A 55,815-nucleotide genomic window follows, 5' to 3' on the forward strand; every position below is an offset into this window, starting at 1 on the left:
TAAAAAATACTATCAAACTTTCTACATAATCCACACATACAAAAAATACAAACTAAAGGCCGTCTGAAATGCTCTTTTAGACGGCCTTTTTTATGATTTCTATTTATCCAATGCGTTGAAGGACAATTTCTAGGACAAATTTACTGCCTACATAGGCAAAAATCAGACTAATAAATCCGACAATAGTCCAAACGGCGGCTTTTTTGCCGCGCCATGCGGTCATACTGTGTTTCAACAATAATGCGCCATAAATCAGCCACGACATAATACTGAAGATGGTTTTATGCGTGAAGGTCATCGGCTTGCCGAAAACGGTTTCTGCAAAAAACGTACCGCTGATAACGGAATAGGTCAACAAGACGAAACCTGCCCACATACCTTGGAACATGAGTTTTTCTAAACTCAATAATGGCGGCAAGAAGCTGACCAATGCGGAAAAACGGCGTTTGTGCAGATTGCGGTCGAGCAAAAGGATCAGGATGGCAAATAAGGTAACGATGCCAAACAGTCCGTATGCGAGCAATGATGATGCAATGTGCGACAGTGGCAATAAGTCTACGATTTGACGGCCTGAAAAATCCCCCGGGAAAAGGAAACCCAACAATAAAGTCAATGCGGCACAGGGATACAATAAGAGTTGCACCCCGCGCAGACAGTAAAAGAAGCTGCCCAGGCAGTACATCATCAACATCAGCCAAACTATCAGACTGAGCGAATAACCAAAACCGGTAATCAATACCCTATCCTGCAATACCGGGAACATCAATGCTGCACCATGTACCAATAATGCGCCGCTCAAAATCAGCAACTCGGTTTTCAGCGGGTAAGACTTATTATTGTGCTTTTTATGTTGCACCCAGGAAAATGCGCCCAATCCGGCATACACCAGCATAAGGCAGATTAAGACAATCGGCATAAATATCTTTCTCAATAGACGTGTGAACACTAGATGGGCAGCCGGCAGGGTTTCAGACGGCCTTGCTGTGCGTGTTTGTGTTCTTGAAGCATAACTTCGGACTATCGTGTAAAATAATCCGAATTTTATTTTAACAAAGAATGCCCTGTATTGGGCAGCTATTCTCATTATCAAGGATAAGTATGTTAGACAACCTGACCAACCGCTTCAGCAAGGTGCTTAAAAATATTCGCGGCCAATCAACACTGACCGAAGACAATATTAAAGAAGCCTTGCGCGAGGTTCGTCTTGCCCTGCTGGAAGCCGACGTTGCATTGCCCGTCGTTAAAGAATTCGTCAACACAGTCAAAGAACAGGCCCTTGGCCAAGAAGTCGTCGGCAGTCTGACACCTGACCAAGCCTTTATTGGTGTGGTCAACCAAGCCTTAGTCGAGCTGATGGGCAAGGAAAACAAAACACTGGATTTATCGGTTTCACCGCCTGCCATTGTTTTGATGGCTGGTTTACAGGGTGCCGGTAAGACAACAACCGTCGGCAAACTTGCCCGCCTGCTGAAAAACGATCAGAAGAAAAAAGTTTTGGTGGTATCTGCCGACGTTTACCGCCCTGCTGCGATTGAACAGCTGCGCCTGTTGGCCGAACAGGTCGGCGTGGACTTTTTCCCGTCTGATACCAACCAAAAACCGGTTGAGATTGCAACTGCCGCCGTCGATTACGCCAAAAAACATTTTTACGATGTCTTGATGGTCGATACCGCCGGCCGCCTGGCAATCGATGAAGAAATGATGAACGAAATCAAAGCGCTTCATGCTGCGGTCAACCCGGTTGAAACTTTGTTCGTCATCGATGCCATGTTAGGTCAGGATGCTGTGAACACTGCTCAGGCATTTAATGAAGCCCTGCCGCTGACCGGTGTCGTATTGACCAAGATGGACGGCGACTCGCGCGGCGGTGCGGCATTGTCCGTACGCCATGTAACCGGCAAACCGATTAAATTTATCGGCGTCGGCGAAAAAATCAACGGCCTCGAACCTTTCCACCCCGACCGTCTTGCCAGCCGTATTCTCGGTATGGGCGACGTATTGACCCTGATTGAAGACGTTCAAAAAGGTATTGATGAAGAAGCCGCCGCCAAAATGGCGAAAAAGCTGCAAAAAGGCAAAGGCTTTGATCTCAATGACTTTAAAGAACAAATTCAGCAGATGCGCAATATGGGCGGCTTGGAAAACCTGATGTCGAAAATGCCGGGCGAACTGGGCCAAATATCGAAACAAATCCCCGAAGGCACGGCTGAAAAAGCGATGGGCAAAGTAGAAGCCATCATCAACTCAATGACACCAAAAGAACGTGCCAACCCTGCCCTGCTCAAAGCCAGCCGCAAACGCCGTATTGCGATGGGTGCGGGCACAACCGTGCAGGAAGTAAACAAATTGCTCAAACAGTTTGAACAAATGCAACAAATGATGAAGATGTTCAGCGGCAACGGTTTGGGCAAACTGATGCGTTTGGCCAAAGGCATGAAGGGAATGAAAGGCATGTTCCCAGGTTTGTAAGCCGATTTGACAGAAAACGCCGTCTGAAAAGTTTCAGACGGCGTTTTTGTTTTTACTCTAGCAAGAATTACTATTCACATATAACTATGAAATCTATTCCTTTTAAGAATTTTCATAGCGTACTGATGCCTCTTCCAACATTTCCCATTGGCCACCACTACCATGGTAGGTTTCGGCACCAAGCCTGAAAACGGCATTGCAGTGCGTACATTGAAAATAATGTACCACAGAATCGTTCCAACCATATATGTCACGATTACCCTGAGAATCAGTATGGGTAATGTAACCGCTATTAGCGATGGTTTTGGCAACATCAAGGCTGGGACCATAAACTTTGTCGTAGGCTGGAGTAATATCGATAAGCGTGCCGTCTGCTAAACGATCAGAGGCTCGCAGTAACATTTGCGATAATTCTTTCGGAACCCTGATACGAACGGTAGGTCGCAGGTCAGAACAGTAATCACACATGGTTTGGATCTTTCAGCACAGTGAAGGAAAAAGAGATAAGGGACGCGAAATCTTTGCTCATTCAATCCTCAACTTATTGCGGCTTTTTCTGCTCTTCGCGTACTTTGTCCACCAACTGGTCAATCGTGGTCATGCCGGACTGCCAGTCTTTAAATTCGACTTGGTATTTGCCACCAACGATCACAGTCGGTGTGCCGCTGATTTGGAATTTATTGGTCAATTCTTCCATTTGAGCCGCACGTGCTTGGCTTTCGGGCGCTTCAAATGCAGCCAATACTTTTTTGCCGTCAAACGCTGTTTGTTCGGACAGCCATTTTTTCAGGGTATCGGTATCGGCCAAGTTGATTTTTTGGTTAACCATCGCATCGAAAATATGGCTGTTGGCTTTATCTGATTCACCGGCCATTTCCACTGCGGCCGCCAAACGTGCCAAAGGTTTCATTTCGTCACCCCACACGACATGCTCCCGGCGCATATAGGTATCGTCTTTAAACGTTTTGATGTGCTCGCTCAAAACCGGCTCAAGATGGGCGCAATGCGGGCAGAAGTAGCCGAAGAATTCCAATACTTCGATTTTGCCGGCCTGCTGTTGCGGAATCGGATTGGACAATACGGTGTAATTGACACCTTCGGTCAATGCGGCAGGGGCTGCCGGAGCGGATATGTTGCTTTGGGCGCTATCTGCCGGAACGCTGGTTTCCGCCTGTTTGCCGCAAGCGGCCAATGCCAACAGGGTTAATGAGGTCAAGGCTAAGGTTTTCAGTTTCATAGGTATCTCTTTACATTCAAATCAATGGGCGGATTTTATGGCATTTTGTTGGAGGTGTGTTCGATTTGAGTGAAAAAATGTGTTTAGTTTTATTTCAACCTTTATAAAAGGCCGTCTGAAATATGGCTTAGATCATAGCCTTATTTTCAGACGGCCTTTGCCTGATTTCATCAGAAACGGTAATTTACCCGGGCAGTATAGCCGCGCGGATTACCCGGCATGGCATCCGAACGCCAATATTTTTGATTGAGCAGATTGGCCGCGGCAAAGGTAACGTTGACGTTTTTATGGTTCCAGCCAAGCATGGCATCAACTCGGGCAAAGCCGGGAAGCGTAGTCACTTCTTTATTTCTTGAGTCGTAACCGTAGCGTTTGCCTGTACCGGTTACGCCGATTTCGCCGTAGAGGTTTTCGGTCGGGGTATAACGGAAAAACAGGTTGCCGGTAACGTTGCTGGTGTTATTCAAATGGATGCCCACTCGGTCGGGATTTTCTTTGTCTTCAACGACTTTCGCCTGCATCACGCCCAACGAACCGCGCAGATAGAGTTTTTTGGGGATGATTTGCCCGATGGCGGACAATTCCACGCCACGCGAACGGTGTTTACCGCCGACTGCCCAAGTGTAGGGATCATTTTGCGCGTCGGGGCGGTAGCGGATATTGAAGCGTTCGATTTGGTAGGCGGACAACGTAGTGCTGAGGCGGTCGTCCAGCCAACTGCTTTTCACGCCGGTTTCGTATTGGCGGGTGTATTCGGGATCGGCGTTGAACACGGCGGCAGACGAAGTGTCGATACTCAAATAGCCGCCGCGTCCGCCATAAGGTGCGAAGCCTTTGTTATACGAAGCGTAAAGCGTGTGGGCAGGCGTTACGTTCCACACTGCGCCGATATTGGGGCTGAACGAATGGCCGCTGTATTGGCGACTGCTGCCGGTGAGTTTGTTTTCGGAATTAAAGGTGTACTTATCGTAACGGCCGCCGAGGACGAATTTCAAATCGGGCGTGGCAGAGAAGATGTTTTGCACGAAGATGCCGTAGGAGTCGGCTTTGTGGCGGTTTTGGGTCAGGATAGGCTGCAATCTGCCCGAAGCCGGCCAGCTTGCGCGGTCGTAAGGGTCGATGGAGGCGGAGAAGGCGCGGCTGTAACCCAAGGTCGGGTTGCGGTGTTCGCGGCTGTAGTCCATACCTACGGTTAGGTGGTTTTCAAAACGCCCGATGTGGTAGTCGCCGTTGAGCGTGAAGTTGGATGACAGGGTTTTGTTGTCGGTCTGCTGCCAGGCGTAGTTGCGTTTGATTAAGCTGCCGTTTTCGCTGCCTGCATAGAAATGGTCGAAATCCTGCGCCGCCGTGCGGTGGGCGAGCTGCCATTGGGCGCGCCATTTGTCGTTGAAGGCGTATTCGAGGTCGGAACGCCAAACTTGCAGCTTGTCTTTGACAAAATCGTTCGGGTGGGCGAAACCCATGCGGTAAGGCAGTCCGAAGCGGTCGTACACGGACTTGGTCGGGCTGCGGTCGGGCGTGCGCTCCACATTGTCGTAGGTGTATTGCCCCGTCCACTTCAAGCCGTGTCGAGTTTGACGGTAATGCTGGGCGAAACCATGACGTTTTTGCTGTCTATGCCGCTGCGGAACGAATTGGCGCGCCCGACTTCGCCGGTGAGGCGGATGGCGACGTTTTTGTTCAGCACTTCGTTGATGTCCATATTCAGGCTGCGGTTTGCCCACGAGCCGTAAACCGCACCGATGTTGCGGCTTTGTTTGAAGTTGGCGTATTTGCTGACCATATTGATGACGCCGCCGCCGTTGGTGCGGCCGTAAAGGACGGAAGACGGGCCTTTCAGGATTTCCACGCGCTCGATGTTGGCGGTGCTGCGGCGCACTTGTCCGCTTTCGCGCACGCCGTCGCGGTAAATATCGGATGCGTCGGCTTGAAAGCCGCGCAGGAAAATGCTTTCGCCACGCATATCGTAGGCAGCGTCAATACCGGCGTTGCCTTCGAGGATGGAACTCAAATCGTTCGTGCCGTAGTTTTTGTTTTTCTGAATATTGAGCGTATCAACGGTTTGCGGCGTTTCTTTGATGAGCTGTCCGTTGCGGGTAACGGCGGCTTCGTCGTAGTTGATGTAGCCTTTGAGTACGCTGGTGTCGGACTGTCCAACCACGGAAACGGTGGGCAGGGTAGCGGTGTAATGTTCACCATTATCCTGCGTATCGGCGGCGGCAGCAGGGAAGGAAGCGATAATCAGCGTGGGTAATAAAGCCAAATGAAATGGTATTTGCATTTTTATACTCAATTTAACAAAACAACCGAATTATATTGCCTCACAAAAGAAATGAGAATAGTTTCTTTTAATTATATTTAACATGATATTTGTAAACAAAGGCCGTCTGAAACACATATCGGTTTCAGACGGCCTTTGTTTATTAATAGACATTTCTACACTACTTACTCAACAGCATTTCCTGCATCAGCTTCATGCCCCATTGCCAACCGCCGAGCGCGCCGTTTAACCGGCCGGAATGCGGCGATTGAAGCAGACGCGCCTGCCAGCGGTCGGCCTGTTCTTGCGCCCAATCGCGTGGCGTACCGTTTGTTTCGGCGATGACCAGCGCCGTACGACAAGGGCAGCGGACGCGTTGGAACGTATGGATTTCGTCTTCGGGAAAAGCCTCGGGACGCGGCGAGACCAAAATAATATTGGTCAGGCGTTTTTGCGTCAGGATGTCGGTTTGATACAGCCATGCCAAAAATGCAGACACACCGACACCATGAGCCACGACGGCAATATTTCTACTGACAATATGCTCAAATGCCGTCTGAATGGCGTGTTGCCATTCGGAAACGGTTTGCCGACTATCGGCTTCGGCAGTTTGAACAATCGGATAGCTGACCGCCCAGCGGTCTATCCACATTTCCGCTTCATCCGCATCGCGTATCAGAAACAGTGCCATTTCTTCGAGTTCGAAGCTCTGCATTTCAGACGGCCTATTTGAGCAAGTCGTTGAGTGTAAATGCGATCAACAAGGCGGCAGGCACGCTGAGAATGGCACAAGTCGCCAGACAAAGTACGATGTTGGCAATCAGCCGCCAGCCCTTCCAAGCAAAGCATTTGGCCGCAATCAGCAGGCAAGGCAATGAAAACAGCAGCCACACCAACGCCCATGTCGGATTGGCCTTGGTCGGCGCAACCCAGCCGGACATCCGCGCCAGCATGAATATTGCCCACACCAGCATAGGCAGCACAAATGCCGCCACAACCCAAACCGCGCCTACGCCGGTTTTACTGTTTATATTCCAGTCGTACTTACCAAAAAACTTATTCGGCAACATAGTCATACTCCACAACTAAAGGGGCGTGATCCGAGAATTTTTCATCTTTATAAACATGTGCGGAAACGGCTTTAGCGGCCAACTCCGGCGTAACCATCTGATAATCGATACGCCACCCGACATCTTTCGCATACGCTTGTCCGCGGTTGCTCCACCAGGTATAGCCCGGCACATCGGGATAAAGTGTGCGCCACATATCCGTCCAACCGAGCTTGTGGATGACTTTGCCTATCCATTCGCGCTCTTCAGGCAAAAAGCCCGAATTTTTCTGATTGCCCTTCCAGTTTTTCAAGTCGATGTTTTGGTGGGCAATATTCCAGTCGCCGCAGACAACGATATCGCGCCCTTCGTTTTTCATGGCTTCGAGCATGGGATAGAACGCATCCAAAAAGCGGTATTTCACTTGTTGGCGTTCTTCCGCGCTGCTGCCGCTGGGCAGATACAGCGAAATTACCGACAACTTGCCGAAATCGCAACGGACAAAACGGCCTTCCTTGTCAAATTCTTCAATGCCCATGCCGATTTGCACATTGTCGGGCTTGCGTTTGCTGTACACCGCCACGCCGCTGTAACCGCGCTTTTCGGCGCAATGCCAGTAGCCGTGCATACCGTGCGGATTTTTCATATCGTCCGACAGATCGGCTTCTTGAGCTTTCAGTTCCTGCACGCAGACAATGTCCGCGCCCGATGCGGCGATGTATTCGTAAAAACCTTTTTTATAGGCGGAGCGGATGCCGTTGACGTTGGCAGAGATGATTTTCAACATAAGATTTGAGTGATGTTTAAAAACGGATAATATAGGATTGAAGTTTTCAGACGGCCTGCAAGTCATAAACAAATACTTTGGAATTGCGGCCGTTGGCATTGTATTCCTGCCGGCGTTCGGCAGGCAGGTCATCGGCCGAGGCCGTCTGAAAGCCCCGTTCGACAAACCATTCGCCCGTGTGCGTGGATAAGGCGAAGAGCGTTTTGATATTTAAGGCGCGCGCTTTTTGGAATAAATGTTCCAACAGCAATTCGCCGTAGCCGCCGTCACGCGCTTCGGGCGACACCACCAGACAGGCCAATTCGCCGCAGTCCGGCTCGGCAAAGGTTTTCAGCGCCACGCAGCCGTAAATGTTTTGATCGTGTTCCAATACGGAAAAACTGGAAATATGGTTTTCCAAATACTCGCGGCTGCGGTGTAACAAGATGCCTTGTTCCGCCAAAGGACGGATTAAGGCAATGATGTGCGGAATGTCGTCGCTGCGTGCCTGACGGATGGAAACAAACGGCTCACGGGCAATAGACGTACCGCTGCCCTCGCGGGTAAACAGCTCGCGCAACAGGCTGCCGTCCTCGCGGCCGTTGAGAATCTGCACCCGCGATACGCCGTTTTCCAGTGCGCACACTGCCGCATGGAGCAAATCAACCGGCGCATCGGGATTGTCGCGCACCAATTCCTGCACTTCGCCGACAGACAACGTATTGGCCAACGAGCCGTCGGCACGGCGAATACCGGCTTCTTCGGTCAAGAAAACCAGCTTCTCCGCCTGCAAAGCCATGGCCACTTCCTGTGCGGTTTCGCACATACTCAGATTGAAGGTTTTGCCGCTGTACGAATGCCCCAAAGGACTGATCAGCACCACCGCGCCGCTATCCAAGCGCAAACGGATCTCTTCCGCGTCGATTTTGCGGACGGTCCCGGTATAGCCCATGTCCACGCCGTCGATAACGCCCAACGGACGGGCGGTAATAAAGTTGCCGCACGCGATAACCGGTGGCTTGCTCCGTTGTTGTGCAGATACGCTGCTGAACAAGGCGGCTTCGACATCGCTGCGGATAATTCCCGCCACCTGCTTCACTTCCATCAAAGTCGCTTCATCGGTAATCCGTCGGCTGCCGCTGTATTTCGGAACAAAATCCCGACCCGAAGCCAATTTGTCGAGCAAATGCCGCGAACCGTGTACCAAGACCAAACGCAAACCCAAGCTGGCCAACAGATTCAAATCTGCGGCCAAACGGATCAGGGTTTCGCCTTCCAACAGGCTGTCGGTCACGCCGACCACCATGGTTTTGCCGCGCAAATATTGAATATAGGGCGCGGCTTCGCGAAAGCTGGCAACAAAATGGGCGATGTTACTCATAGCAGGGCAAGATAAAAGAGTTGCATAATCAAAACCGTCAGCGCAATCAACGATGCCAACGTCCAGTTGAAACCGTCCTTGCGCGTTTTGACCGCCGCCTGCTCTTCCGCCTTGGGCTCTTCCTTGAGCGCGCTGTTGAGCAAATCGGAAATTTCTTTGCGCGAAAGTTTGGAATGTTTGAGGATTTGCGCGCCGATGTTATGCACGAGGCGCACATCCGTTACCGCCACAGGCAGATGGGCCGGATCGGCCGGCAGGTTGCCCGACAGATAATCCTTGGCCTTAAACATCCCCGAACAACGCGTGCAGACCACGAAACCCTGCGCCACGTTCAACTGGGCATCTTTCACCCAATGCGGCGTTTTACAATGAGGACAAGAACAAGCAGGCATGAGTATTTTCCGTAAGTGTATTGAATCAAAAATATATTTTAGCCAATGTTTCAGGCCGTCTGAAAACTGTTTCAGACGACCTGAGCATGATGTTATGGTTTAAACCGCGCCGTAACGTTCGCGATAAGCTTTGACCGGCTCGAAGAAGCCGCCAAATTCGGCATTGTTTTGCAAGAGCGTGAACAAGTCGTTCAGGTTGGCAATCGAAACCACCGGCAGGCCGTATTGTTTTTCCACTTCCTGCACCGCCGACAATTCGCCCGTGCCTTTTTCCATGCGGTCGAGCGCAATGGCCACTGCGGCAGGCGTTGCGCCTTCGGCCTCAATCAGTTTGACCGACTCGCGCACGGATGTACCGGCGGAAATCACATCATCGATAATCAGCACGCGGCCTTTCAAAGGCGCACCCACCAACACGCCGCCCTCGCCGTGGTCTTTGGCTTCTTTGCGGTTGTAGGCAAACGGTACGTTTACGCCTTTTTCCGCCAACATCATCGCTGTTGCCGCCGCCAAAATAATGCCTTTGTAGGCTGGACCGAACAGCATATCGAACTTCACGCCGCTGGCAATAATGGCCTCGGCGTAAAACTTCGCCAGCTGCAAAGTTGATGCGCCGTCATTGAACAAACCGGCATTGAAAAAATAAGGCGACTGACGGCCGGCCTTGGTCGTAAATTCGCCGAATTTCAACACGTTTTGTGCCAAAGCGAATTTGAGGAAGTCTTGACGGAAATCGGACATTTGGGTTCTCCCGAAAGATGTTGATTTATCAAAGAAACGATTATAAAGGATTCATGCGGAAAAATCAGGCCGTCTGAAAAACGGGTTCTCCCCGCTTTAAACCGACAAGGCGACATTGCCGTCTTATCCCGGCAATCAAAGAGGATTATTCCCGATGATAAGGATGGTTGTGCAAAATCGAAACGGCGCGATAAAGCTGCTCGGTCAGCAAAACGCGCACCATGCCATGCGGCAGGGTCAGGCTGGAAAGGCGCATCATCATGTTTGCCTGCTGTTTCAAACGGTCGGTCATGCCATCTGCACCGCCGATAATAAAGCAGACGTGTTCGCCGTTTTGCTGCCAGCTTTTCAAGTGTTGCGCCAATTCGACCGAAGTCGGCGCTTTGCCGCGTTCGTCCAATACCACCAAAAACGCGCCCTGCGGTATGGCTTCCAACAGGCGTTTTTCTTCAGCCGCCATGCCCTGAGCCGCATTCACACCCGCGCCGCGTTTCTCTGGCTTGATTTCTTTCAGCGCATAATTGACATCGCGCCCGAAGCGTTTGGCGTACTCGCCGACGGCTTCATCCACCCAACGCGGCATTTTCGTGCCGACAGCCAAGACGGTGATATTCATGGAGTATCCTTTGTTATCGAATTGTCGGTTGGGCATTATGGTCAAGCAAGTTCTCAACCTTTTCAAACCATGAGCCAATGCCTACGCAACCGACTGAAAATAAAAGGCCGTCTGAAAGCCGAATGTATCCCGTTCGGCTGTTTCAGACGGCCTTTCAATGATTAGCAGTGAACCAGTGTACCTTCGTTTTCACCGGTTACCACGCGTTTGAGCGAGCCTTCTTTAGCAATGCCGAATACCACGATATTGAGTTTGCGTTCGCGGCAGAGGGCGAAAGCGGTGGCATCCATCACTTTGAGGTTTTTCAACAAGGCTTCGTCAAAAGTAATGGTTTCGTAGCGTGTTGCAGATGGGTCTTTTTTCGGGTCTGCGGTGTACACGCCGTCGACGTTGGTGGCTTTGAGCATCACGTCGCAGTTCATTTCCGCACCGCGCAATGCGGCGGCAGTATCGGTTGTGAAGAACGGATTACCGGTACCGGCGGCGAAAATCACGACTTTGCCTTCTTCCAAATATTGAATGGCTTTAGGGCGGGCGTAAGTTTCAGCAATTTGCTGCATAGACAGTGCGGATTGTACGCGCGCTTTGATGCCCAAAGTTTCAAATGCGTCTTTGAGTGCCAACGCGTTCATGACGGTCGCCATCATGCCCATGTAGTCGGCAGTGGCGCGGTCCATGCTGCCTGCTTGTGCAGATACGCCGCGGAAAATGTTACCGCCGCCGACAACGATACCGACTTGCACGCCCATTCTCACGATTTCGGCAATTTCGCCGACAGTTTGAACGATGGTATCGTGATTGATGCCGAACGGATCGGAACCCATCAGAGATTCGCCGGAGAGTTTCAGTAATACGCGTTTGTATTTGATTTGCTGTGTCATGGGATACCTTGCTTTCTTGAATGTCGTCGGTCGGGGGTCAGACCGTCTGAATTTCAAACGGTCGGATTACAATGATATGGTGTGTCGTTCTATTATTGTTTTGTTTTCAGACGGCCTTTATATTCGGTCGTCTTAAAATAGGTACCGTAAACGGTTTTCTCAAAAAAAAGCACCCTGATTCGTTTGGAATCTAGGTGCTTTCTTTTTCATAAGTGTCTTACACTTTAGCAGCGGCAGCAACTTCGGCTGCGTAGTCAACAACGGCTTTCTCGATACCGTCGCCTACTTTGTAGCGTACGAAGCTAACCACTTCAGTGCCGTTTTCTTTAGCGAATTGGGCAACAGTTTGGTCAGGGTTCATCACGAATGCTTGGCCGTTCAGAGTGATTTCAGCCAAGAATTTGCGGATACGGCCTTCAACCATTTTAGCGGCGATGTCGGCAGGTTTGCCGGAAGCGATAGCTTGCTCGGTGTAGATGTGGCGTTCTTTTTCAACGGTTTCAGCATCTACTTCGGCTTCGCTTACGCATTGTGGTTTAGCGGCAACGATGTGCATACCGATTTTGCGTGCTACGTCTTCAGAGCCTTTGTACTCAACCAATACGCCTTCGGTAGCCAATGCACCATGGATGTAGGCAACCAGTTGGTTGGCAGTATCGATCACTTGGAAGCGGCGAACAGACATGTTTTCGCCCAATTTAGCGATGATGGCTTTGCGTTCTGCTTCAACCAGTTCGCTCAGTTCTTCAACGGTAGCCGGTTTTTTCTCGGCAGCAGTTTTAGCAACAAAGTTAGCAAATTCTACGAAGCCGGCGTCTTTAGCAACGAAGTCGGTTTCGCAGTTTACTTCAACCAATGCACCAACATTACCGTTGATTGCATAAGCCAATACGCCTTCGGCAGCAGTACGGCCAGCCAGTTTACCGGCTTTCGCACCAGATTTAATACGCAGGATTTCTTCGGCTTTGTCGAAGTTGCCTTCAGCTTCAACCAAGGCTTTTTTGCATTCCATCATGCCCAGGCCGGTAGCGGCGCGCAGGTCGGCAACCATTTTTGCAGTAATTTCTGCCATTTTGAATCTCCTAGATTTTTGGGAACACGGCCATTGCCGTGTTTGGAAATAGTGGCCGTCTGAAACGGATTTCAGAACGGGATTTGAGAAAAGGGGCATAACGCCCCTCTTCTGTGTACCGAATTATTCGGCAGCAGCTTCTTGGGCAGCGGCTACAGTTTCTTGCAGCGCTTGGTTTTTGCCTTCCAAAACTGCGTCAGCGATGCCGCGGCAGTACAGGCGGATGGCTTTAGCGGAGTCATCGTTACCAGGGATAACGTATTTCACGCCGTCAGGGCTGTTGTTGGTATCGACTACGGCGATAACAGGGATGCCCAATTTTTCAGCCTCAACCAGAGTACCTTTTTGGTAGCCGGTATCGATAACGAAAATCGCGTCAGGCAGGCCTTTCATGTTTTTGATACCGCCCAAAGAACGTTCCAGTTTTTCAACGTCGCGTTGCATTTCCAGAATTTCTTTTTTGTTGAAACCGCCTTCAGCAGCGTTTTCCAGGGCAGCAGTTTTTTCTTCCAGGCGTTTGATGGATTGCTTAACGGTTTTGTAGTTAGTCAGCATACCACCCAACCAGCGGTAATCAACGAAAGGCATACCGGCACGGGTAGCTTCTTCGCGGATGATGTCGCGGGCTTGGCGTTTGGTACCTACGAACAATACTGTACCTTTGTTGGCAACCAGACGACGTACGGCTTCTTGCGCCTCTTGGAACATCGGCAGGGTTTTTTCCAAGTTTACGATATGGATTTTGTTGCGCGCACCGAAAATGTATTGAGCCATTTTCGGGTTCCAGAAACGGGTTTGGTGACCGAAGTGAACACCGGCTTCAATCATCTGACGCATAGTAATTTGAGACATGTTATTTCCTTGAAAGGGTTAAAGAGCACACATTCAATCGCATAGAACTTGATAGGCGGCGCCTATTGTCAAGCACCCTTCGGCGAAAGTGGGCATAAGTTTTAAAAAATAAAAGAGTGTTTCCGAAATGGAAAACTTATGGATTATAGCGGATAAGAGGCCGTCTGAAAAGGGATTTTATACCTTTCCGTCCTGTTTTTCATCCGTCTGTACCGCCTTTTGGCGAGCCGCTTCAAACTCCGCCTGCTCCTGCCGTTTCATCAGGCGGTTGCGGTGACGGATGGTCACGATGAAGACCGTGAACACAGTGGGCAACACTGCCCAAAAAACCAAATAAATCAACGCGCGCGCAATACTCGGCTGCGCGGCGGAAAACATCACGGCAACAAAAAGATAGCCGATGGCGACAATGTGCCACATCGTGTGCGTCCTGTTTGAATGTTAACAAAATCGTTATAATCGCAACATTCTACCTCAATCCCGAAAGGCCGTCTGAAAATGAGGAACCCCGAAAAATCAGCATTACGCAAACAGTTCCGCCGCGCACGCGCCCAAATGAGCGCAGACGAGCGAAACGCCGCCACCGAAACCATCAACCGCCTGCTCAAGCCCTACATCAAAAAAGGACGGAAAATCGGCGTGTATTGGCCGATGGGCAAGGAATTGCGATTGGACGGCTTTGTCCGTGCCGCACAAAAACGCGGCGCAAAACTCTACCTGCCCTATATCGAACCGAACACACGGCGGATGTGGTTCACCCCCTACCCTGCCGACGGTACCAAACAAGAACGCAAACGCGGCCGCGCCAAATTGCATGTCCCCCAATTCACCGGCAAAAAAATCCGTGTCCACCAACTCAGCCTGCTGCTGGTCCCCATCGTCGGCATCGACAAACGCGGCTACCGCCTCGGACAAGCCGGCGGCTATTACGACGCCACCCTCTCCGCCACGAAATACCGCCTGCAAACCCAAACCCTGGGCGTAGGCTTCGGCTGCCAACTGACCGACACACTGCCGACCGAACCCCACGACATCCCCCTAAACGGCTTTGTCTCCGAGCTTGGCGTATTGAAATTCAGACGGCCTTAAGCATGACAATCATAGTAGCTTAGAGGTTATCCCATCTCAAAATCATCAATTTATTAACAATACATATGCAGATAAATAATCTTTTCAAATTAACTTTACATTATAAAAAATTAAATTTATGTATATGAAATGATTGTTGTTCCTGTGCAGCTTAATCAAATTTAAGAGCAACACCTTCTCATAATGAGAAGGTTAGAGCTTTGCTTTTCCATCATAAGATTTAATAAACAAGGCCTTCTAAACATTTTTAGGTTATTTTCAATCTTGCTCCCACAGGCTTATCTACTCATGCCATAGAATTGTGATTGATCCAACTGCCTTTGCAGCACTTCATATTCAAACTTCTGTTCCGTTTGTCGAATGTTTTTAATACTCTCTTCAATCGATGTGGACCCAGCACTATTTACATCCATAGTAGCCTTTATCAAAATAGGAGTAAGTTCGCCGATTAAATAGTGTCCATCCTTAATATTGAACAGTAGTTCTGCATTCCCTTTACCCATTGTTTTAGAATACCCCAAAGCAGCTAAAGACATTGCAGCATTATTCATTGCCTCCTCATTCTTCGTTGGAAGGCCATGTTTTTCATGATATTCACCAAGTCGCTCTTTAATAGAATGGAAAAGTTTTTGTGCTGGCAGGGGCAAATCTTCAATTCTTGACAAATTCCCTTCGGAAACTGCCATCCGCTCCATCTCAAAATCCCAGCGGTTCTGCGACATTTTGTTCCAATCTCTATCTATGTTCTCCCTTGTCTTTTGGTACATCTCCATTATCGACAAACCACTGCCAGACATATTTTTTTTCGGCTCCTCCAAACGGATGCCCAAATCGCCGTTTTTGAAGTTTTCGATTTTCAGACCGTTAACATCCAAAGTCCCCGTTTTTTTATTCCAGTCGTAAACTGTATTGCCGTCTCGGAAAATCGTACGGTCGTGTTCGGACAAATCGCGCACACCACCGTGCAACCTACGCCCGTCCAAAAACACTTCTCCTTTACCGTCTTCATCACGGATAATATCGTATCTGTCGGCGCGGTAGGTGTCGTAACCTCTGCCCCCGTACAGCCCGTCTTTGCCCTCATTACCAGCCAAAAGGTCATTGCCGTCCCCACCTTCAAGCTTATCGTCCCCACTGCCGCCCAGCATCCTGTCGTGCGATTTTGTCCCCGTCATCACATCATTACCCGCATCGCCGTACATAGACGCACCACCGTTCAGTCGGGTAGTCGGTTTGCCGTGCAGCAGGCTTTGACGATCGACCGCGCCGTTTGCATTGACGCTGTTGCCTCTACTATCGCCGAAAGTATCGTAATTTGCCATATGCTTGACGAAACCGACCATGTCGCTTTTCCTTAACCCTGCCTCGGCAAAATCTTTTTCAAAAGCGGTACGGCGGTGCATAAAGAAGAGAATGTCGTTTTCGTAGTAAGACAACCTAACCGACCCGTTCGTACTCGGATACATCCCGTACATATTTTCACGAGCAAGCAAATCTTTGACCTGCTCATAACTTTTACCTTTGACTTGAGAATAAAGACCACCGCTGATATGGGTGCTGTATGCTCTGCCGTTGCGCCGCTCTTCGTAAGCGACCATACGCGCCTCGTTGTAAATCGCTTCAGCTTCTCCGTAGCCTCGGGCTTGGGCGTAGGATTTGGCAGTAAGGTAGTAATCAACCGATTTGGCTTGATTTTTACCTAATGCATGTCCAACTTCGTGGGCTAAAATTCGGGCAGTGATGTATTGAGAATTTGGCTCAAAATAGATATTCCCTTTTTTAGGGCTGTAATATGCACCTGAGCCTTTATTAGGAATTTCAAGAAAACTTTTCCCTTTCCCCCTAAACTCATTGATTTGCGCAACCAATTCTTCATCAGCTTTTATCCTGTCCAACTCCGTCATGGTAGAATTAGGCATTCTTTTATTATGAAAACCAAGTTTCTTTAATTCAGCTTCTGCCTGTTGATTTAATATTATATTTGCCATAGAAACTCCTTAATTCATCGGACTCATTTCAAGATTGCTATAAAAAGAAAGAGCCAAAATAGCACCAGTACCTGAATTTGTAGCAATTATCTCCCTACCATTTTCTCTCCAATAATAATGAAACCGTTCTTTAATTGAATCACTTTCTTTTCTATCCACAAAGATCGTGTCCGTATAATAGGAATCTGGCATTTCATCCTCTTTAGGAACAGGAAGAAAAGCAGGAAAGTTATTCTCAGGAAAAATACTTCCTTTTTTTTCTCGATATTTTTTTGTCATTGATATATATATATTTGTTTTATAAGAAGTATGTTCAATAACAACATACATTCCAATTGGTGACTCTATATCTAAATACTTTGGCATCTCAGGGTAGCTGTCTGTTACTGGAATTTTCCATATTTCTTTCAATTCTTCAGCATGCATCACATACAGACAGTCATCTTTAAATGCTGTTTCGTACATTTGTTTAATCAAATCATCACGACTTTCCACTTTATGCAACATTCTACGGCAGCGATTTCGTACCTGTTCCATCGTAGTTTCTTTCTTTACAGTTTGAGTATTTGGGGAATTTTCTTTATTCCTGCTACTTACTTGTTGAGTGCAGGAACTCAATAAAAAAACAGTTAATACGGCAGTTGCCGACAGTTTCATGCATAGTCTCCTTTTTTAGTCTGTATATTCAAATAAATTTCTTCTGAGAAGTTTAGACAACTTTGATTTCTATTGCGCATCTTTAAACCCGCGCTTCAAATGCACCATCAGTAATGCGACGGCGGCAGGCGTTACGCCGGAGATGCGGCTAGCTTGGCCGACGGTTTCGGGTTTGTGCTGGTTGAGCTTTTGCTGCACTTCGGCCGACAAACCTTTGACTTTGCTGTAATCGATATCTTCGGGCAGCTTTAAGGTTTCGATGTCGCGGCGGCTGTCGATTTCTTCGTTTTGACGGTCGATATAGCCTTGGTATTTGACTTGGATTTCGACTTGTTCGACCACGCTGTCGGCAAGCGCAGTTTCAGGTTGTGCGTCGGGCAGAGTCATCAGCGCGGCGTAGTCGAGGTTCGGGCGGCGCAGGAGGTCGTGCAGGTTGGCTTCGCGACTGAGTTTTTGGCCGAATACGCGCAGCTGCTCTTCTTCGGCGAGTTTTTGCGGCGTGTACCACGTTGTTTTCAAACGTTGGATTTCGCGTTCGATGGCTTCGCGTTTTTCGTTGAACATGCGCCATTGTTCTTCACCCACCAAGCCGATTTTGTAGCCGTCTTCGGTCAGGCGCATGTCGGCGTTGTCTTCCCTAAGTTGCAGGCGGTATTCGGCGCGGCTGGTGAACATGCGGTAAGGTTCGTTCACGCCTTTGGTGATGAGGTCGTCCACCAATACGCCGAGATAGGCTTGTTCGCGGCGCAGCAGGAGTGGGTCTTGTTCGCGGATGTATTGCACGGCGTTTGCGCCTGCGAGCAGGCCTTGTGCGGCGGCTTCTTCGTAGCCGGTCGTGCCGTTGATTTGTCCGGCGAAGAAGAGGCCTTGGATGGTTTTGGTTTCGAGGCTGGCTTTGAGGTTGCGCGGATCGAAATAGTCGTATTCGATGGCGTAGCCGGGGCGCAGGATATGGGCGTTTTCGAGGCCTTTCATGCTGCGTACGAGGGCGATTTGTATGTCAAACGGCAGGCTGGTGGAGATACCGTTAGGATAGTATTCGTGCGTGGTCAGGCCTTCGGGTTCGAGGAAAATCTGGTGGCTGTCTTTGTCGGCGAAGCGGTTGATTTTATCTTCGATAGACGGACAATAACGCGGGCCGACGCCTTCGATTTTGCCGGTAAACATCGGGCTGCGGTCGAAGCCTGAGCGGATGATGTCGTGGGTTTGCGTGTTGGTATGCGTAATCCAGCAGGACACTTGGCTCGGGTGCATATCGGCGCTGCCGCGTACGGACATTACAGGAACGGGTGTGTCGCCGGGCTGTTCGGTCAGTTGGGAGAAATCAATCGTGCGTCCGTCAATACGCGGCGGCGTGCCGGTTTTCAGACGGCCTTGCGGCAGGTTCAATTCGCGCAAACGACCGCCCAAGGATTTGGCGGCTGGGTCACCGGCGCGGCCGCCTTCGTAGTTTTCCAAACCGATATGGATTTTGCCGGACAAAAACGTGCCGGCGGTCAACACGACGGCGCGTGCTTTAAACTCCACGCCCATCGCGGTAACCACGCCGCTGATGCGTTCGCCGTCGAGTGTTACGTCTTCGACGGCTTGTTGGAAAAGGTCGAGGTTTTCTTGGTTTTCCAACATTTCGCGGATGGCGGCTTTATATAGGATACGGTCAGCCTGCGCACGCGTGGCTCGCACTGCCGCACCTTTGCTGGCGTTCAAGCGGCGGAACTGGATTCCGGATTTGTCGGTGGCCAACGCCATTGCGCCGCCCAATGCGTCGAGTTCGCGTACAAGATGGCCTTTGCCGATACCGCCGATGGAGGGGTTGCACGACATTTGGCCGAGGGTTTCGATGTTGTGTGAGAGCAGCAGGGTTTGCGCACCCATGCGTGCGGCGGCAAGCGCGGCTTCGGTACCGGCATGGCCGCCACCGACGACAATCACGTCGTAGGTTTTGGGGTAAATCATGTAAGTCATGTTTATGTGTTCTGTAAAGGTTTCAGACGGCCTTTTGTTGATCAGGCCGTCTGAAAAGTGGAATCAAATCTTAAAAAGCCAAGCTTAGAAGGTATAGCCTGTTTCCAATTCGTCATCGCCGACCAATTCGACCAGCAATGCATAAAGCGGCGCCAAATCGTTGTAACGGCGGGATACGCGGCGCAAATAGTTCAAGAAGCGCGGGATTTCAGGACGGTATTTGTCTTTGCCGTCGCGGTAGTACAGGCGGGCAAAAATACCGGCCACTTTCAAATGGCGTTGTACGCCCATCCATTCAAACCAGCGGTAGAACTCGTCAAACTCGGCAGGCACAGGCAGCTGGGCCGCGCGTGCTTTTTCCCAGTAACGGATGACCAAGTCCAATACAAATTCTTCTTCCCATTCGATAAACGCATCGCGCAGCAGCGACACCAAATCATAGGAAATCGGACCGTAAAGCGCGTCTTGGAAGTCCAACACGCCCGGACGGCCTTTTGCCAGCATCAGATTGCGGACAATAAAGTCGCGGTGGACATACACTTTAGGCTGAGCCAACAGGGGCGGCAGCAGCATATCGACAGTTTGCTGCCACAACTGGCGTTGTTTGAAGGTCAACTCGCGGCCCAATTCTTTGGCCACAAACCATTCGGGGAATAAATTAATCTCGCGCAGCATGACTTCGCGGTCGTATTCCGGCAATTTGCCGGGTTGGCTGGCTTTTTGCAGCTCGATCAGTTCGTCGATGGCTTCGAGCAGCAGGGCTTTGTGGGCGGTTTCGCTGTTTTCCTGATTCATGGCGGTCAGGAATGTGGTATTGCCCAAATCGTTCAACACCATAAAGCCCAACACTTCATCCACATGAAGCACTTGCGGCACATTGACCATGTTAAACAGTTTTTGCACTTTCAAATAAGGCGCAACACTCATCTTCTCAGGAGGTGCATCCATACAGATAACGGTCTGGCCGTCTGAAAACGTCGCACGGAAATAACGGCGGAAGTCGGCATCGGCTGCCGCAAAGCTCAATTCGAACGGCTGGTTCGGGTAAATAGACTCCAGCCAGTTTTGTAATTCGGTTTGTCGTTGCATAGCGGTATCGCAGAATTTCAGGTTACAATAACCGCTATTCTAACTGGCAAACCGATTTAAGGGGCGATTTTGGCTCGTTTATTTTCACTCAAACCCTTGGTACTCGCCTTAATTATGGGCTTTGGCGCAACAGCCGTGCGCGCGGAAGATGCTTCTGTTCCGCAGGCGGAAGACTATACCCCTGCCCACACCGCCGCACCCAAACCGGCAAAAACCAGCCAAAGCGAAGCCGATCCGCTTTCTTTGGGCAGCACTTGCCTGTTTTGCGACCACGAAGATACCAAGCCGGCCGAAACTGCCGAAATCAAACGCAGCGGCGAGCCTGCCCTGCCTGCCGATTACACCCGCGTCAATGCCGATAAAATAGAAGGTCAGACCCAAGTCGGCGTCCGTGCCGAAGGCGACGTTATTGTCGAGCGCAATGCCGATGTTCTCAATGCCGATTGGGCGCAATACGACCAAGCCACCGATACCGTTACCGCCGGCGACCGCTTTACCCTGTATCAAAACGGTTCGACCGTATCCGGCGACCAATTGGTTTACAACCTCAAAGACCAAACCGGTTCCGGCACTGCCGTGCGCCTCAATACCGAGCAAGGCGGCCGCCGCCTTCAAAGTGTCAGCGAAAAAGCCGAACTCAAAGGCAAAGGCCTCTACAAGCTCATCAATACCAAATTCAACACCTGTTCGCCCGGCGATGCCAGCTGGTATATCCAAGCGCAAAGCATTGAAGCCGATGAATCGACAGGTATCGGCGTGGCCAAACACGCTTCGCTGGTATTCGGCGGCGTACCCGTCCTCTATACGCCTTGGGCGGACTTCCCCATCAACGGCAACCGCAAAAGCGGCCTGCTCGTTCCGACCATTGCCACGGGTTCAGACGGCCTTGAGCTGAGCCTGCCCTACTACTTCAACCTTGCCCCAAATTTGGATGCCACCATCCGCCCGGGCATTATCAGTAAACGCGGCGTGCAATTGGGCGGCCAAGTCCGTTATTTGCAACCGAATTACAGCGGCGAAGTCGATGGCGACTGGATGCCCAACGACCAAAAAAGCGTCCACAACAACCGCTACCAGTTCAAATGGAAACACCAGCAGCAGCTGAACAGCAAAATCAGCGGCGGCATCAACTACAACCAAGTTTCCGACGACGATTACTACCGCGACTTCTACGGCCGCGAAGACATCGCGCGCAACGTCAACCTTGACCGTCAGGCATGGCTCAATTACAGCGACAAACTGTTGGACGGCAGCTTCGACGGCTCGTTGCGCGTACAAAAATATCAAACGCTTGCCAACCAAGACGGTTATAAAGACGAGCCTTATGCCATCATGCCCCGTCTGACCGGCCGTTGGCAAAGCCATCTCGGCAAAGCGCAACTCAACGTGTTCGGCCAATTCACCCGTTTTGACCACGATACCAAGCAAGACGGCAGCCGCGTGGTGCTCTACCCGAGCGTAAAATGGGACTTCCACAACCAATGGGGCTACATCCGGCCTAAAGTCGGCGTACACGCCACATATTACAGCCTCAACAGCTTCAACGGCCAAAGCAGCCGCAATGTCAGCCGCGTCCTGCCGATCATCAACGTCGACAGCGGCCTGACTTTCGAGCGCAGGGCCCGTCTATTCGGCGGAGAATACCTGCAAACGCTCGAACCGCGCCTGTTTTACAACTACATTCCGACCAAGTCCCAAAACGACCTGCCCAATTTCGACAGCTCCGAAAACAGCTTTACCTATTCGCAGCTGTTCCGCGAAAACCTGTATTCCGGCAACGACCGTATCAATTCGGCCAACAGCCTGACGCTGGCCACACAAAGCCGTATCCTCAACCCCAACACCGGCGCGGAACTCTTCCGTGCAGGTATCGGCCAGAAGTTTTATTTCAAAAAAGACAACGTCCTGCCTGACGGCAACGTCAGCAATTATCCGCGCAGCCAATCTGACTGGGTAGCCTTTGCACACGGCAGCATTACCCCGAGCATCCGCATCGACTTGGACATCCACTACAACCAAAACCAAAGCCGTGCCGAAAGCTACGCCGCAGGGATTGCCTACAACCCCGAACCCGGCAAAGTCTTAAGCGCGCGCTACAAATACGGACGCAACGAGCGCATCTATCTGCAAGCCAACGGCGACTATTTCTACGACAAACTCAGCCAAGTCGACCTTGTCGCCCAATGGCCGTTGAGCAAAAACCTGTACGCCGTCGCCCGTTACAACTACGAAATAGAAGCCAAAAAACCGCTGGAAATGCTCATCGGTGCAGAATACAAAAGCAACTGCGGCTGCTGGAGCGCGAGCTTGGTCGGCCAACGCTATGTTACCGGCGAAAACAGCCACAAAAACGCCGTATTCTTCAACCTCCAACTCAAAGACTTGAGCAATATCGGCAACAACCCATTCGAAAAACTCCGCTTAGCCATTCCCGGTTACAGCAAAACCAACGAGGTAGTCAAACAATGAACTTCAAACCCCTGATTCTCGTCGCCGCACTCACTCTCGCAGTAGGCGCACACGCCGCCCCTAAAGCCAAAGCAGGCAAAGCGCGCGCAGCCAAAGCCCCTGCCGTCAGCGCCACCGCCATGCCCGCCGTACAAAGCGGCGTACATCTTTCAGACGGCATTGCCGCGGTTGTCGACAACGAAGTCATTACCCACCGCCAAGTAGAACAAGCCGTAGCACAAGCACGTCAAACCATGCCGAAAGGCACACAAATGGACGCCAACGAGCTGCGCCAACAGGTTCTGGCACAAATGATCAACCAATCCCTAATCCTCCAAGCCGGCAAACGCCGCAACATCCAAGCGACCGATAGCGAAATCGAAGCCGTCATCGCGCACAACCCCAACATCAAAAATCCGTCTGCCGCCGTCCGTCAAGACATCGCCGACAGCATTATTGTTGAAAAAGTGCGCCAACAGGCCATCATGCAAAACAGCCGCGTCAGCGACTCCGAAGTGGCACGCTACATCGAGCAGGCCAAACAACAAGGCATCACCCTGCCCGAAGCCGACCCCGTGCGCCAATATCATGCCCAACACATCCTCATTAAAGCCGACAACGACAATGCCGCCGTCGGCGCAGAAAGCACCATCCGCAAAATCTACTCACAAGCCCGCAGCGGCGCAGATTTCGGCGGTTTGGCACGCCAATACTCGCAAGACAGCAGCGCCGGCAACGGCGGCGATTTGGGCTGGTTTGCCGATGGCATGATGGTTGCTCCATTTGAAGAAGCCGTCCACAAACTCAAACCCGGCCAAATTAGCGCCCCTGTCCGCACCCAATTCGGCTGGCACATCATCAAGCTGAACGACGTCCGCGAAGCAGGTACGCCTGAAGAGCGCCAACAAAACGCCGTCCGCCAATACCTGTCCCAACAAAAAGCGCAACAGGCGACCACCAACCTCCTGCGCGAACTGCACAGTAGCTCCTACGTTGACGTACGCTAATCGCGCGTATTGTTAAAAAGGCAGAAATCCGTACAATAAGGCCGTCTGAAAACCATTGTTCAGACGGCCTTTTCCCTTAAGCAACCATTGATTAAAGCACCCCATCATGTCCATCCGTCCCGACTGGCAAGCCGCCACCCTGCTGCAAGCCGAAGAAACCGCCCTTACTTCCGCCCACACCGGCCGCACCTACCGCATTCAAGCCGCGGCACTCGGCGAGCGTCCGACAGGCGGCTATCCCGTACTGTATATTCTTGACGGGGATGCCTTTTTCCCTGCCATCCTCAATATGGCGCAATCCCTGCTCATCAACCCCATCACCAAAAGCCATGCCGCCTGTCTGATTGTCGGCATCGGTTACACCGGCGGCACCATCCGCGACTTAAGCCAACGCGCCCTCGACTACACGCCGCCGCTGCCCGACAACGCGCCCGAATCCGAACGCAAACAATACGGCCAAGCCGACCGCTTCAGCCGCTTTATCGACGACGAACTCTCCGCCCTGCTCGACAGCAAATACCGCATCGATACCCAAAACCAAGCCGTCTTCGGCCATTCGTTCGGCGCCTTGTACGGCCTCTATTCCCTGTTCACCCGCCCCGAACGATTCCGCCATTATTTGCTGGTGTCACCGTCTATCTGGTGGCAAGACCGCCGCGTACTCGATTGGCTGCCCGACACTTTGCCACAAGGAATCGGCATCCGCCTTGGCGCAGGCGAACATGAAGGCAGAAACAACCGCCCCGACCAAACCAGCAGCGGCATGGTTGCACAAGCCAAAATTCTTGCCGGCACTTTGCACCACCTCGGCGCGGATGTCCACTTTACCCTCTACCCCAACGCCAATCACGGCAACGCCCCGTTTTACGCCCTGACCGACTGCATCGAATATTTGCGCAACGTATGGCAGCGTTAAAGCAGGTTTGCCAAACATTGAGGCTGTCTGAAACGCAAACACCAAAGCGTATTGAACTTATTGGGTCAATTTAAAACCACTAAAGTCCAATCAAAAAAGGCCGTCTGAAATCTACTGTTCAGACGGTCTTTGATATACGGTTTGCCAATCAGCCATTATCCCTGCTTTTTCCATTCCAAAGCCAAATCATACAGCGCCTTTTTATTCTCGCCGGTAATCTTAGCGGCAAGCTCGGCGGCTTGTTTGGTCGGCAACTCGACCGCAAGGATTTTCATGGTATTTTGCGCCGCCTCGGGCAAATCGCTGTGCTTTTCTTTCACCGCAGGGTGCAACACCAGCACCATCTCGCCACGCGTTTGGTTGCTGTCGTTTTTGAGGGCGACTTGGATTTCGGCAACCGTGCCGCTGAGAAAGGTTTCAAACGTTTTGGTGATTTCGCGTGCCAAAGTCAAACGGCGTTCGGGGAACTGCGCGGCCATATCCGCAAGGCTTGATTCGATACGGTGCGGCGTTTCAAACATCACAATCGGAAAATCGGCTTCCGCCCATTTGGCCAACAGCTTTTGGCGTTCGCCGGCCTTAGGCGGCAGGAAACCGTTGAAGTAAAAATCGGATTCCGTCACACCGGCCACGCTCAACGCCCCCATGACCGCACTTGCACCGACCACAGGCACCACTTTAAATCCGGCTTCGCGCACGCGGGCGGCAAGTTTCGCACCGGGATCGCAAACAGCAGGCGTACCCGCATCCGAAACTTGGGCGACGCTCAGGCCGTCTGAAAGATGGGCGATGATTTTGTCGGCCATTTGCTGCTCGTTGTGTTCGCGCACGCTCACGAGTTTGCCCTGAATGCCGTACGCACTCAAAAGCTGGGCGGTAACGCGGGTATCCTCGGCGCAGATAACATCGGCCTTTTGCAGCACGGCCAGCGCGCGCAGCGTTATGTCGGCTAAATTGCCGATGGGCGTGGCGACAACGTATAATGTCTGTTTTTCGATGCTGTCGACGGCTTTTTGCAGATGTTTTGTGTACATAGATTCAAGGCCGTCTGAAACGGCGTCTCTTTAAAAACAATGATTATATAACGGGTAAACTTTTCATGCGCTTAAACCACAAACAGGGGGCGGCGGCCGAAGATGCGGCGCTGGCATTCCTGCTGGGCAAAGGCTACTCGCTGCTGGCGCGGAACTGGCATTGCGCCTACGGCGAAATCGATTTAATCGTCAAAAACGGCAGTACGATTGTGTTTGTTGAAGTAAAATACCGCAAAAACCGAGGTTTCGGTGGTGCCGCATACAGCATCTCGCCGTCCAAATTATTGAAATTGCAACGAAGTGTAGAGTATTATCTGCAAAAGCACGGGTTAAACCATGCGCCCTGCCGCCTGGACGCGGTATTGATTGAGGGCGACGGCCCGCCCGAATGGATTCAAAATATTACAGGTTAACCTCATGACAACATTACAAGAACGCGTTTCCGCACATTTTGCCGAGAGCATCCGCTCCAAGCAAGAAGCCGAAAAAGTACTGGTCGAGCCGACCGCACAGGCCGCCGAGCTGATGCTGCAATGCCTGATGAACGACGGCAAAATCCTGGCTTGCGGCAACGGCGGTTCGGCTGCCGACGCGCAACACTTTGCCGCAGAAATGACCGGCCGTTTTGAAAAAGAACGCATGGAATTGGCTGCTGTCGCGCTGACAACGGACACTTCCGCCCTGACCGCCATCGGCAACGACTACGGTTTCGACCATGTATTCAGCAAACAAGTGCGCGCGCTCGGACGTGCCGGCGACGTATTGGTCGGCATCTCCACCTCCGGCAATTCCGCCAACGTCATCGAAGCCATCAAAGCGGCACACGAGCGCGATATGCACGTCATCGCTATGACCGGCCGCGACGGCGGCAAAATCGCCGCCATGCTCAAAGATACCGACGTTTTGCTCAACGTCCCTTATCCGCGCACTGCCCGCATTCAGGAAAACCATATTTTGCTGATTCACGCCATGTGCGACTGCATCGACTCCGTCCTGCTTGAAGGCATGTAACCCTTTCTTTTCAGACGGCCCATCCCTTAAAGGCCGTCTGAACGCCCACCCGTCCATACCCAAGGAAAAGGATATGAAGAATATCAAACGCTACGCCCTCCCCGTTCTGACTGCGACCCTCTTGAGCTTGAGTCTGAGCGGCTGCGTCGGCGCACTGATCGGCGGTGCAGCCGTCGGCACCAAATCCGCCGTCGACCGCCGCACCACTGGTGCGCAAACCGACGACAACGTTATGGCCCTGCGCGTCGAAACCACCGCACGCTCCTACCTGCGCCAAAACAACCAAGTCGAAGGCTACAAGCCCAAACTGAACGTTGTCGGCTACAACCGCCACCTGCTCCTGCTCGGCCAAGTGGCTACCGAAGGCGAAAAACAATTTGTTGAACGCATTGCCCGTTCCGAACAAGCCGCAGAAGGCGTGTACAACTACATCACCGTTGCCTCACAAGCGCGTTCGCTCGGCGATGTGACCAACGATACTTGGGGCACATCCAAAGTTCGTGCAACCCTGTTGGGCCTAAGCCCGGCCACCCAAGCACGCGTCAAAATCGTGACTTACGGCAACGTGACCTATGTGATGGGCATCCTCACGCCTGACGAGCAAGCCCGCGTGACCCAAAAAGTCAGCACGACCGTCGGCGTACAAAAAGTCGTGACCCTCTATCAAAACTACGTTGCCAACTGATTCACAGGCAACCCGGGGCCGTCTGAACATTCAGACGGCCATTCCTCCAACGATTACCCGCCCCATCATGTCCAAGAATAATAAAACCCCTTTCCAACTTAAGCCCAAACACCTAATCCGCGCTTTATTCCTTGTCAGCTTTATCGCCGTCGCAGCCCTTGTTGCCGGCGTATTCAGCACCCTAAACTCCGGTAAAACCGACGTACCCGAAAAAAGCCCTGCCGAACAAACCGACACACGCATTGAAGTTTGGCGCCCCAACGGCGCAGTCGAACCTGAAACCGTTCAGCCTGCCAAAGACGGCGACGCAAAAACCGCCTCCGGCAATCCTGTCGTTCCACAAAACGAAAAAAGCGACAACGCCGAAGAAGGTGCAAAAAACGACCGTCCTGCCGCACACCGCGGTAAACGCACAGAAAACAAACGCGCCGAAACCGACAAATCAGAAAAAGCACAATCCGACAACAGCAGCCCTGCTGCTCAAAACACACCTCAAGCAGACAGCCAGCCGGTAGCAAACAAAGCCGCAGACAGCAAACCTGCCGCACAAGCAGTAGAAAACAAACCGGAAAAAGCCAAAGCCACCGAGTCTAAACCGACTCCGAAAGCCGAGCCTGAGGCCAAACCACAAGCCAAACCGCGCAATAAAGACAATCTCGACAACCTGTTTTAAACAGACGGCACACCCGTCCCGTTCAGACGGCCTCCATGCCGTCTGAAACAAGAAGGAAACCTCATGAACGAAGTCATCATCAAAACCCCCGAAGAAATCGAAAAAATGCGCGAACTCGGCCGCTTGGTCGCCGAAGCCCTCGATTACATCGGCCAATTCGTCAAACCCGGCGTAACCACCAACGAAATCGATAAACTCGTTTACGACTACCACGTCAACGTTCAAGGCGGTTATCCGGCCCCCCTCAACTACGGCAACCCGCCCTACCCGAAATCCTGCTGCACCTCCGTCAACCACGTTATCTGCCACGGCATTCCCGATGACAAGCCGCTGAAAGAAGGCGACATCGTCAACATCGACCTGACCATTAAAAAAGACGGTTTCCACGGCGATTCCAGCCGCATGTTTACCGTCGGCAAAGTCTCCCCGATTGCCCAGCGCCTGATCGACGTGACCCATGCCTCCATGATGGCGGGTATCGAAGCGGTCAAACCCGGCGCCACCCTCGGCGATGTCGGCTATGCCTGCCAACAGGTTGCCGAAAATGCCGGCTACTCCGTAGTTCAAGAATTCTGCGGCCACGGCATCGGCCGCGGCTTCCACGAAGCGCCGCAAGTAGTCCACTACGGCCGCAAAGGTCAGGGCCTCGTCCTCAAACCGGGCATGATTTTCACCATCGAGCCGATGATCAACCAAGGCAAACGCCACCTGCGCATCCTGAACGACGGTTGGACAGTGGTCACTAAAGACCGTTCCCTCTCCGCCCAATGGGAACACGAAGTCTTGGTTACCGAAACCGGCTACGAAATCCTCACCATCAGCCCTGCCACCGGCAAGCCTTAAACTTGAAAAATTTTCAGGCCGTCTGGAAATACAGATTCAGACGGCCTGAAATTTATCCGTTTTCTCGACCCGTCAAACCGAACAAATGCTCGAAATTAAGTTTTTACCCATAATGAATTGTTTAGTTATGTAAAAATTTGCCCACGCCATATTTAAGATAATCGCATAATTTGATGATTTATATGCCAAAAATTATACGAAATAATGAATTAAGAAATATTTACACAAATTATGGCAAACAGCGGCAAACTTCTTTCGAATATACTGTCTAATTATCTAGATCAGTCATTTGCAATACGCCCACATATCACCCCAAAAGCCTACAGGAAAAGGGATGCCGGCATTCTTGCAGACCCATTTTTATGCCTAGAGGCATGCAACAAATACCACAATAAGGAAGATTCATGAAATCGTTCGAAAAAATTGAAAACATCCGCGATATCCGTAAAAAACTCGGCCTGAACCAAATGGACTTCTGGAGCCGCATCGGTGTGACTCAATCCGGTGGTTCCCGTTACGAATCCGGCCGCAATATGCCTAAACCTGTACGCGAATTGCTGCGTTTGGTACACATCGAGCGCGTCGATTTGGCTAAAGTAAACCGTGACGACTTGGCCGTTGCGTCCTTGCTGAAAAACCGCGACCCTGAGTTGTACGCTTCTCTGAAAAAAGAAGCCAAAGCCGACAACAAAGGCAAATAATCAAGCCATTCAAAAGGCCGTCTGAAACTTGTTTTCAGACGGCCTTTTTACTTTCTACACTCTAAGGGCATGTCGCATACATGTCCTTTTTCATTTACGGCTGATACTGCTTGAAATAGTCCAACACCGTTTGCGGCAGCCATTGCAGATTCAGACGGCCCCGATCGTGGCTAACGAAGCCGACATGACCGCCGTATGCCGGTTGCATCAGCGTAACGGCCGAGGACACGTCCCGCCCGGTCGGCAGGGCTTCCGGCGGCAGGAAGGGGTCGTTGACGGCATTGAGCAGCAGCAACGGCGTATCCACGCCTTTCAGGAATGGTTTACAGGAATTGCGGCGGTAATAATCGTGGCGGTCGGCAAAACCGTGAAGCGGCGCGGTAAAGCGGTCGTCAAAATCGCCAAGCGTTTTGCAGTTTTGCCGGCTCAAGGCCGTCTGAAACTGAGGAATCGCTCGGGCTTTCGGCAGCAGCGAATTCAAAAAATAGCGCGTGTAAATCAGTCGCGTCATGCCCTGATCAAAACGCGTACCGGCCGCCACGGCATCGACCGGTGCGGAAATGACGGCAGAAGCACGCGGAACGGCATTGCTGCCCTGCTCGCCCAGATATTTGGCCAAGGCATTGCCCCCCAAAGAAACACCGACGGCGTAAATGGTTGAATAGCGTCGGGCCAGCGTGTTGAGCATAAAGGCGATTTCAGTCGTATCGCCGAGGTGGTAGAACACGGGCGCGGTGTTTGCGATGCCGCCGCAACTGCGGAAATGGGCAACCACGCCGTTCCAACCGCGCTGCTGCACGGCTTTCATCAGCTCGACCGCGTAATGGCTCTCGCTGCTGCCTTCCAATCCGTGGAACAAAACCACCAGCGGCGCATCGGGGTCGGCGCTGTCGACAAAATCGTAGGCAACTTGGGTTTTGCCGGTGCTGTCGGGCAGAAGCTCGCGGCGGTAGTCGGGCGCCTTGCCTTGCAGCAACTTGGCAAACAGAGTGTCGGCGTGGCCGTTTCTGAGCCAATAAGGCGTGTTGGGTGAACGTGTATTCATGATTATTTCTTCTATTTTTCAGACGGCCTGAAGATGAGCATATACACCAGCAAGGCAGTCAGCGTGCCGTTTGTCCAGCCTGCCCAAACATCGGTGGGATAATGCACGCCCAAATAAACGCGTGAAAACCCGGTCAACAGGGCAAAGGAAATACCGCCTATCCAAGCGGCGCGGCGGTAGCGCGTGTGGCGGCAAAGCAATATCAGCATGACGGCAATGGCGGCGGAAAACGTACTGTGGCCGCTGGGGAAGGAGAAATTGCTCTCTTCAATCAGGCGCGGCCAAAGCAGCGGACGTTCGCGTGCAAACCATACTTTCACAACCAACATGTTCAAAGTCGGCACCAATGCCGCCAACACGCAAAACAGTGCCTCGCGCTTCTTATCGGCAAAATACAGGGCGGCGGCGACTGCGCCGATCAGCGGCACGGCAATCGCGGTTTTGCCCAGATAGTGCAACACGGTGGCAATCGGATCAAACCATGTTCCCACGTGGGCATGGACGGCGTGCATCAGCGGCGGCTCAAAAGCGAAGCCGCCATATTGCGCCAGCCAAATACCGATGATGAAGGTCGGCGGTAAAAACAGCAAAGAAGCGAAAGTCAGTGCGCGTTTGGCTTGGGCCGGAGACAAGTGCATTATTCCACCGTTTCTTTCAAAGTCGCGCCAATCGCCTGCAAACCCTGCAACGCATCTGCCCACGCCGCATCCAGCAAGCGGCAGGCCTCGCCTTCCGCCTTGATACCGAACTCGATATGCGGCGGAATATAACGGCCGTCTGAATCGGTACGGCCCACGGTGGGCAGGCTGTACGAACGAATACCGGCGTAGGTACGCTCAAGATGTTCCATAATCGGCGTAATGCGCGATTCTGGTTGGTCGAACACATACACGCTGCGGCTGCCGCGTTCGGTTTGGTTGAAGCGGTCGGCGTAATAAGTTTCCAATACCCATTCGGCCATCGGGTGCGCCATCACGGGGAAGCCGGGGAAGAAATAATGTTCGCGGATGGAAAATCCGGCGATGTTGTTAAACGGATTGGGCACCAATTCCGCACCTTCGGGAAAATCCGCCATTTTCAGGCGTTGGGCGTGTTCCGGCGAATCGAGCGGCTCGCCGCGTTTCAGGGTTACGCCTTCGATAAACTTGGCGGCTTCAGGATGGCGGACAACGGGCAAATCCAAAGCAGCCGCTGCGGCTTGGCGCGTGTGGTCGTCAGGCGTAGAGCCGATACCGCCGGTAACGAAAGTCGGCAGGCCGTCTGAAAAACTGCGGCGCAGTTGTTTGACCAGCAATTCGGGTTCATCGGGCAGATATTGCACCTGATTGAGTTTCAGCCCGCGCGATTCCAATAAAGATTTGAAAAAGGCGAAATGCTTGTCTTGGCGGCTGCCGTGCAGGATTTCATCGCCGATGATAATGAGGTTAAAAGCGTTCATGATGAGGTTGCCTTCCGAACATTCAGACGGCCTATTGCTGACAATGTATTCCATTTATAAGATAATGGTTTCAACTTTTCAAGTCTGGAGAAATTCCCATGAGCCAAAACCATACCATTTTACAAAATCTCCCCGTTGGCCAAAAAGTCGGCATCGCCTTCTCCGGTGGCCTCGATACCTCTGCCGCGCTGTTGTGGATGAAACTCAAAGGCGCGCTGCCTTATGCCTACACTGCCAACCTCGGCCAGCCCGACGAAGACGACTACAATGCCATTCCCAAAAAAGCGATGGAATACGGTGCGGAAAACGCCCGCCTGATTGACTGCCGCGCGCAGTTGGCACACGAAGGCATCGCCGCCATCCAATGCGGCGCGTTCCACGTTTCCACCGGCGGCATCGCCTATTTCAACACCACGCCTTTAGGCCGCGCCGTGACCGGCACCATGCTCGTTTCCGCCATGAAAGAAGACGATGTGAATATCTGGGGCGACGGCAGCACCTACAAAGGCAACGACATCGAGCGTTTCTACCGCTACGGCCTGTTAACCAACCCGGCGCTGAAAATCTACAAACCTTGGCTCGACCAACAATTTATCGACGAACTCGGCGGCCGCCACGAAATGAGCGAATTTCTGATTGCCAACGGCTTCAACTACAAAATGTCGGTGGAGAAAGCCTACTCCACCGACTCCAACATGCTCGGCGCGACGCATGAAGCCAAAGACTTGGAATTCCTCAACAGCGGCATCAAAATCGTCAAACCCATCATGGGCGTTGCCTTCTGGGACGAAAACGTCGAAGTCAAACCCGAAGAAGTCAGCGTGCGCTTTGAAGAAGGCGTGCCGGTTGCACTGAACGGCAAAGAATACGCCGACCCCGTCGAACTCTTCCTCGAAGCCAACCGCATCGGTGGCCGCCACGGTTTGGGCATGAGCGACCAAATCGAAAACCGCATCATCGAAGCCAAATCGCGCGGCATCTACGAAGCCCCGGGCATGGCGTTGTTCCACATCGCCTACGAACGCTTGGTGACCGGCATCCACAACGAAGACACCATCGAACAATACCGCATCAACGGCCTGCGCCTCGGCCGCCTGCTCTACCAAGGCCGCTGGTTCGACAGCCAAGCCCTCATGTTGCGCGAAACCGCCCAACGCTGGGTCGCCAAAGCCATCACCGGCGAAGTAACCCTCGAACTGCGCCGCGGCAACGACTACTCGATTCTGAACACCGAATCGCCCAACCTGACCTATCAACCGGAACGCCTGAGTATGGAAAAAGTCGAAGACGCAGCGTTCACACCGCTCGACCGCATCGGCCAACTGACCATGCGCAACCTCGACATCACCGACACCCGCGCCAAACTGGGTATTTACTCGCAAAGCGGTTTGTTGTCCTTGGGCGAAGGCTCCGTATTGCCGCAGTTGAACAATAAAGAGTAGAATCATGGGGGCTTTAAGGCCCCCTTATTTTAAAGGAATAAAATGAAAGAATATAAAGCCGTCATTTATCAAGAGAACCTGCTTTCCAGCTTGATTTTCGGCAGCGCCAAAATCAATCCGGTCAAATTCAGCGATTTCCTCAACAGCCACGCCTCACAAGGCTGGAAGGTCGTTACCATGGAAAAAGACCAGCGCCGCATGCTGCTGTTTTTCGTGCGTGAAGCCTACGTCGTCATTTTGGAAAAAGAACGTGTTTAAACTCGGCGTCTATGCCTGTCTCGGATTGTTCGTCAGCTGGGTGTTGCTCTTGATTTTGCAACTTTGGTTTTCCTTCGTCGATGCCGATTTGTTTCTCAAAATCACCCTGACCATGGCAGGTCTTTTCATTATCATTCTGGCCAGCTTACTGGTCATCAGCCAGTATTTTTCCGAAAAGAAAATGAAGGACGACGGATTTATCAACTGATACTACTTCGAGAAGCGCCATGTATGCTTTATCCGAAACCTTGACGCAACATCCTTGTTTAATAGACGAGGCCGTCTAAAATTTAAGTTTCAGACGGCCTTATTACCCTTCCCAAATTTATCAAATACCATGAAATTCTTTTCTCACTTTTATCTTGAAAATCATATGTATTTCCACGACTACTTGAAATATATCCTGATTTTCGCCGCCCTCGTTATCCTCCTGCTCACCGTATCGCAATACCTGCGCCACCGCATGGACACCAAATACCGCGACCTGAGCATTATTGCGCTGTTGTTGCTCATCCTCATCTGCGGCACGCAATATCTTTCATACAGCGAGCGTCAAAACTTTGCCGCCGATACTTCGCGCATGGTAGGTTTTCTCAATGCCTTGATTGAAAACCAAAAAGTTGAAAAACAAGACATCATCGTCAACAGCACGCGCCTGTTCAACGGCATGATTATCGGCATCAAAAACCAATACTACGAAGTCCATTTCAATCAAGACTTCTCCGCCTACACGCTGACGCCCATCAATTTGGTCAACAACAATATCGAACTCATCGATAAAGAATAACAGGATACACACACATGGAAGCATACTCCCTGCTCGCCCTCAAACTACTGATGGGTATTTTAGGTTTGATTTTGCAAATCAACCTCTTAGGTAAAGGCAACCTCGCGCCGACCTCCGCCATGGACCAAGTGCAAAACTATGTACTCGGCGGCATCATCGGTGGCGTGATTTACAGCGACAGCGTCGGCCTGTTGCAATTTTTCCTCGTACTGATTTTGTGGACGCTGTTGGTCTTAAGCCTGAAATTCATCAAAAACCACAATCGCTGGGTCAAATCCATCATTGACGGCAAATCCGTCTGGGTTATCGTCAACGGCAAAATCCAAACCGATGAATGCATGAAAAACGGCATCAGCGCACACGACCTCATGTTCAAACTCCGCGCCGCCGGCATCTACGAAATCTCTGCCGTCAAACGTGCCGTGATGGAACAAAACGGCCAGCTCGCCGTCATTAAGTACGGCGACGAAAGCCTGCGCTATCCACTGATTACAGACGGCCAAGTTGACCCCGACATCCTCGAAATCATTAAGCGTGATGAAGAATGGCTGCAACAGGAACTCGACCACCTCCACCTTGAAGCCTCGCAAGTCTATATCGGCGAATACATAGACGGAAAATTGGTGGCACACCGTTATCCTTCTTGATTTGAAAATAGCAGGCCGTCTGAAACCTTGATTTCAGACAGCCTTTTTATATCCGGTTCAAACACTGATTTTTTAATCGCGATATTCAAACGTTGTGCCCAAAAATTGAGCCAGCGCAGAGACGTGGGAATGTCGGGGATCTTTGACGGCGGTCAGCAGCAGGATATTGCCGTGTTGCCGCTCCAAATCCAGCAGCCGCTTGATGGCGGCCTGCTCGGCATCGCCTTGCAGCTCTTCATGATAACGGCTGACAAAACTGTCAAAATTCTCAGCCGGATTTTCATGATACCAGCGGCGCAGGTTTGCACTGGGCGTAATGTCTTTCAGCCAAAGCGCCGTAGCGAAAACTTCTTTATGGACGCCGCGCGGATAAAGGCGGTCGATAAAGACGGCGGTTTGTTTAGAATCGGGTTGATAGGCGTAAATGCGCTGTACGGTAAACATTTTTTCTCGTCTCCAATGGATTCAGGCCGTCTGAAAATTCAGACGGCCTGATGTTTTTTAGGTTTAGAACAGTTTTTTGACTTCGGCTTCGATATCTTCGGCTCTCATAAAGGTTTCGCCGATCAGGAAAGTATGCACGCCGTGGCTGCGCATGAAATCGACGTCTTCTTTGTTGCGGATGCCGCTTTCGGTTACAACGGTTTTGCCGTTTAATTCGGGCAAGAGGTCGAGGGTTTGTTGCAGGGTCACTTCAAACGTACGCAGGTTGCGGTTGTTGACGCCCCACAACGGCGTGGTCATGTTGCGGCATTTTTCCAGCTCGGACGCATCGTGCAACTCCAACAATACAGTCATGCCCAATTCGTGGGCAACGGCTTCAAAACGCTCAAGCTGCTCGGCTTCCAAGGCAGCGGCAATCAGAAGAACCGCATCCGCACCCCACGCGCGCGCCTGATAGATTTGGTATTCGTCGATGATGAAATCTTTACGCAAGACCGGCAGCGCCACGGCCGCACGCGCCTGTTTCAAATACTCGGGCGAGCCTTGGAAATAAGGTTCGTCCGTCAACACGGACAAACAGGCCGCGCCGGCTTTTTCATAGGCAGCGGCGATTTCAGCAGGATGAAAATCAGGGCGGATCAGGCCTTTGCTCGGGCTGGCTTTTTTGACTTCGGCAATAATGGCTGGCAGATTCTGCGCGTGTTTTTCACGGATCGAGCCGATAAAGCTGCGAACCGGCGCAGCAGCCTGCGCTTGGGCTTTGATGTCTTCCAAGGAAACGGCAGCTTTTTGGGCGGCCACTTCTTCTGCTTTGGTGGCAAGGATTTTGTTGAGAATATCGGTCATGGCGTTTTTCTATTGGGGCTGATTTTCGGGTTTGAATCGTGCAACATGCTGACGAAGATTAGATTTCAGACGGCCTGAATGCCGCTATTTTAATGGTTTGAAAAAAGGCGGGCAAGAATGCCCGCCTTTGTGTCTGCTTCAATTTAGTGATGAATGCCCAAAACGGACGCGTTGTGGCTGATGATTTCGTCCGCCAAAGTCGGATTGTCGTTCAGCTTGATACCGTAGCCGGGCACCAATTCTTTCAGACGGCCTGACCATGATTCGGCATGATCGGGGAAGCATTGGTTGATCAGCTTAATCATCAAAGGTACGGCTGTTGATGCACCTGGGGACGCGCCCAGCAATGCGGCCAGCGAGCCGTCGGCATGGGCGACGATTTCGGTACCGAATTGGAGTATACCGCCTTTTTTCGGGTCTTTTTTGATGATTTGTACGCGTTGACCGGCGGTAATCAGTTCCCAATCGTCAGGATTGGCTTCCGGATAATACTCTAAGAGCGAAGTGAAGCGTTCTTCTTTGGTTTTACGCAATTCGCCCAAGAGGTATTTGGTCAGCGGCATATTAGCCCAACCGGCGCGGAGCATAGGATAAAGGTTGTCCATGTGGATGGACATCGGCAAATCCATGAGTGAGCCTTGTTTGAGGAAGTTGGGGCGGAAGCCTGCATACGGGCCGAACATCAAATGGCGTTGGCCGTCCACGTTGCGGGTATCCAAATGCGGAACAGACATAGGGGGCGCGCCGACGGAGGCTTGGCCGTACACTTTGGCGTTGTGTTGCGCGGCCGTTTCGGGATTGCTGTTGCGGAAGAAGAGGCCGGAAACCGGAAAGCCGCCGTAGCCTTTGCCTTCGGGGATACCGGATTTTTGCAGCAGGGTCAGTGCGCCGCCGCCTGCGCCGAGGAAGACGAAACGGGTGCGGAGTGTCAACGGGTCGTCATCGTCTTTGGTGCTGCTGGTTTTCAGCACCCATGCGCCGTCCGATTCGCGGTTGAGGTCGTCGACATGACGGTTGAATTTGATTTTTACGCCTTTGTCGCTCAAGTATTTGACCATCTGGCGGGTCAGGCTGCCGAAATCGACGTCTGTGCCTTCGGCGGAGTAGTTGGCGGCGATGGATTGGTTTTCATCACGGCCGTTGACAACCAGCGGCGCCCATTCGGCAATTTTGGCGCGGTCGGTAGAAAACTCCATTTTTTCAAAGAGTTTTTGGTTTTTGAACACGTCGAAACGTTTTTGCAGATAACTGCAATGGTCGGCGTTCATCACCAGCGACATATGGGGAACGGAATTGATGAAAGTGCGGTCGGTCAGTTTGCCTTCTTCGACCAAAGTCGCCCAAAATTGGCGGCTGATATGGAATTGTTCGGCAATATTGAGGGCGCGGGTCGGATCGATCGTGCCGTCGGCAGTCAGGGGCGCATAGTTCAATTCACACAGCGCAGAGTGTCCCGTACCGGCATTGTTCCATGCATTTGATGATTCCAACGCTACATCTTCCAAGCGTTCGATCAGGGTGATTTCCCAAGATGGTTCGAGTTCTTTGAGCAATACGCCCAAAGTGGCGCTCATAATGCCGCCGCCTACTAATACGACATCGGTTGCTTCAGCCATGGTTTTACTCCTACTAAAGTCAGGCATGGTTTGCCTTGTGGTTATCTATCATTATAAACAACTGATTTCATAGGAATTATTTTGTATTTTTGTTGTGTGTGAAACTTTTGTTGCCTGCTGAGTTTCCGAGCGTAAATGGCGGAAGGCAGTTTCGGTTTGGGTTCCAGATTTCAGGTCTTTATAATATGTTATTGAGAATTTAGTAGATTTTACGGAGAAATGCAAAGATTTTCTGTTCGGTTCATATAAAAATAAGAGACTAGGCCATCTGAAAACGTTTTCTTAACCTTTATCCGCCAACGTTTGCCAAGAAAAAAGAATTTTTCATTTCTTTTTTAATTGACCGTTTTTGTCAGCAATTTCAGCGCTAACAAACGTGAATCAACCGCCAATCTGCTATCATTTCGACTTATCCCACAACAAGGCAAACCGCCATGTATCTGACACAAGAAAAGCCCTACCGCCCCCTATTGGTCGCACTGATATTCCTCACCCTGCCGCTGGCGATGATATTGCACAATATCGTGCAAATCGCCTTTTCAGACGGCCAAGGGCTGCTGGTCACGGTCAAAGACGGCGCGTGGGCATGGCAAAGCGGTTGGCAGGACTCCGTCGCATGGTTTGTCTGCGGCATGTTTGCCTTCCTCAACCTGCCGATTGCCGGCGGACTGACCAAGTTGGCGTATAAAAAAATGATGCGCCGGCATTCGCGTTATGCCATATTTCTTGCCGGTGTCGCAGCGTGTGCCTCGGCGGCGGCAGGATTGATTTTTGAAGCCATCTTAGGCAATGCCGCATTGGCAGGCTTGCGTGGGCAAGGCGTGTTCTACTACACCCTCTCCGTATGGATCATCGCCATGCTGACCCTGCCCAAACAACTCACGCGCGCTCCGGAGCAGCCCATCGTCTTTCACAAGATGAAACGTTGATTCAACAGGCGCAAACATTTTCAGACGGCATGCTTTCCGTTACCATTACATCCAACGCGTTTTAACCAATAAGGAATAACAAATGAATCAGGCGCAACAGCTCCGCGACGGCATACAGGCACTGGGTTTGGACATCGACGAAGCCAAACAGGCCAAACTTCTAGACTATGCCGCCCTGCTGCAAAAGTGGAACAAAACCTACAACCTGACCGCCCTGCGCGATCCCGCCCAAACCGTCAGCCATCACCTGCTCGACAGCCTGACCCTCTTGCCCTATATCGAACACGCCCAAACCATGCTCGACGTCGGCTCCGGCGGCGGACAGCCCGGCATACCCACCGCCATCTGCCGCCCCGACCTCGACATCACCCTCCTCGATGCCAACACCAAAAAAACCGCCTTTCTGCAACAAGCCGTCATCGAACTCGGCCTTAAAAACGTCCGCGTCATCAGCGGCCGCGTAGAAGCCGCCGCCGACTGCCGCGCCGACGTCATCACCAGCCGCGCCTTTGCCGAACTCGCCGACTTCGTCAACTGGACCGAGCACCTCCTCAAAGACGGCGGCTACTGGGCGGCCATGAAAGGCATATACCCGCAAGAAGAAATCGACAAACTGCCCGAAAGCGTCGCCGTCGAAAAAGTCGAAGCATTGCACGTCCCCCAACTCAATGCCGAACGCCATATCGTCATCATCCGCAAAAAGGCCGTCTGAAAACAACCCAAGCATACCGAATAACGGTACAATCCAGCCATCCACACTTAACACGACAGCAAAGCACATGAGCGCACAAATCCTCGCCGTCGCCAACCAAAAAGGCGGAGTCGGCAAAACCACCACCACCGTCAACCTAGCCGCCTCCCTAGCCTCCAAAGGCCGCCGCGTCCTCGTCGTCGACCTCGACCCCCAAGGCAACGCCACCACAGGCAGCGGCATCAACAAAGCTACCATCGAAAACGGCGTTTACCAAGTCGTCCTCGGCGAAACCGACATCCCCAACGCCGTCGTCCGCAGCAAAGAAGGCGGCTACGACGTATTGGGCGCCAACCGCACACTGGCCGGCGCAGAAGTCGAACTCGTCCAAGAAATCGCACGCGAAATCCGCCTCAAAAACGCCCTGCAGTTCGTTGCCGACGACTACGACTACGTCCTCATCGACTGCCCCCCGTCCCTGACCCTGCTTACCCTCAACGGCCTGGTCGCCGCCAACGGCGTTATCGTCCCCATGCTTTGCGAATACTACGCCCTCGAAGGCATTTCCGACCTAGTGGCCACCGTCCGTAAAATCCGCCAAGCCATCAACCCCGACCTCGACGTAACCGGCATCGTCCGCACCATGTACGACAGCCGCAGCCGCCTCGTCGTCGAAGTCAGCGAGCAGCTCAAACAACACTTCGGCAACCTGCTCTTCGACACCGTCATCCCCCGCAACATCCGCCTCGCCGAAGCCCCCAGCCACGGCCTCCCCGCCCTCGCCTACGACGCCCACGCCAAAGGCACCCAGGCTTATCTCGACTTGGCTGATGAACTGATTGTACGGTTGGAAAAATAAATAGGGATAGGGATATAAAAAGGCCGTCTGAAAGTTGGGAAATACTTTCAGACGGCCTTTGGTTTGATTGGAAAGAACATTTTTAAAAAAGACCGCGTGCGTGCGTACCGCACACACCCTACACATAAATTTCAAATTCTTTGTGATTCATTTGTAGGGTGTGTGCCCGAAGGCACGCACGCGGTGGCATGGAGGCTACGGCTTGCTGAATCGTCAGCCTTTTCAAAAGCATCCTGCAAACGCGGTATCAACAGAGGCAAAGCCTGCGTCAACGCCGCCGTTCCCTCTTGCGCCACATCTTCCAACCAGTCTTGCAGCCTGATACCCAAATCGGCAACTTCGTGGTCGGGCTCGGGAAAAGATTCTGGAGAGCTGCTGGCGATACGGATTGCCGCCCTTTTTAGGCTGCTGCGCGTCGGGTTCGTCCGGCTGCCCGTCCGGCGTTTGAGCGCGCACCGCATACCACAACGCCGCCATATGCTTGCACGCCCCGCCATAAGGACAATCGCAGCCCCCATCCTTAATGTACAAATCACTATCCAGCTTCAGCCATACCGAATAGTTTTCCGAACCGCACACCTCCGCCCGATAACGCCCAGTGGAAGTTTTTTGGATATCGCGAACCTTGCCCTGCTGAAAATACAGCAGTCCGCGTTCGGCGATATGGGGCAAGAACAGGTGGAGCGAGTGGATACGGGGCATGGTTTGCTTCCAAGAAGTTGTTGAAATATGGGGAGTTTACTGGCTCAGACGACGTTTGGGGAGAGGGTAGTGGGAAGATTTGTTTAGTAAAGTGGCAAAAGGTCGTCTGAAAATGGGTTTCAGACGACCTTTGGGAGGAAAGGGCTGTGGTTTAAAAAGACCGCACACCCTGCACATAGATTCCAAGTTTGCGTACTTGGCAGGTAAGGTGTACGCCTAAAGGCGCACCAGTTTTATGCGAGGCACAGTTTGCTAGCCATGTTATTTGTGTGATAAATAACTTATAGCTAAAATTCATTTGATTACCTATTTTTTTTGATTAGTTGTTATTTGCAAATCTAAACTTTGAATAATTTTAATATTTTCATTTAATGGACTCATTTCAGAAAAGTTATTGTTTTCTATTGTTTGAATTAGGTATCCAATACTATTAGTTTTACTAATAATAGCCTTTTTCATTAATTTATATGCCTCAATTAATTCTTCATTTTCTCTTTGAACTCTCAAAAAAATTGGATGATCTGTTGATGATTTATTTAGAATAGCATCTAGTCCTTTATTTCTGTGTATTCTGGAAAAATCAAAACAGGATAAATGCTTCATTACCCATGGGTCATTATTTTCATATGAAGCTATACCATTCATTAGAACTTTAGATTCTGTTTTAATCAGATCTGATAATCTTAATTTGGTTAATTCAACTGCATCTTCAGAAATATCTATACCTATGAAATTTCTTTTCAAAATAGATGCTGCTACTAAAGTAGTTCCACTTCCACAAAATGGATCAAGAACAACATCATGTTCATCAGTTACTAAATCAATAATTTTTTCTAGTAAGATGATGGGTTTTTGGGTAGGGTAACCAGTTCTTTCTTTAGCTTTAGGATTTAAGAAAGGAATTTCCCACACATCACCTAATGGAACCCCTTTTTTTTGCCCATTATATATAACGTTTCCATGTTGATCTGTTGCATATACAGACGTCCCTAATGAGTTTTTTTTTCTTTTTTGTAAGATTTGATCTAAATTAGTTGTTAAACTATAACTATTAAATCGACGTTTCCATTTAAATTCAAAAGATTTTGAGTAAAATAATATGGTTTGATGTTGATTTAGTAGCCCTTTTTTTGAATTGCTCCAACGTTTGTAATACCAAATAATTTCAGATTGAAAATTGTTTTGGCCAAAAATGCGATCTAATATAGAACGAAGAATATGTGTAGAGTTTCTATCACAATGAATGAATATACTACCAGTTTTTTTTAACTTATCTTTGCATAAAAGTAATCTATCATAAATAAATTGCTCATACTCTGTCAGGCTATCCCATGTATCTTTAAAGAAGTATTGTTTTTTAATATCTTTTGTTGTGCCAGTAAAGTTTTTCCCAGTGAAAAATGGTGGATCTAAATAGATTAGATCAATTGAATTATTATCTATTTTTTTTAATATATGTAGACAATCACCTAGAATAACATCATTCATCATATACCATTACCTTGTTTTTCATGTGCAATCTGTTTTAATATCTTTAATAAATCTACACCTGTAAATTTTAGAATAAAATCCCATGCTGAATCTGCATAATAATACTCTCCATTCTTGCCATGGTATAAAGTTTGTAATGTTTTTTGAATTTTTTGTGCTTGAGATCTATTGGGATAATAAAACATTAATCTAATAGGTTTATATCCTGCAGCGTGAATTACTTCCAACCGTGTATGTTCTTTAGTTACATGATCTCCATCAGTTGTGGCATCTCTCCATTTTATCTCTATTGCATATTTATCCACTAATGCATCTATTTCAAAAGTTTTTGGTTTTTGTCCTATAGTGTTAGGGATTTTAATTTTTTTTGCATTGGGAAATTTATATTTAATGCAATAAAACGCAGCTTCCTCTAAAAATGATCCTGCATATTTATAAAGGAACCTACCAATATTCTGATAAGTATCAATGTCTTTTCCAAATTGACTTGAGATTCCTAACACTTGGTATAGCATATGATGTGAAAGGTCATCATCATACATCTCTATAATACGACTATCAATTTGTTTCTTTAATTCAATTTCATATTTATCAGATAATTCACGAATTTCATCATATAAGATCATGAATGATAACCTAGTTCTATAATGTTAAAAATTTTATTACCCAAATTATAAATATCAATTTTTAAATCATCAATCAATTTATTACCTCCCACCCCTTCAACAACCTCTTCACCGACACCGGATACGGCGTCTTCAATTCCTGCGCAAAAAGCGACACCCTCAATTCTTCAATCATCCATTTAAACCCTGCAAGGCCGTCTGAAACGGGGAGGCCTTGTTTGATCAGGCTGTCGGTTTTTTCCTGCCACATTTGTTCCAGCTCTTGAATATCGGCTTCGCGGGCTGCATCGCGGGCGGGGTTGCTGCTGTATTTTTCAAGGCGCAGGGTCATGGCTTTGAGGTAGATGGGGAGGCGCGGCCATTGTGCCCATGGGGTATGGCTGGCGAAGCCGGAGGCAAGCAGGGTTTGCAGGCGTTGTCGCAGGAGGTGGGTCAATGGATGTTTGCCGAGTTTGCCGTTCAGTTCGGCGTAGGCGGCTGCGGTTTCCTGCAGGTAGCAGCTGAGGGCTTCTTTGACGGCGGGCAGGCGGCTGCGGGCGCGTTTGATTTGCTCTTTAAAGGCTTTTTCGTTGCGCGGCAGCTCGTCTTCGCCGATAAAGGCGCGGTCGCAGACGGCCTGTGTGAGGTCGTCGCGCAGGGTGTCGGCGTTGATGTGTTTGAGCAGCATGGCGGCTTGGGTAAAGCCTTGGATGCCTTTGTTCAAGTCTTTTACCTGCTCTTTTAATTGCAGCTTCATCAATTCGATTACGCCTTGACGGTGTGCCTGTTCGGCGGCTTCGTTAGTGTCAAACAGGCGCAGGGCGATGCGGCCGTCTTTTTCTTTTTGCAGGCCAAGATAGCCGGTAAGCTGTTGTTTGCCGCGTGCGAATTTGATGGATTCGGGCAGGGTACCGATGTCCCATGCGGTAACGTTGTCGCGCTCGAATTCTTGGGTGTTGTCGCGGAAGGTAACGGCGGCGGCTTGGCCGAGCTGTTGTTGCAATTCGTGCAGTTTGCGGCCGCCGGCAAGCTCTTGTCCGCCGTCGTCGATAATGCGCAGATTCAGATAGCAGTGTTCAGGCAATTCTTGCGCCGCCCATGCGTCTTGGTCGATTTGCTCGAGAATCCGCATATCGCCGGCACTTTTGGCGATAAAGTGCGCCAACTGGGGAATGATGGCCGCTTGGCGGTCGGGATTGCTTTCGAGGAATTTGGTGATGAAATCGGGGACGGGCACGCAAATGCGGCGGATTTGCTTCGGCAGGGCTTTAATCAGCAGCTGGATTTTTTCGCGCAACATACCGGGCACCAGCCATTCGAGCGACGGCGCGTGCAGGCGGTTGAGGACGGTCAGCGGCACGGTCATGGTCACGCCGTCGAGCGGATGGTGCGGCTCGAAGCGGTAGGAAAGTTTGAACTTGCCGTCTGCGGTTTGCCAGAATTTGGGGAATTGCTCTTCGGTAATGTGCGCGGCGGCGTGTTGCATCAGATCGTCGCGGCTGAGGAACAGCAGGCGCGGATTGTCGCGCTCGGCGGTTTTGAGCCAGGCTTCAAAGGTGCGGATATCGGCAAGGGGCAAAGGTTTCAGACGGCCTTTTTGAGATGCAGGCTGCTTTTTGGGTTTGGGGTCGTCTGAAACATTTTGTCGGGTGTGTGAACTCGTTTCACGCTCGCGGTTGGACGCATCTTTGGAATCCGCGTGCGCGGCTTGCGCCACACGTCCTGCGTTGCGCTGGTTTGCTTGTCCGTTTTGATCGGCCGTCTTGTCCAACTGGGTTTGTCCGCCCTCGTCGCTTCCCCAAACGCCGCCTTTCGCATCTTTCCATACCAGCTCGGGCAGGCGTTCGTTATAAAACGCAAACAGAGCTTCGTCATCGACCAATACGTCTTGCTTGCGCGATTTGTGTTCGAGTTCGGTAATTTCTTTAATCAGCTTTTTATTGTGGGCAAAAAAGGCCGTCTGAAGATTGCTTTCCTGCGCCACCAATGCGCCGCGAATAAAGATTTCGCGCGCTTCTTCGGGCGCAACTTTGCCGTAAGACACGGGGCGGCGCGGCAATACGGTCAGGCCGTAAAGCGTCACGCGTTCGCTGGCAACAACTTCGCCGCGTTTTTGTTCCCAGTGCGGCTCGAAATAATGATAGCGGACGAGGTGCGGCGCTTCCTGCTCGATCCATTCGGGCTGGATAACGGCGACGTCGCGCGCGTAAAGGCGCGTGGTCTCAACCAATTCTGCCGCCATCACCCATTTGGGTTTGGCTTTGAACAGGGCGGAGGCGGGGAAAAGGTGGAAGCGGCTGCCGCGCGCGCCGGTGTAGTCGTTGCCGTCGGGCGATTTCATGCCGACGTTGGCGATAAGGCCGGTCAGCAGGGCGCGGTGGATTTGTTCGTAGCCGGCTTCTTTTGCGGCGCGGATTTGGGCGCGATGTTGCTTTTTATCCAGTTGTTTTTGTTTGAGTTTGGCCGCTAAATCTTGGTCGCCTTGGCTTTCAGACGGCCTTAATTGTTCTTGGGAAGGAGGTTGTCTAAACGCGGCTTCTTTGGTGGTCAAACCCATTTCAATCGCGGTTTGGGCAAGCTGGTGGTGCAATTCGCGCCATTCACGCATCCGTAGGTGCGACAGGAAATATTGGCGGCACCACTGCACCAGCTGCTTATTGGACAAACCTTTATCGCGCTCGCGCTGGAAGCTGTCCCAAATATTCAGATAGGCAAGAAAGTCGGATTGCTTGTCGGTAAAGCGTTCATGCGCCTTGGCCGCGGCATCGCGCACCTCCAGCGGCCGCTCGCGCGGGTCTTGAATCGATAGCGCGGACGCGATCACCAATATTTCTGCCATGCAGTCGTGTTTCTTCGCCGCCAGCAAAATGCGCGCGATTTTCGGGTCGATGGGCAGGCGCGCCATTTGTTCGCCGAGCTTGGTCAAACGGTAGCGCGTGTTGGCGCCGATATGGCCCGAACTGTTTTGCAGGCCGTCTGAAACATTGGCTGGGTTGGATCGGGCATCCATGCCTGATCCGCGTACTTGGTTTTTCATATTTTGCATAGTCTTGTCGGTCGGGTATCTTCCCCGACATCATCTAAATTTGTCTTTATTGGTTTTCACGCCGCTTATTGCGGATAAACATATTCCGCCTTGCCGTCGCGAATGTTCAAGCTGCCTGCATCACCTGTGATCAGATTGCCCGTTACCGAGCCTTCGCTACAACCTGAAACCGGCATATCGTAGCCCAACGTGTGAATCAAAAACGTTGAAAGCTGCTGATGGAAGGCAATCTCGCAAGGTGTAAAAGCTTGGTTGGCAGCCTGTTGCACGGCCTTATTCGGGCTGTACAACACCAGCGGCACAAGATAGCTGTCGGGCTGCACCGTGCCTTGATTGTAGGTATCTTGGCGCACATACTGGCCATGATCGGAGGTATAGGCAAACAGCCAGTTGCCGTCAGACTGCTTTTGCAGCTGCTCGAATACGGTTTGAATCATTTGGTCGGTTTTGTGGATGGTGTTGTCGTACTTATCCACAACATTGGCCTCGCCGAATACTTTATCTTGAGGCTGCAACAATGCGCCGTATGGGACGTGCGAACCGCGTTGGTGCAACACAATAAAATGCTTGCCCTGCTGCAAATTGATTTTGTCAAACAGCGGCAGCAGCTTCTCATCAGGCATATTGTCGCTGTTGCCGTAGCCAAGCTGCGTCGGCTGAATCAGATGGTCTATCCATTTCTTACCGATTAAGTTCAAAATCGCCATCTCGTTTTCAGCCTGCGCGCTGTAAAAATACGTTTCATAGCCCTGCTCTTTGGCAAGGCGGAACATATTGGTATCGCCGCTGCTGATTTGCTCATAGCCGTTGGCATGCGGTATCGCATTAAAAAAGCTGGGCAGGGACACAGCCGTCATCAAAGCGGCGGAATAGCTTTGTTTCACAATCGGCTTAAAGTCGGCTTGCGACAGCTGAGTCAAAAACGGCGAAGTCTCACGCCCGTAGCCAAACAGTTTCAAATGCGCCGCGCTTTCGCTTTCGCCCATAATCAGGACGATATTTTGAACATTGCCCTGCCCGATTTTGCTTGGCGCAGGCTGTTTGAACACAGGAATCTTGCTTAAATCAAACAACTGATACGGCAACACGCGCCCGACAAAATAGCCGAAGCTGAAATAATTGGCTTTGATGCGGCTGTATGTCGGTTTGGGCGAAATACCGTGTTCCTGCGTCGTACTGAATGAACGTCCAAAAATCAGCAACATCGCCGTAATAAACACAATATCGGCGGCAAAATGCGTCTTACGGCGGAACTTGGCAAGGCTGCAAAACAGCACGACTTCCAACACGCCCCACACCACAGGCAGCCACAACTTATCCAACATCGATGCGCCCGCGCTGCCGACTTCGGTAACCTCTTTCAGCATCAGCCAATAATTGATGCCCGTCATCCAACTTTGATAAACCGCGTAATGCACATTATTGGCAATAATGCTAAACGCGAAAAACACCGCAATCAACAAACGCGTCGCCTTATAACGCGCAAACAGATACAGCGCAGCAATCACAAATGTCAGCGCAAACGTTTCCGCAATTTTTGCCGCCGGCAGGGTTTCAATCCCGAATACAAAGCGATAGGCAATCTCGCTGGCAGTAAGTAGAGATGAATACAGAAAGAGAACGAAAAGGGATTTTTTCATAATGGGAAGTTCACAATAAAAGTTGCAGACTGAGTCTGGGGGCTCGGCAACGGTATTCTTCAGCAGCTATCTGTTTACATTTGTTTTTCAAGAATGAGGTTGTCTGAAAATGGTTTGTGTGGTTAATTAAGGGGGATAGGTTGTTTTTTATTTTCAGATAGTCAAGTCACTTTTCATATTTAAAGGTAATCCAATAATTATTTATTCATGTTTTCTTTAATCTGATTAATAAAGTCCTGTATTTGTTGTGTATCTTGAAATGCACTTTTGGGCAGGAATTTGAAAATACTTTTTTCCAGAAAAATGAAAATCCAATCCTTTGTTTCTTCCACGCTGTAAATATGTTTGTAAAAGTGCAGACTTTGGAAGGCTTCTGTCTTGTGATAAATACCGTTATCGCGAAGTTCCACTGTATTCTGGGAAAATAGCGGCGATTTGTCCCGATACAGCTTGTCGAATGAAAAAATGCCTCGGGATGCTCTCAGGAAAGAAAACCGTCCAATCAAGATAAGTCCTGCAACGACGAATCCCCAAAAAGTAAATGTAATGCCGAAGCGGAAATATTCATAACCGCCATAGCCAGATAAATCATATGACCTATTGGCAAGCGTGGCTAATAAATTTAAAACTTGACCGTACTGTTTGTGGAATAAGATGAAAAAAATTGAATAGAGGGTAATCAAAATGATGGTTATCAACCAGCGCAGGGGAGGTCTTTTCTTTTGTTTTTTTATCAAGAGTATTTGCCCGTCGGAAAAGCCTTTGCTGAATTCTGCTGTTGTCAATTCATAGTGGATTTTCATTGCAATTCAAACCTTTTCAATAAATATAGAAATAGTCTTTTTTATACTGCAAATCGGAGGATTCAAGCGATATGCAGGCTACTTTTGTGTTCCATAGAAATTTTATTTTCAGACGGCCTCCACCGCCCCCAATTCCAGCAATACCTGAAAACCGTCATTGATATACCGCGAATCGGGCATTTCTAAAAACGGAAATGCCGCTACGTCGCCCAGGTTCAGCGATGCCATGCGCAGGATGACGGCGGCGAGGTTGCTGCGGACGATTTCGGGGTCGGTGAATTCGGGGCGGCTATTGAAATCTTCTTCTGAAAATAAGCGGATACACACGCCTGCGGAGACGCGTCCGCAGCGGCCGGAGCGTTGGCGGGCGGCGGCTTGGGAGATTTTTTCTACATGGAGCTGTTCCACTTTCGCCCGTGCGGAATAGCGTTTGACGCGCGCGAGACCGGTGTCGATGACGTATTTGATGCCCGGCACGGTGAGCGAGGTTTCGGCGACGTTGGTTGCCAACACGATGCGGCGTTTCGCGCCAGAGGGGTGGAAGATTTTGTGCTGTTCGGCGTGCGACAGGCGTGCGAACAGGGGCAGGATTTCGTCGTTGCGGCGCAGCGTGGATTTGCGCAGGGCTTCGGCGGCTTCGCGGATTTCGCGTTCGCCCGGCAGGAACACCAAAATATCGCCTTCGCCGTAGCGCGCCAATTCGTCGGCCGCATCGACAATCGCATCGGTCAGCTCCACTTCTGCGTCGTCTTCGTCTTTGCTGGTCAGCGGTCGGTAGAGGATTTCGACGGGATAGGTGCGTCCGCTTACTTCTAAAACGGGCGCGCCGTTGAAGTGTTGGGAGAAGCGTTCTGCGTCTATCGTTGCCGAGGTAATGATGACTTTCAAATCGGGGCGGCGCGGCAGCAGCTGTTTCAAATAACCTAAGAGGAAGTCGATGTTTAGGCTGCGTTCGTGCGCTTCGTCGATGATAATCGTGTCGTAGGCAGCAAGATAACGGTCGGTCTGGGTTTCCGCCAACAGGATGCCGTCGGTCATCAGCTTGACGCAGGCATCGCGCGAGGTGTGGTCGGTAAAGCGCACTTTATAGCCGACTGCGCTGCCGATTTCCGATTTCAGCTCTTCGGCAATCCGCTCTGCCACGGAACGCGCGGCCAAACGGCGCGGCTGGGTATGCCCGATCAAGCCTGCCGCCCCGCGTCCGAGTTCCAAACAAATCTTGGGCAGCTGCGTGGTTTTGCCCGAACCGGTTTCGCCGCAAATAATCGTTACCTGATTCTCGGCAATGGCTTTTTTAATTTCGTCGAGCTTCTCGTGAACGGGCAGCGTGTTGTCGAATTCGGGCTTGGGCAGTTTGGACAGGCGTTGCAGATAAAGATCGTGCGATTTTTTGTATTTTTCTTCGACTTTGGCCAAGCCGCCGTATTTTTTGGGGTTTTTAAAGGCGGATTGCAGGAAATGGCGGTCTTTGGAGAGGGTTTGGGCGAAATCGGGTTGCGGCATGATGGTGCAATGAATTAAATAATGTGAAAAGAATGGAATTATAGCAAAAGGCCGTCTGAAACTTGCTTGCTTTCAAGTTTCAGACGGCCTTTGTATGGATAAACCGTTTTAGTCGGCGGCGTGCCAAGGTTTTTGCATACCGGCGTGGAAACTCGGTTTTTCTCCGCCCCACAAGGTGTCGATGTCGTAGAAGTCGCGCACGGCAGGGAGCATGACGTGGACAACGAGGTCGCCTGCGTCGACGAGCGTCCATTCGCCGCTGTCGCCTTCGGTGCTGAGGATTTCGAAACCGGCTTCTTTCAAATCGACGGCAACGTTGTTGGCCAGTGCTTTGACTTGGCGTGTGCTGTCGCCGCTGGCAATAATCATGCGGGCGAACAGGGAGGTTTTGTCTTGGGTTTCCAAAACAGAGATGTCTTTGGCTTTGATGTCTTCGAGGGCGTTTACGGCCACTTCGACCATTTTTTGCAGGTCTTGCAATTCTTGTTCGTTCATTATTTTCCTAATTGAAATGTTTTCAGACGGCATTATAGCTTATCTGCCTGAATAAACGCTATTTTTCATAGAGTTTGTGTTGGCGGATGTATTGGGCGACCGGTTGCGGCAGGCCGTCTGAATGGTGCGTTTTGGCAAGATTGGCACGGATTTGGGTGGAGCTGGTGTTGTGCAGCGGCGCGTTGAGGATGCGGACGCTGCCGTTTTGCAGTGCTTCGCCGAGCCATGCGTGCAATTCGCGCGGGGTTTTGTTGAGGTTGTCGCCTTGTCGCATGGCGATGGCGATATGGGTCTGGCGCACGAGGGTTTGCCATTTTTTCCATGTGTGCAGCTGCATCAGGCTGTCGCTGCCCATCAGCCACCACAGTTGCGCGCTGGGAAACTGCTGGCGGAAGATTTGGACGGTGTCAAACGTATAAGTCGCGCCGTCGCGGACGATGTCGCAGTCGCTGGCGGCGAATTTCGGCTCGTCGGCGATGGCGAGTTCGACCATATTGAGGCGCTCTTTCGCCGGCGTGCGCGTGCTGTCTTTGTGGTACGGGTCGCCTGCCGGCAGGAAGACGACGAGGTCCAAACCGATTTCGTCGGCAAAGGCGCGGGCGATGTGGAGGTGGCCGTTGTGGATGGGGTCAAACGTGCCGCCGAATAATCCGATGTTTTTCATTTCGTGGTGGTGTCTGCGTTAGATGTTTTGGCCGTCTGAAGCAGGCAGGCTGCCGTCAACAATCAGGTTGAGCTTGCCTGTGGTCGGGTGGATGACCAGGCCGTGGATGGCGATGTTGTCGGGCATCAGCGGATGTTTGCGAATCAGCTCGACGGTATGGCGCACACTGTCTTCGACATCGTCAAAACCGGTCAGCCAGCCGTCCAAATCGATACCGGCATTGCGCAGGGTTTCGATGCGGTCGTCGGGGATATTGCTGTCGTGTACGCGTTGGAGGAACTCTTCGGCGTGCAATCCGCGCATACCGCAGTCGTGGTGGGCAATGACCATGATTTCTTTGACTTTGAGTTCAAATACGGCGACCAACAAACTGCGCATCACCGAACCCCAAGGGTGGGTCACCAGCGCGCCGGCGTTTTTGATGAGCTTGGCGTCACCGTTTTTCAAGCCCAAGGCATTGGGCAGCAATTCGATAATGCGTGCGTCCATGCAGGAAAGGATGGCCAGCTCGCGGCCGGGGTATTTGTTGGTAAAGTATTTTTCGTATTCGCCCGTTTCGACGAAATGTTGGTTATAGGCGAGGATTTCGCTCAATTCGCTCATGATGTGCTCGTTTCGGATGGTTTACTCTATTATAGCGGTTTTCGGGTAGTGCGGTTGTTTTGCAAATTCGCCGTAAACGGCTAAAATCGACGTATCTTTAGTTCTTTTGGAGGATGCGCCATGTCTCAGTCTTTCCGTTTTGAACGGGTATTCGCGTCCGATGTCCACGACGCATTGTGGGATTGGGCGCAAACCAGCTATGGCGCTTCCGACGATTGGTGCATTCTGTATCTCAACGGCCTGCCTTTGGGCCGTCTGAACCCGTTATGGCGCGAACGCCTCGGGCAAGATTGGACAGGCAGGCAGTCAACCCTTTCAGACGGTCTGAATTTGGAAACCGACGGCTGGCCGGAAATGGGCGACAGTTTGCAAACGCTGGCGCAACAATGGCGCGATTGCGGTTGGCTCAAAGGTTGGCGCGATGAAAAGTTTGATATCTGCGACCAGGCAGGCAAGCCTTTATGCGCACTCGAACGCGCCGCCTTCCGTCCGTTCGGCCTGATGAGTCAGGCAGTACATTTGAACGGATTGGTCGAAACAGAAGACAGTCTGCGCTTTTGGATAGGCCGCCGCAGTCCGCACAAAGCCGTTGATCCAAACAAACTCGACAACCTGACCGGCGGCGGTATCAGCAGCGGCGAGAAGCCGTCTGAAGCCGTCTGCCGCGAAGGCGAAGAAGAAGCCGGCATTCCCGCTTCGTTAACACCCTATATCCGACCGACCGCCCAAATATATAGTTTGCGCCCCGTTAACCGCGGTGTCCACAACGAAATCCTGTATATCTTCGACATCGTCCTGCCCGAAGGCTTCCAACCCGCCAACCAAGACGGCGAAGTCGCCGGTTTTGAACTGATGGACATCCCCACCCTGCTTGATGCCATGTTGGGCGGACACATGATGCACGATGCCCAGTTGGTCACAATCGAAGCCTGCCGTCGATACGGCCTGATCGACCCCAAACATCTGCTGTCCGCATGGCTCGACAGCATCCGTTGCCGACCCCATTTTTAAAGGCCGTCTGAAACCATGTTACAACTCAAAAACATCAACAAACGCTTCGGCAGCAAAACCGTTGCCCAAGACATCAACCTAAACGTCGAAGCAGGCGAAATCCTCGCCGTACTCGGCCGCTCCGGCTGCGGCAAATCCACCCTGCTCAAAACCATCGTCGGCCTGGTGCGTCCCGACAGCGGCGAAGTTTGGCTCAACGGCGACAACATCACCGACATGCCGTCTGAAAAGCGCAATATCTCGCTGATGTTTCAAGACTACGCCCTTTTGCCGCATTTAACCGCCCTCAACAACGTCGGCTTCGGCCTCAAAATGCGCCGCCTGCCCAAAGCCGAAATCGAAGAACAATCCATGCAGGCCTTGCGCGACATCGGTTTGGAACACGAAGCACAACGCAAACCCGAAAGCTTCTCCGGCGGCGAACAACAACGCCTCGCCCTCGCACGCGCCCTCATCACGCGCCCGTCGCTGTTGCTCTTGGACGAAGCCTTCTCCAGCCTGGACACCCACCTGCGTCACTACCTGCGCACCCTGACTGCCGAACGCATCCGCAGTCAAAACATCCCCGCCATCCTCGTAACCCACTCCGCCGAGGAAGCCTGCACCATGGCCGACACCATCGCCATCATGCACGAAGGCCGCATCCTCCAACACGGCACGCCGGAAACCCTTATCCGCCGCCCCGTCAACGCCCAAGCCGCCCTGCTACTCGGTTTGGCCAACACCAGCGACACACGCTACATCCCCCAACACGCCATACGATTCGACCCGAACGGCACGGCCGTCCGCATCAGCGAAGCCGTCCCCCTCGCCGAAGGCATACGCCTCACCCTCGCCCATCCGCAATACGGCGATTTGATTTGGTATCCCCACGCCGACCAAGATACGGACAAACCGCAAACCGGACAGGAAATTCGCATCTGCGTGGATGAAAGTCAGATTGTTTGGTTTGATTGAATTTGATGGATTAAAAAAGAAAAATGCCGTCTGAAATTTAAGTTTCAGACGGCATTTGTTATCTAGCCATCAATCAGACAAATATGTCCGACCCACAATCGCTGTTTACTTCACTTTCGTGCACACCTCACGGGAAGTTCCATCCTCAGACACCAATTTGCCTGTTTTATCCATTTGATAAACCTCGTCTTTACCGAGCTTGTCCATCTGCGCAACCAATCCGGTGTATATCATGCTTTCCAAGAATTGGCCGTCTTCTGATTCTTCCAACCATGCCAATGTTTCAGGGCTATGGAGTCGTGAAACTTCACTGTACTTGATTTGGCTTTGAGTTAAGGCATTGTTCGCAAAACGCCATTTACCCCCACCGACAACATGGTATGCCAAGACATTGCCGTCATCGTCCACTTTGAGCTTAGCGTCGCCACGGAAACTGCCGTCCTGAAGATATTCGACTTTTGTATCACTGTGAATGTTTTCATCAGAGCCAACGCAATGCCATGTACCGACAATTGGAGAAGCCAGGGCAGTTGTTGCGGATAAAAGTACCGGCAGAATAAAGAGTTTCATCTATTTCCTTTCTTAAAAGAGGCCGTCTGAAAAGTTGCAACGACATTGAAGCTGCATTTTCAGACGGCCTTTGCGAGTATTTTACTGCAGGCAGACGTTCAAGAAATATAAATCACGAGACCGGCAATCAGCACCAGCTGGACACCCAACTTCATCAGTGCGGTACGACTGACGAAGTAGATAAACCAAGTGCCGGTCAAAATCAACAGTAGAATAATCAACCACGGCCGCCATTTGTTGAGGTGGACGGCTTCGGTAAAGCAGGTATAAATATGAAGTACGACGATGGCGACGATGAACAATATAGGCACGATGAAGTCCATCATTTGATTTCCTTTTAATGAGGCCGTCTGAAAACCGTGGTTTCAGGTTTTCAGACGGCCTTGTCTATTCAATCAAAATCAGTCTTTCAACTTCGCCAACTGAGTTTGAACTTTCGCCATTTTGTCTTCCAACTCCGCCAAATCGGCTTTGTCTTTTTCCACCAGATGCACGGGGGCTTTTTCGGTGTAGCCGGGTTTGGAGAGTTTGGCATTGAGTTTGTCCAAGGCTTTTTGCAGCTTCTCGGCTTCTTTGCTCAAACGGGCGGTTTCGGCGGCTTTATCGATTTCGACTTTCAGCATCAGGCGCGCGCAATTGCAGACGGCGCTAGGTGCGTCTTCGCTTTCGGGCAGCCTGTCCACTGTTTTGGCTTCGGTCAGGCGCGTGAGGGCGGGCAGGTATTTCAGCAGCGCTTCAGGCACACTGCCTTCCACAAACAGCGGCGCTTTCACGTTCGGGGCAATGCCCATTTCGCCACGCAGGTTGCGCACGGCGCCAATCAGGTCTTGCAGTTGCGCCATTTGGTCAAAAGCAGCCTGCACGATTTTTTCCGGGTCGGCTTTGGGATAAGCGGCCAACA

59 protein-coding genes and 2 pseudogenes (1 of these 61 only partly in view) are annotated in these 55,815 nt (G+C 51.2%); 21 read left to right on the plus strand and 40 right to left on the minus strand.

Going from position 1 to position 55,815, the window contains the following annotated elements; genetic code table 11:
• Positions 1 to 103: 103 nt before the first annotated feature.
• Positions 104 to 916, minus strand: a complete 813-nt coding sequence (locus tag ACTHTK_RS09370) for a cytochrome C assembly family protein (protein WP_107724176.1) — start codon at positions 914 to 916, stop codon at positions 104 to 106.
• Positions 917 to 1,098: 182 nt separating this feature from the next.
• Here ACTHTK_RS09370 and ffh point away from each other — a divergent pair, with 182 nt between their 5' ends.
• A complete protein-coding gene (gene ffh / locus ACTHTK_RS09375; protein WP_003684000.1) occupies positions 1,099 to 2,469 on the plus strand; it encodes a signal recognition particle protein in 1,371 nt (456 codons plus the stop codon).
• Between the two features lie 102 nt (positions 2,470 to 2,571).
• On the opposite strand, the gene ACTHTK_RS09380 is transcribed toward ffh, so the two are convergent.
• The 14 genes and pseudogenes from ACTHTK_RS09380 to ACTHTK_RS09445 form a co-directional block, all read right to left on the minus strand.
• Positions 2,572 to 2,871 carry a hypothetical protein gene (locus ACTHTK_RS09380; protein ID WP_371459883.1) on the minus strand — a complete coding sequence of 100 codons (300 nt, stop codon included), beginning with the start codon at positions 2,869 to 2,871 and terminating at the stop codon, positions 2,572 to 2,574.
• Positions 2,872 to 3,010: 139 nt separating this feature from the next.
• Entirely contained in the window at positions 3,011 to 3,706 is a 696-nt protein-coding gene (locus tag ACTHTK_RS09385; RefSeq protein WP_371459884.1) for a thiol:disulfide interchange protein DsbA/DsbL, read from the minus strand.
• Between the two features lie 170 nt (positions 3,707 to 3,876).
• A pseudogene (locus ACTHTK_RS09390) lies at positions 3,877 to 5,987 on the minus strand (TonB-dependent receptor).
• A 160-nt stretch (positions 5,988 to 6,147) separates the two neighbouring features.
• A complete protein-coding gene (locus ACTHTK_RS09395; RefSeq protein ID WP_440378571.1) occupies positions 6,148 to 6,681 on the minus strand; it encodes an alpha/beta hydrolase in 534 nt (177 codons plus the stop codon).
• Positions 6,682 to 6,691: 10 nt separating this feature from the next.
• Entirely contained in the window at positions 6,692 to 7,036 is a 345-nt protein-coding gene (locus ACTHTK_RS09400) for a hypothetical protein (RefSeq protein ID WP_003749424.1), read from the minus strand.
• Positions 7,023 to 7,802 (minus strand): exodeoxyribonuclease III, encoded by a 780-nt coding sequence (locus tag ACTHTK_RS09405; protein ID WP_049322320.1) that lies wholly within the window; start codon positions 7,800 to 7,802, stop codon positions 7,023 to 7,025. The genes ACTHTK_RS09400 and ACTHTK_RS09405 overlap by 14 nt, the downstream gene beginning before the upstream one ends.
• Positions 7,803 to 7,848: 46 nt before the next feature.
• Complete coding sequence (gene argA / locus ACTHTK_RS09410; RefSeq protein ID WP_440378572.1) at positions 7,849 to 9,162, minus strand: amino-acid N-acetyltransferase; 1,314 nt, start codon at positions 9,160 to 9,162, stop codon at positions 7,849 to 7,851.
• Positions 9,159 to 9,554: an MJ0042-type zinc finger domain-containing protein gene (locus ACTHTK_RS09415; protein WP_039862294.1), complete on the minus strand. Its 396-nt coding sequence runs from the start codon at positions 9,552 to 9,554 to the stop codon at positions 9,159 to 9,161. Before ACTHTK_RS09415 ends, argA begins: the two co-directional genes overlap by 4 nt.
• A 99-nt stretch (positions 9,555 to 9,653) precedes the next feature.
• Positions 9,654 to 10,295 carry an orotate phosphoribosyltransferase gene (pyrE, locus tag ACTHTK_RS09420; RefSeq protein WP_003682682.1) on the minus strand — a complete coding sequence of 214 codons (642 nt, stop codon included), beginning with the start codon at positions 10,293 to 10,295 and terminating at the stop codon, positions 9,654 to 9,656.
• 145 nt (positions 10,296 to 10,440) lie between these two features.
• Complete coding sequence (rlmH, locus tag ACTHTK_RS09425) at positions 10,441 to 10,911, minus strand: 23S rRNA (pseudouridine(1915)-N(3))-methyltransferase RlmH (protein WP_036493712.1); 471 nt, start codon at positions 10,909 to 10,911, stop codon at positions 10,441 to 10,443.
• Positions 10,912 to 11,072: 161 nt separating this feature from the next.
• Positions 11,073 to 11,792, minus strand: a complete 720-nt coding sequence (pyrH, locus tag ACTHTK_RS09430; protein ID WP_003708812.1) for a UMP kinase — start codon at positions 11,790 to 11,792, stop codon at positions 11,073 to 11,075.
• A 217-nt stretch (positions 11,793 to 12,009) separates the two neighbouring features.
• Positions 12,010 to 12,864 (minus strand): translation elongation factor Ts, encoded by an 855-nt coding sequence (gene tsf, locus ACTHTK_RS09435; protein WP_002236251.1) that lies wholly within the window; start codon positions 12,862 to 12,864, stop codon positions 12,010 to 12,012.
• A gap of 123 nt (positions 12,865 to 12,987) precedes the next feature.
• The gene (gene rpsB, locus ACTHTK_RS09440; protein WP_002230071.1) at positions 12,988 to 13,716 is read right to left on the minus strand and encodes a 30S ribosomal protein S2; all 729 of its coding nucleotides are present in this window, start codon (positions 13,714 to 13,716) and stop codon (positions 12,988 to 12,990) included.
• 177 nt (positions 13,717 to 13,893) lie between these two features.
• Entirely contained in the window at positions 13,894 to 14,136 is a 243-nt protein-coding gene (locus ACTHTK_RS09445; RefSeq protein WP_440378573.1) for a hypothetical protein, read from the minus strand.
• Between the two features lie 78 nt (positions 14,137 to 14,214).
• On the opposite strand from ACTHTK_RS09445, the gene ACTHTK_RS09450 reads away from it, so the two are divergent.
• The gene (locus tag ACTHTK_RS09450) at positions 14,215 to 14,805 is read left to right on the plus strand and encodes a 5-formyltetrahydrofolate cyclo-ligase (RefSeq protein ID WP_107724183.1); all 591 of its coding nucleotides are present in this window, start codon (positions 14,215 to 14,217) and stop codon (positions 14,803 to 14,805) included.
• Between the two features lie 278 nt (positions 14,806 to 15,083).
• Here ACTHTK_RS09450 and ACTHTK_RS09455 read toward each other — a convergent pair whose 3' ends face one another.
• From ACTHTK_RS09455 to amgK, 4 genes are all read right to left on the minus strand, one after another.
• Positions 15,084 to 16,793: a calcium-binding protein gene (locus ACTHTK_RS09455; protein ID WP_440378574.1), complete on the minus strand. Its 1,710-nt coding sequence runs from the start codon at positions 16,791 to 16,793 to the stop codon at positions 15,084 to 15,086.
• 9 nt (positions 16,794 to 16,802) lie between these two features.
• Positions 16,803 to 17,450 carry a hypothetical protein gene (locus tag ACTHTK_RS09460; RefSeq protein WP_107724184.1) on the minus strand — a complete coding sequence of 216 codons (648 nt, stop codon included), beginning with the start codon at positions 17,448 to 17,450 and terminating at the stop codon, positions 16,803 to 16,805.
• Between the two features lie 69 nt (positions 17,451 to 17,519).
• The gene (gene mnmG, locus ACTHTK_RS09465) at positions 17,520 to 19,415 is read right to left on the minus strand and encodes a tRNA uridine-5-carboxymethylaminomethyl(34) synthesis enzyme MnmG (protein WP_107724185.1); all 1,896 of its coding nucleotides are present in this window, start codon (positions 19,413 to 19,415) and stop codon (positions 17,520 to 17,522) included.
• An 84-nt stretch (positions 19,416 to 19,499) separates the two neighbouring features.
• Positions 19,500 to 20,504 (minus strand): N-acetylmuramate/N-acetylglucosamine kinase AmgK, encoded by a 1,005-nt coding sequence (gene amgK / locus ACTHTK_RS09470; protein WP_107724186.1) that lies wholly within the window; start codon positions 20,502 to 20,504, stop codon positions 19,500 to 19,502.
• Positions 20,505 to 20,573: 69 nt separating this feature from the next.
• On the opposite strand from amgK, the gene ACTHTK_RS09475 reads away from it, so the two are divergent.
• The 3 genes from ACTHTK_RS09475 to ACTHTK_RS09485 all read left to right on the plus strand — a co-directional run bounded on the left by ACTHTK_RS09475 (position 20,574) and on the right by ACTHTK_RS09485 (position 24,875).
• Positions 20,574 to 22,973, plus strand: a complete 2,400-nt coding sequence (locus tag ACTHTK_RS09475) for an LPS-assembly protein LptD (protein WP_440378575.1) — start codon at positions 20,574 to 20,576, stop codon at positions 22,971 to 22,973.
• The gene (locus tag ACTHTK_RS09480; protein WP_036493692.1) at positions 22,970 to 23,959 is read left to right on the plus strand and encodes a peptidylprolyl isomerase; all 990 of its coding nucleotides are present in this window, start codon (positions 22,970 to 22,972) and stop codon (positions 23,957 to 23,959) included. The genes ACTHTK_RS09475 and ACTHTK_RS09480 overlap by 4 nt, the downstream gene beginning before the upstream one ends.
• Before the next feature lie 106 nt (positions 23,960 to 24,065).
• Complete coding sequence (locus ACTHTK_RS09485; RefSeq protein ID WP_440378576.1) at positions 24,066 to 24,875, plus strand: alpha/beta hydrolase; 810 nt, start codon at positions 24,066 to 24,068, stop codon at positions 24,873 to 24,875.
• 155 nt (positions 24,876 to 25,030) lie between these two features.
• Here ACTHTK_RS09485 and rsmI read toward each other — a convergent pair whose 3' ends face one another.
• Positions 25,031 to 25,909 (minus strand): 16S rRNA (cytidine(1402)-2'-O)-methyltransferase, encoded by an 879-nt coding sequence (gene rsmI, locus ACTHTK_RS09490; RefSeq protein WP_107724190.1) that lies wholly within the window; start codon positions 25,907 to 25,909, stop codon positions 25,031 to 25,033.
• 65 nt (positions 25,910 to 25,974) lie between these two features.
• On the opposite strand from rsmI, the gene ACTHTK_RS09495 reads away from it, so the two are divergent.
• The 6 genes from ACTHTK_RS09495 (at position 25,975) to ACTHTK_RS09520 (ending at position 29,822) form a co-directional block, all read left to right on the plus strand.
• Entirely contained in the window at positions 25,975 to 26,322 is a 348-nt protein-coding gene (locus ACTHTK_RS09495; RefSeq protein WP_107724191.1) for a YraN family protein, read from the plus strand.
• A gap of 4 nt (positions 26,323 to 26,326) precedes the next feature.
• Positions 26,327 to 26,920 (plus strand): phosphoheptose isomerase, encoded by a 594-nt coding sequence (locus ACTHTK_RS09500; RefSeq protein ID WP_107724192.1) that lies wholly within the window; start codon positions 26,327 to 26,329, stop codon positions 26,918 to 26,920.
• A 73-nt stretch (positions 26,921 to 26,993) separates the two neighbouring features.
• Entirely contained in the window at positions 26,994 to 27,605 is a 612-nt protein-coding gene (locus tag ACTHTK_RS09505; protein ID WP_049330858.1) for a BON domain-containing protein, read from the plus strand.
• 67 nt (positions 27,606 to 27,672) lie between these two features.
• Positions 27,673 to 28,278: a hypothetical protein gene (locus ACTHTK_RS09510; protein WP_107724193.1), complete on the plus strand. Its 606-nt coding sequence runs from the start codon at positions 27,673 to 27,675 to the stop codon at positions 28,276 to 28,278.
• Positions 28,279 to 28,320: 42 nt separating this feature from the next.
• Entirely contained in the window at positions 28,321 to 29,121 is an 801-nt protein-coding gene (map, locus tag ACTHTK_RS09515) for a type I methionyl aminopeptidase (RefSeq protein ID WP_440378600.1), read from the plus strand.
• A gap of 404 nt (positions 29,122 to 29,525) precedes the next feature.
• Positions 29,526 to 29,822 carry a helix-turn-helix domain-containing protein gene (locus tag ACTHTK_RS09520; protein WP_003680641.1) on the plus strand — a complete coding sequence of 99 codons (297 nt, stop codon included), beginning with the start codon at positions 29,526 to 29,528 and terminating at the stop codon, positions 29,820 to 29,822.
• A gap of 94 nt (positions 29,823 to 29,916) precedes the next feature.
• Here the strand turns inward: ACTHTK_RS09520 and ACTHTK_RS09525 are convergent, their stop codons facing one another.
• The 3 genes from ACTHTK_RS09525 to ACTHTK_RS09535 are packed head-to-tail and all read right to left on the minus strand — an operon-like array spanning position 29,917 to position 32,305.
• Positions 29,917 to 30,867 carry a YheT family hydrolase gene (locus ACTHTK_RS09525; protein ID WP_440378577.1) on the minus strand — a complete coding sequence of 317 codons (951 nt, stop codon included), beginning with the start codon at positions 30,865 to 30,867 and terminating at the stop codon, positions 29,917 to 29,919.
• 11 nt (positions 30,868 to 30,878) lie between these two features.
• Complete coding sequence (locus ACTHTK_RS09530) at positions 30,879 to 31,505, minus strand: phosphatase PAP2 family protein (RefSeq protein ID WP_440378578.1); 627 nt, start codon at positions 31,503 to 31,505, stop codon at positions 30,879 to 30,881.
• A complete protein-coding gene (locus tag ACTHTK_RS09535) occupies positions 31,505 to 32,305 on the minus strand; it encodes a competence/damage-inducible protein A (protein ID WP_440378579.1) in 801 nt (266 codons plus the stop codon). The genes ACTHTK_RS09530 and ACTHTK_RS09535 overlap by 1 nt, the downstream gene beginning before the upstream one ends.
• Before the next feature lie 98 nt (positions 32,306 to 32,403).
• Here ACTHTK_RS09535 and argG point away from each other — a divergent pair, with 98 nt between their 5' ends.
• The 5 genes from argG (at position 32,404) to ACTHTK_RS09560 (ending at position 35,439) form a co-directional block, all read left to right on the plus strand.
• Positions 32,404 to 33,747 (plus strand): argininosuccinate synthase, encoded by a 1,344-nt coding sequence (gene argG / locus ACTHTK_RS09540; RefSeq protein ID WP_036493659.1) that lies wholly within the window; start codon positions 32,404 to 32,406, stop codon positions 33,745 to 33,747.
• A gap of 42 nt (positions 33,748 to 33,789) precedes the next feature.
• On the plus strand, positions 33,790 to 34,005 hold the full coding sequence (locus ACTHTK_RS09545; protein WP_036493650.1) for a DUF4177 domain-containing protein: 216 nt from the start codon (positions 33,790 to 33,792) through the stop codon (positions 34,003 to 34,005).
• Positions 33,998 to 34,213, plus strand: a complete 216-nt coding sequence (locus ACTHTK_RS09550) for a hypothetical protein (protein WP_049330864.1) — start codon at positions 33,998 to 34,000, stop codon at positions 34,211 to 34,213. Before ACTHTK_RS09545 ends, ACTHTK_RS09550 begins: the two co-directional genes overlap by 8 nt.
• Positions 34,214 to 34,342: 129 nt before the next feature.
• The gene (locus tag ACTHTK_RS09555) at positions 34,343 to 34,792 is read left to right on the plus strand and encodes a DUF3290 domain-containing protein (RefSeq protein WP_107724199.1); all 450 of its coding nucleotides are present in this window, start codon (positions 34,343 to 34,345) and stop codon (positions 34,790 to 34,792) included.
• 14 nt (positions 34,793 to 34,806) lie between these two features.
• Entirely contained in the window at positions 34,807 to 35,439 is a 633-nt protein-coding gene (locus ACTHTK_RS09560) for a DUF421 domain-containing protein (protein ID WP_107724200.1), read from the plus strand.
• A 72-nt stretch (positions 35,440 to 35,511) separates the two neighbouring features.
• Here the strand turns inward: ACTHTK_RS09560 and ACTHTK_RS09565 are convergent, their stop codons facing one another.
• The 3 genes from ACTHTK_RS09565 to ACTHTK_RS09575 form a co-directional block, all read right to left on the minus strand.
• Positions 35,512 to 35,883, minus strand: a complete 372-nt coding sequence (locus ACTHTK_RS09565) for a DUF488 domain-containing protein (RefSeq protein WP_107724201.1) — start codon at positions 35,881 to 35,883, stop codon at positions 35,512 to 35,514.
• A 63-nt stretch (positions 35,884 to 35,946) separates the two neighbouring features.
• A complete protein-coding gene (trpC, locus tag ACTHTK_RS09570) occupies positions 35,947 to 36,729 on the minus strand; it encodes an indole-3-glycerol phosphate synthase TrpC (RefSeq protein WP_107724202.1) in 783 nt (260 codons plus the stop codon).
• 143 nt (positions 36,730 to 36,872) lie between these two features.
• On the minus strand, positions 36,873 to 38,345 hold the full coding sequence (locus tag ACTHTK_RS09575) for a malate:quinone oxidoreductase (protein ID WP_107724203.1): 1,473 nt from the start codon (positions 38,343 to 38,345) through the stop codon (positions 36,873 to 36,875).
• A gap of 434 nt (positions 38,346 to 38,779) precedes the next feature.
• On the opposite strand from ACTHTK_RS09575, the gene ACTHTK_RS09580 reads away from it, so the two are divergent.
• From ACTHTK_RS09580 to ACTHTK_RS09590, 3 genes are all read left to right on the plus strand, one after another.
• Complete coding sequence (locus ACTHTK_RS09580) at positions 38,780 to 39,274, plus strand: hypothetical protein (protein ID WP_107724204.1); 495 nt, start codon at positions 38,780 to 38,782, stop codon at positions 39,272 to 39,274.
• An 82-nt stretch (positions 39,275 to 39,356) separates the two neighbouring features.
• A complete protein-coding gene (gene rsmG / locus ACTHTK_RS09585; protein ID WP_049359315.1) occupies positions 39,357 to 39,986 on the plus strand; it encodes a 16S rRNA (guanine(527)-N(7))-methyltransferase RsmG in 630 nt (209 codons plus the stop codon).
• Positions 39,987 to 40,053: 67 nt separating this feature from the next.
• A complete protein-coding gene (locus tag ACTHTK_RS09590) occupies positions 40,054 to 40,824 on the plus strand; it encodes a ParA family protein (protein ID WP_107724205.1) in 771 nt (256 codons plus the stop codon).
• 131 nt (positions 40,825 to 40,955) lie between these two features.
• Here the strand turns inward: ACTHTK_RS09590 and ACTHTK_RS09595 are convergent, their stop codons facing one another.
• The 11 genes and pseudogenes from ACTHTK_RS09595 to ACTHTK_RS09645 all read right to left on the minus strand — a co-directional run bounded on the left by ACTHTK_RS09595 (position 40,956) and on the right by ACTHTK_RS09645 (position 52,376).
• Positions 40,956 to 41,285 carry a hypothetical protein gene (locus tag ACTHTK_RS09595; protein ID WP_440378603.1) on the minus strand — a complete coding sequence of 110 codons (330 nt, stop codon included), beginning with the start codon at positions 41,283 to 41,285 and terminating at the stop codon, positions 40,956 to 40,958.
• A 46-nt stretch (positions 41,286 to 41,331) separates the two neighbouring features.
• Positions 41,332 to 41,526 (minus strand): annotated as a pseudogene (locus ACTHTK_RS09600) (SWIM zinc finger family protein); the annotation flags it as partial.
• A 306-nt stretch (positions 41,527 to 41,832) separates the two neighbouring features.
• Complete coding sequence (locus tag ACTHTK_RS09605) at positions 41,833 to 43,017, minus strand: DNA-methyltransferase (protein WP_199903883.1); 1,185 nt, start codon at positions 43,015 to 43,017, stop codon at positions 41,833 to 41,835.
• Positions 43,014 to 43,643, minus strand: coding sequence for an ApaLI family restriction endonuclease (locus tag ACTHTK_RS09610; protein ID WP_107724206.1), 630 nt, complete (start codon positions 43,641 to 43,643; stop codon positions 43,014 to 43,016). The genes ACTHTK_RS09605 and ACTHTK_RS09610 overlap by 4 nt, the downstream gene beginning before the upstream one ends.
• Before the next feature lie 73 nt (positions 43,644 to 43,716).
• Positions 43,717 to 46,668, minus strand: a complete 2,952-nt coding sequence (locus ACTHTK_RS09615; protein WP_440378580.1) for a DUF3418 domain-containing protein — start codon at positions 46,666 to 46,668, stop codon at positions 43,717 to 43,719.
• Between the two features lie 65 nt (positions 46,669 to 46,733).
• Positions 46,734 to 48,311: a phosphoethanolamine transferase gene (locus ACTHTK_RS09620; RefSeq protein WP_440378601.1), complete on the minus strand. Its 1,578-nt coding sequence runs from the start codon at positions 48,309 to 48,311 to the stop codon at positions 46,734 to 46,736.
• 194 nt (positions 48,312 to 48,505) lie between these two features.
• Positions 48,506 to 49,111, minus strand: coding sequence for a YcxB family protein (locus tag ACTHTK_RS09625; RefSeq protein WP_440378581.1), 606 nt, complete (start codon positions 49,109 to 49,111; stop codon positions 48,506 to 48,508).
• Positions 49,112 to 49,219: 108 nt separating this feature from the next.
• Positions 49,220 to 50,614 carry an ATP-dependent RNA helicase HrpA gene (gene hrpA, locus ACTHTK_RS09630; RefSeq protein ID WP_285071344.1) on the minus strand — a complete coding sequence of 465 codons (1,395 nt, stop codon included), beginning with the start codon at positions 50,612 to 50,614 and terminating at the stop codon, positions 49,220 to 49,222.
• A gap of 108 nt (positions 50,615 to 50,722) precedes the next feature.
• Positions 50,723 to 51,109 carry a ribosome silencing factor gene (gene rsfS, locus ACTHTK_RS09635; protein WP_002246503.1) on the minus strand — a complete coding sequence of 129 codons (387 nt, stop codon included), beginning with the start codon at positions 51,107 to 51,109 and terminating at the stop codon, positions 50,723 to 50,725.
• Positions 51,110 to 51,167: 58 nt separating this feature from the next.
• Complete coding sequence (nadD, locus tag ACTHTK_RS09640) at positions 51,168 to 51,773, minus strand: nicotinate-nucleotide adenylyltransferase (protein ID WP_440378582.1); 606 nt, start codon at positions 51,771 to 51,773, stop codon at positions 51,168 to 51,170.
• A gap of 18 nt (positions 51,774 to 51,791) precedes the next feature.
• Entirely contained in the window at positions 51,792 to 52,376 is a 585-nt protein-coding gene (locus ACTHTK_RS09645; RefSeq protein ID WP_049336840.1) for a beta-class carbonic anhydrase, read from the minus strand.
• Positions 52,377 to 52,496: 120 nt separating this feature from the next.
• Between ACTHTK_RS09645 and ACTHTK_RS09650 the strand changes: the two genes are divergently transcribed.
• Together ACTHTK_RS09650 and ACTHTK_RS09655 are read left to right on the plus strand one after the other, a co-directional pair.
• On the plus strand, positions 52,497 to 53,387 hold the full coding sequence (locus ACTHTK_RS09650; RefSeq protein WP_440378583.1) for an NUDIX domain-containing protein: 891 nt from the start codon (positions 52,497 to 52,499) through the stop codon (positions 53,385 to 53,387).
• Positions 53,388 to 53,402: 15 nt separating this feature from the next.
• On the plus strand, positions 53,403 to 54,344 hold the full coding sequence (locus ACTHTK_RS09655; protein ID WP_440378584.1) for an ABC transporter ATP-binding protein: 942 nt from the start codon (positions 53,403 to 53,405) through the stop codon (positions 54,342 to 54,344).
• 105 nt (positions 54,345 to 54,449) lie between these two features.
• Here ACTHTK_RS09655 and ACTHTK_RS09660 read toward each other — a convergent pair whose 3' ends face one another.
• From ACTHTK_RS09660 to ACTHTK_RS09670, 3 genes are all read right to left on the minus strand, one after another.
• Entirely contained in the window at positions 54,450 to 54,914 is a 465-nt protein-coding gene (locus ACTHTK_RS09660) for a hypothetical protein (RefSeq protein WP_314460486.1), read from the minus strand.
• Positions 54,915 to 55,012: 98 nt separating this feature from the next.
• Complete coding sequence (locus tag ACTHTK_RS09665; RefSeq protein WP_070645656.1) at positions 55,013 to 55,240, minus strand: enterochelin ABC transporter; 228 nt, start codon at positions 55,238 to 55,240, stop codon at positions 55,013 to 55,015.
• Between the two features lie 75 nt (positions 55,241 to 55,315).
• Positions 55,316 to 55,815, minus strand: partial view of a valine--tRNA ligase gene (locus ACTHTK_RS09670; RefSeq protein ID WP_440378585.1) — the end only. 2,329 nt of this gene lie beyond the right edge of the window; only the last 500 of its 2,829 coding nucleotides appear in the window; its start codon lies beyond the right edge, outside the window; the stop codon is at positions 55,316 to 55,318.

This window comes from Neisseria sp. P0006.S009 (assembly GCF_051962915.1).
GTDB lineage: Bacteria > Pseudomonadota > Gammaproteobacteria > Burkholderiales > Neisseriaceae > Neisseria > Neisseria subflava_E.

Bases quoted from the DNA above. Each gene is read 5' to 3' on its own strand.
- trpC (WP_107724202.1), bottom strand. From the start codon at position 36,729: ATGACCGATATTCTCAACAAAATCCTTGCCACCAAAGCAGAAGAAGTG.
- ACTHTK_RS09460 (WP_107724184.1), bottom strand. From the start codon at position 17,450: ATGAAACTGTCGGCAACTGCCGTATTAACTGTTTTTTTATTGAGTTCC.
- ACTHTK_RS09415 (WP_039862294.1), bottom strand. From the start codon at position 9,554: ATGCCTGCTTGTTCTTGTCCTCATTGTAAAACGCCGCATTGGGTGAAA.
- rlmH (WP_036493712.1), bottom strand. From the start codon at position 10,911: ATGAATATCACCGTCTTGGCTGTCGGCACGAAAATGCCGCGTTGGGTG.
- ACTHTK_RS09625 (WP_440378581.1), bottom strand. From the start codon at position 49,111: ATGAAAATCCACTATGAATTGACAACAGCAGAATTCAGCAAAGGCTTT.
- ACTHTK_RS09530 (WP_440378578.1), bottom strand. From the start codon at position 31,505: ATGCACTTGTCTCCGGCCCAAGCCAAACGCGCACTGACTTTCGCTTCT.
- ACTHTK_RS09380 (WP_371459883.1), bottom strand. From the start codon at position 2,871: ATGTTACTGCGAGCCTCTGATCGTTTAGCAGACGGCACGCTTATCGAT.
- ACTHTK_RS09650 (WP_440378583.1), top strand. From the start codon at position 52,497: ATGTCTCAGTCTTTCCGTTTTGAACGGGTATTCGCGTCCGATGTCCAC.
- ACTHTK_RS09400 (WP_003749424.1), bottom strand. From the start codon at position 7,036: ATGTTGCCGAATAAGTTTTTTGGTAAGTACGACTGGAATATAAACAGT.
- ACTHTK_RS09485 (WP_440378576.1), top strand. From the start codon at position 24,066: ATGTCCATCCGTCCCGACTGGCAAGCCGCCACCCTGCTGCAAGCCGAA.
- ACTHTK_RS09645 (WP_049336840.1), bottom strand. From the start codon at position 52,376: ATGAGCGAATTGAGCGAAATCCTCGCCTATAACCAACATTTCGTCGAA.
- ACTHTK_RS09655 (WP_440378584.1), top strand. From the start codon at position 53,403: ATGTTACAACTCAAAAACATCAACAAACGCTTCGGCAGCAAAACCGTT.
- ACTHTK_RS09450 (WP_107724183.1), top strand. From the start codon at position 14,215: ATGAGGAACCCCGAAAAATCAGCATTACGCAAACAGTTCCGCCGCGCA.
- amgK (WP_107724186.1), bottom strand. From the start codon at position 20,504: ATGCAACGACAAACCGAATTACAAAACTGGCTGGAGTCTATTTACCCG.
- argG (WP_036493659.1), top strand. From the start codon at position 32,404: ATGAGCCAAAACCATACCATTTTACAAAATCTCCCCGTTGGCCAAAAA.
- ACTHTK_RS09500 (WP_107724192.1), top strand. From the start codon at position 26,327: ATGACAACATTACAAGAACGCGTTTCCGCACATTTTGCCGAGAGCATC.
- ACTHTK_RS09595 (WP_440378603.1), bottom strand. From the start codon at position 41,285: ATGCGGTGCGCGCTCAAACGCCGGACGGGCAGCCGGACGAACCCGACG.
- rsmG (WP_049359315.1), top strand. From the start codon at position 39,357: ATGAATCAGGCGCAACAGCTCCGCGACGGCATACAGGCACTGGGTTTG.
- ACTHTK_RS09605 (WP_199903883.1), bottom strand. From the start codon at position 43,017: ATGATGAATGATGTTATTCTAGGTGATTGTCTACATATATTAAAAAAA.
- rsmI (WP_107724190.1), bottom strand. From the start codon at position 25,909: ATGTACACAAAACATCTGCAAAAAGCCGTCGACAGCATCGAAAAACAG.
- hrpA (WP_285071344.1), bottom strand. From the start codon at position 50,614: ATGCCGCAACCCGATTTCGCCCAAACCCTCTCCAAAGACCGCCATTTC.
- ACTHTK_RS09590 (WP_107724205.1), top strand. From the start codon at position 40,054: ATGAGCGCACAAATCCTCGCCGTCGCCAACCAAAAAGGCGGAGTCGGC.
- ffh (WP_003684000.1), top strand. From the start codon at position 1,099: ATGTTAGACAACCTGACCAACCGCTTCAGCAAGGTGCTTAAAAATATT.
- ACTHTK_RS09610 (WP_107724206.1), bottom strand. From the start codon at position 43,643: ATGATCTTATATGATGAAATTCGTGAATTATCTGATAAATATGAAATT.
- argA (WP_440378572.1), bottom strand. From the start codon at position 9,162: ATGAGTAACATCGCCCATTTTGTTGCCAGCTTTCGCGAAGCCGCGCCC.
- ACTHTK_RS09395 (WP_440378571.1), bottom strand. From the start codon at position 6,681: ATGCAGAGCTTCGAACTCGAAGAAATGGCACTGTTTCTGATACGCGAT.
- ACTHTK_RS09520 (WP_003680641.1), top strand. From the start codon at position 29,526: ATGAAATCGTTCGAAAAAATTGAAAACATCCGCGATATCCGTAAAAAA.
- ACTHTK_RS09445 (WP_440378573.1), bottom strand. From the start codon at position 14,136: ATGTGGCACATTGTCGCCATCGGCTATCTTTTTGTTGCCGTGATGTTT.
- ACTHTK_RS09615 (WP_440378580.1), bottom strand. From the start codon at position 46,668: ATGCAAAATATGAAAAACCAAGTACGCGGATCAGGCATGGATGCCCGA.
- ACTHTK_RS09525 (WP_440378577.1), bottom strand. From the start codon at position 30,867: ATGAATACACGTTCACCCAACACGCCTTATTGGCTCAGAAACGGCCAC.
- ACTHTK_RS09405 (WP_049322320.1), bottom strand. From the start codon at position 7,802: ATGTTGAAAATCATCTCTGCCAACGTCAACGGCATCCGCTCCGCCTAT.
- tsf (WP_002236251.1), bottom strand. From the start codon at position 12,864: ATGGCAGAAATTACTGCAAAAATGGTTGCCGACCTGCGCGCCGCTACC.
- ACTHTK_RS09455 (WP_440378574.1), bottom strand. From the start codon at position 16,793: ATGGCAAATATAATATTAAATCAACAGGCAGAAGCTGAATTAAAGAAA.
- ACTHTK_RS09660 (WP_314460486.1), bottom strand. From the start codon at position 54,914: ATGAAACTCTTTATTCTGCCGGTACTTTTATCCGCAACAACTGCCCTG.
- nadD (WP_440378582.1), bottom strand. From the start codon at position 51,773: ATGAAAAACATCGGATTATTCGGCGGCACGTTTGACCCCATCCACAAC.
- rpsB (WP_002230071.1), bottom strand. From the start codon at position 13,716: ATGTCTCAAATTACTATGCGTCAGATGATTGAAGCCGGTGTTCACTTC.
- ACTHTK_RS09535 (WP_440378579.1), bottom strand. From the start codon at position 32,305: ATGAACGCTTTTAACCTCATTATCATCGGCGATGAAATCCTGCACGGC.
- ACTHTK_RS09370 (WP_107724176.1), bottom strand. From the start codon at position 916: ATGCCGATTGTCTTAATCTGCCTTATGCTGGTGTATGCCGGATTGGGC.
- pyrE (WP_003682682.1), bottom strand. From the start codon at position 10,295: ATGTCCGATTTCCGTCAAGACTTCCTCAAATTCGCTTTGGCACAAAAC.
- ACTHTK_RS09495 (WP_107724191.1), top strand. From the start codon at position 25,975: ATGCGCTTAAACCACAAACAGGGGGCGGCGGCCGAAGATGCGGCGCTG.
- ACTHTK_RS09565 (WP_107724201.1), bottom strand. From the start codon at position 35,883: ATGTTTACCGTACAGCGCATTTACGCCTATCAACCCGATTCTAAACAA.
- ACTHTK_RS09545 (WP_036493650.1), top strand. From the start codon at position 33,790: ATGAAAGAATATAAAGCCGTCATTTATCAAGAGAACCTGCTTTCCAGC.
- ACTHTK_RS09510 (WP_107724193.1), top strand. From the start codon at position 27,673: ATGTCCAAGAATAATAAAACCCCTTTCCAACTTAAGCCCAAACACCTA.
- ACTHTK_RS09665 (WP_070645656.1), bottom strand. From the start codon at position 55,240: ATGATGGACTTCATCGTGCCTATATTGTTCATCGTCGCCATCGTCGTA.
- ACTHTK_RS09480 (WP_036493692.1), top strand. From the start codon at position 22,970: ATGAACTTCAAACCCCTGATTCTCGTCGCCGCACTCACTCTCGCAGTA.
- rsfS (WP_002246503.1), bottom strand. From the start codon at position 51,109: ATGAACGAACAAGAATTGCAAGACCTGCAAAAAATGGTCGAAGTGGCC.
- ACTHTK_RS09555 (WP_107724199.1), top strand. From the start codon at position 34,343: ATGAAATTCTTTTCTCACTTTTATCTTGAAAATCATATGTATTTCCAC.
- ACTHTK_RS09385 (WP_371459884.1), bottom strand. From the start codon at position 3,706: ATGAAACTGAAAACCTTAGCCTTGACCTCATTAACCCTGTTGGCATTG.
- ACTHTK_RS09505 (WP_049330858.1), top strand. From the start codon at position 26,994: ATGAAGAATATCAAACGCTACGCCCTCCCCGTTCTGACTGCGACCCTC.
- mnmG (WP_107724185.1), bottom strand. From the start codon at position 19,415: ATGACTTACATGATTTACCCCAAAACCTACGACGTGATTGTCGTCGGT.
- ACTHTK_RS09560 (WP_107724200.1), top strand. From the start codon at position 34,807: ATGGAAGCATACTCCCTGCTCGCCCTCAAACTACTGATGGGTATTTTA.
- ACTHTK_RS09580 (WP_107724204.1), top strand. From the start codon at position 38,780: ATGTATCTGACACAAGAAAAGCCCTACCGCCCCCTATTGGTCGCACTG.
- ACTHTK_RS09575 (WP_107724203.1), bottom strand. From the start codon at position 38,345: ATGGCTGAAGCAACCGATGTCGTATTAGTAGGCGGCGGCATTATGAGC.
- pyrH (WP_003708812.1), bottom strand. From the start codon at position 11,792: ATGACACAGCAAATCAAATACAAACGCGTATTACTGAAACTCTCCGGC.